Genomic DNA, 57,671 nt, shown 5'->3' with positions numbered 1-57,671 from the left:
TATTCGTGATGAATCCGCAACACCCGCTGTTTGAAGAAGACACCAGCCACCAGGTGATAGCGCCTCTGATAGCCAGCGCCAGCGGGCCGTTGGGCACCAATGCTCAATACCTGTTTGCACTGGATAATGAGCTGAAAAACCACGGCATGAAGGACGACTGCATCGGCGATTTGGTCAACTATGTGCAGCAGTGGTTGCAACAGAATACGTCCGGCCCTATTGGCGGCGAAGCGATCGCCTGATCTCTCAGCCAAAACATTCTTTCCAAACGGGCTCTGCATGCAGGGCCTTTTTATATATAACCAATGCCTATATTTAATAACTTTATTTCTCAGGAATATTTAACCCACAGTTAATGAGTGGGTTTGTATCTTGTTAATTTTAAAGGTGTTCGTTATCTTCTCTTGAAGAAACAGTTAATTCACGACCATGAAAAATCCACTTAGTATTAAAATGCATAAGTAAAGGTTATTTCTTATTTGTTCCCTCCTGCCAGACTCAGTATCACTGTTGTTAACACTATTGCTCGACAGGGGGAAGGGATGAACTTTCAACAACTAAAAATTATTCGTGAATCGGCGCGTTGCAACTACAACCTGACCGAGGTCGCCAACACGTTATTTACCTCGCAATCTGGGGTTAGCCGTCATATTCGTGAGCTGGAAGAAGAGCTGGGCATTGAGATATTTATCCGCCGCGGGAAGCGTTTATTGGGCATGACCGAACCGGGTAAAGAGTTGTTGGTGGTGGCTGAACGTATCCTGAATGATGCCAATAATATTCGCCGCCTGGCAGACGTATTCAGCAGCAACGACTCCGGTCAACTGCATATCGCTACGACTCATACTCAGGCACGTTACAGCCTGCCGGGGGTGATTAAAGAGTTCCGTGCGTTATATCCGCGGGTGAGAGTGGTGCTGAACCAAGGCAGCCCGGAGGAAATTGTCGCCATGCTGGCTTCCGGCGAAGCCGATATCGGTATTGCCAGCGAGCGGTTGATGAGCGACGAATCGTTGGCGGCGTTTCCCTACTACCGCTGGCATCACACCATACTGGTGCCGGAAGGGCATGAGTTGACGCGTCAGCCACAGGTCACGCTGGAGATGCTCAGCACGCTGCCGCTGATCACCTACCGGCAGGGCATTACCGGCCGTTCACGGCTGGATGCCGCCTTCAAGGCCGCTGGCCTGACGCCGGATATCGCTCTGAGCGCACAGGATTCCGACGTGATTAAAACCTATGTCGAGTTGGGGTTGGGGGTGGGCGTATTGGCGGATATGTCGTATGAGAAAGAGCGCGACCACGGCCTGGTCAGCCTTAATGCCGAGCACCTGTTCGAACCCAATACCGTGTGGTTGGGGTTGAAACGCAGCCAGTTACAACGTAACTATGCCTGGCGGTTTATCCAGCTGTGCAACCCGACGCTGTCACTGACCGAAATCAAGGACAAAGTATTCTCCTCACAGTTGGATGCGGTGATCGACTACCAGATTTGACCCGGAGAGGAACATAACAGCCGGGCAGATTGCCCGGCGATGGAGGAGTCTAAAGCTGCTTTTTCAATAGCTTTCTAACCAGACGGCGTTTGCATTTTTTCATTTGATCATCCTGGGCCTTGACTGGCCGTACGCTAATCGCTGGCAAAGGGCAACGCAAAGCGTTGTTTGTGCAGACGCGTATCATCACGCAAGAGAAGTCATTAGCGACAAAATTTGCGCATGCCATTGCGGGCAACGCCGCAGAACTTAGCCTGCTTAATAATCAAAACCTCATCTATAGATATAAAAAGAATATCTATAGTTATTTAAGTACCTTCGCCTGCCGAATGCTCTCACTTACACTCGCGAAATTACTATAAATTCCATCCGCTTGGAGAGTTTCTGATGAAAGCGTTCGTTCCTTCTTTGCTATTTTTGGCCGTAGCGGCCAGTTTCAACACGCAGGCGGCGACTCCGGCGAATACGTTGGTGATTGCCCAGTCAATCGATGACGTGGTCAGCTTTGACCCTGCCCAGGGCTTTGAATTAACCACGGTGCAATCGTTCAACAGCCTGTATCAGCGTTTGATTCAGTCGGATCCGCAGAACCCTATCGATCTCAAGCCTACGCTGGCCAGCGAATGGCAGGCGGGCAGCGATAACCGCAGCCTGACCTTCAGCCTGCGACCGGACGCCAAATTCTCCAGCGGCAACCCGTTGCGCCCGGAGGACGTGATCTTCTCGCTATCAAGGGTGGTGAAGCTGAACCTGGAACCGTCGTTTATCCTCACCCAACTGGGTTGGAACGCTAAAAATGTCGACCAGCACCTGAGCAAGGTGGACGACCACAAGGTGAAAATAAGCTGGAGCGAAAACGTCAGCCCGGCGTTCGTGCTCAGTCTGCTGTCGGCGCCGGTGTCGTCGATTGTCGATGCCAAAGAAGCGCTGGCGCACCAGCAGGGCGATGATTTGGGGCATCAGTGGCTGAACAGCCATTCCGCCGGCAGCGGCCCGTATAAAATCCGTACCTATGTGCCGCATGAAGTGGTGGTGCTGGATGCCAACCCGACCTCACCGGAAGGCGCGCCAACGTTGAAAACCGTCTTGATCAAGAACGTGCCGGATCCGGCTGCGCGTCGCTTGCTGCTGGAACAGGGCGACGCCGATATTGCGCGCAACCTGGGCGCAGACCAGATGGCGGCGCTGAAAGACAAGCCGGGCGTAAAACCGCTGGCGATCCCGTACGCCTCACTCTACTTCCTGCAGTTCAACGCCAAGGCGTCGCCGGCACTGAGTAATCCGGCGTTCTGGGAAGCGGCACGTTGGCTGTTTGACTATAACGGCATTGCCAACGATCTGCTGAAAGGCCAGTTCCAGAACCACCAGGCTTTCCTGCCGGATGGGTATCTGGGTGCGCTGAAGGACCGGCCGTACAGTTTCAATCCGCAAAAAGCCAAAGAAATCCTGGCGAAGGCCGGCCTGAAAAACGTCAGCTTTAAGCTGGACGTCAACAACCAGCCGCCGTACCTGGATATCGCCCAGGCGTTGCAGGCCAGCTTCGCCCAGGGGGGCGTGAAAGTGGATCTGGTGCCGGGGCTTAGCGCTCAGGTGTCCACCAAGGTCAAAACCCTTAACTATGACGCGGTCCTGACCTCGTGGGGGCCGGATTATTTTGATCCGAACACCAACGCCGCCGCCTTTGCTTATAACCCGGAAGACGGCAGCAAAACCCTGGCCTGGCGCGCCAACTGGCAAATTCCTGCGCTGAATAAACTGACGCTGGCGGCCACTGCGGAGAATGACACCGCCAAACGGGTGGCGGATTATCAGCAGTTGCAGAAATCCGTTCAGCAAAGCTCGCCATTTGTTATCGGTTTGCAGGCACGCAGCCTGATCGCCGTGCGTGACAATCTGAAAGGCTACGTGCAGGGCATCAACCCCGACATGGTGTTCTACAGCAAGGTCAGCAAGTAATGACAACCCGTTCTTCCTCTGCCGGGTTCGCCCGGCATAGTTGGCGCTGGGGCCGCAGGCTGTTGACCGGCGTGCTGTCCCTGGCGCTGACGCTGTTCGGCCTGTTGCTGTTTACCTTTATGCTCTCGCATCTGGCGCCGATCGACCCAACGTTGCAAATTGCCGGCGATCACGCCAGCGAAGCCACTTACGCCCAGGTGCGCCACGATTTGGGGCTGGATCAGCCGCTACCGGTGCAGTTCTGGCGTTATCTGGTGCATCTGGCGCACGGCGATATGGGAATATCCCGCATCACCTCGCAGCCGGTGCTGAGCGATCTGCTGCGCACCTTCCCGGCGACGGTAGAACTGGCCACCTGCGCCATTATCCTCGGCGCCCTCGGCGGCATTACGCTGGCGTTTCTGGCGGTGCTCAAGCCGGGCAGCTGGCTGGATAACGCGGCGCGCCTGCTGTCGCTGATAGGCTATTCGGTACCGATCTTCTGGCTCAGCCTGCTGGGCTTGCTGCTGTTTTATGCCACGCTGCATTGGTCGGCGGGGCCGGGACGGCTGGATGATATCTACCTTTACAGCATGGAGCCGCGCAGCGGATTTGTGCTGATTGATAGCTGGCTGTCCGGCGATCGCGAGATGTTTTACAACGCCATCAGCCACCTGTGGCTGCCGGTGGTGGCGCTGGCGCTGCTGTCGATGGCGGGCATCACCCGGCTGCTGCGCGCGGCGATGCTGGAAGAGTGCAACAAAGAGTACGTCACTTTGGCGCGTTCCAAAGGCGCCAGCCGCGTGCGTATTCTGGTGCGTCACGTGTTTCCCAACGTGCTCGGCACGCTGATCACCGTTTTGTCGCTGTCCTACGCCAGCCTGCTCGAAGGCGCGGTACTGACCGAAACGGTGTTCGCCTGGCCGGGCGTCGGGCGTTATCTGACCACCGCGCTGTTTGCCGCCGATACGCCGGCCATTCTTGGCGCTACGCTACTGATCGGCACCTGTTTCGTGGTGCTTAATGCACTGGCCGACGCACTGACTTATTTAGTGGACCCGCGAACCCGATGAGCCAATACCTTTCAGAACATGAACCCCAGGGTACACCTGCTACCGGCTACCGTTCACGCCGTCGGCTGACGACGTTGACGATTGGCGCGACGCTGGTGGCGATCCTGATCCTGACCGCGCTGTTGGCCCCGTGGCTGGCACCGTTCGACCCCAATCTGCAACATATTGAGTTGCGCCTGCTGCCGCCTTCTTCCGGCCATTGGCTGGGCACCGACGGTTTTGGTCGCGACTTGCTGTCGCGGGTGATTTACGGCGCCCGCCCGACGCTGATTCTGGTGTCCCTGATCCTGCTACTGACCATTCCTATTGGCCTGCTGGTGGGCATCAGCGCCGGTTATCTCGGCGGCTGGGCGGAGCGTATTTTGATGCGTGTGACCGATATTTTTCTGTCGCTGCCTAGCCTGGTGATTGCGCTGGCGTTTGTCGCGGTGTTGGGTCCTGGGTTGATGAACGGCGCGCTGGCACTGGCGTTGACCAGTTGGCCTTCTTTCGCTCGCCAGGCACGGGCGGAAACCCTGGCGTTGCGTCGCAGCGACTATCTGGCGGCGGCGCGCATGCAGGGTATCGGCGGTCTGCGGCTGATGGCCGGCCATATTTTGCCGCTGTGCTTGCCGAGTGCGGTCGTTCGCGCCGCGCTGAGCCTGGGCGGAATTATCCTGTCCGCCGCCGGTTTGGGTTTTCTCGGCATGGGCGTTGCGCCGCCGACCGCCGAATGGGGGTCAATGGTGGCCGAGGGCAGTAAAGTGATTTTCGATCAGTGGTGGGTTGCCGCCGTGCCGGGTGGGGCGATCCTGTTTGCCAGCCTGGCTTTTAACCTGCTGGGCGATGGCCTGCGCGATAAAATGGATCCTCGTCATGGGCATTGATAACCGCTTATTAATCGCCGACCGGCTGTCGGTGCTGCTGCCGGCGCCGCAGCCGGTTGCGTTGGTAAAAAACATTTCTTTCAACATGGGGCAGGAGCGGCTGGCGCTGGTCGGTGAATCCGGTTCCGGCAAATCCTTGACCGCCCGTGCGTTGATGGGGTTATTGCCCCCGCCGCTGCAAGTGCGGGCGCAGCGCCTGACGTTGGGCGAGGACGAACTTACGCGGTTGAACGAGCGCGAGTGGAACCGGCTGCGTGGTACAAAAGTGGCGATGGTGATGCAGGATCCCAAGCATGCGCTGAACCCTACCCAGCCGATTGGCAAGCAGGTGGAGGAGCCGCTGTTGCTGCACACTCGCCTGGGCCGAGCCGAACGGCGGGAGAAGGTGCTGGACATGCTGGCGGCGGTGGGCTTGCCCGATCCGGCGGCGTTGCGTCAGCGCTACCCACATCAGCTTTCCGGCGGCATGGGGCAGAGGGTGATGCTGGCGATTGCGCTGATTAACGATCCTCAGCTGTTGATTGCCGATGAACCGACTTCCGCGCTGGATCACCAGATGCGCGATCAGGTGCTGCAACTGATCGAAAATCTGGTGGAGCAGCGCAATATGGGGCTGATTCTGATTAGCCACGATTTGCAGCAGGTGGCGCACTACTGCGAACGGGTACTGGTGATGTACAAGGGCGAACTGCTGGATCAGCTGCCCGCCGATCGGTTGGCCTCGGCCACGCATCCTTATACCCGCACGCTATGGTCGTGCCGGCCGAGCCGGGAAACCCACGGCAAACCCCTGCCGGTATTGGATCGCGCGTTGCTGGAGGCGCTGAAATGAGCCTGATTACTCTGGAAAATCTCAGCGTCAGTCACCGTCAGGGCTATGAATTGCGCAGGGTGGTGCATGACGTCAATCTGCATATCGAACAGGGTGAATGCTTCGGGCTGGTCGGCCCCTCAGGCTGCGGTAAATCCTCGCTGCTGTGGGTGCTGGCTGGGTTGAACGAGAACTGGAGCGGCGATTTCCGGCTGTTGGGCCAGGATCTGAAGCCCGGTCGCCCGTTCACCGGCACGCTGCGGCGTGAGGTGCAGATGGTGTTTCAGGACCCTTATGCTTCGTTGCACCCCAAGCACCGGCTGTTGCGCACGCTGGCGGAGCCGTTGAAGTTGCTGAAAGAGCGCGATATCGAGCAGAAAATCAGCGCCGGTTTTCGGCAGGTGGGGCTGGACCCGCGCTTGCTGGATCGCTATCCCCACCAGCTTTCCGGCGGCCAGCGCCAGCGGGTGGCGATAGTGCGGGCACTGCTGCTGAAACCGAAACTGCTGCTGCTGGATGAGCCGACGTCGGCGCTGGACATGTCGGTACAGGCGGAAATCCTTAACCTGCTCAACGATCTGAAGCAGGCGGGGGATCTGACCATGATCCTGGTCAGCCACGATGCCGACGTCATCGACCATATGTGCGATCGCTCGGTGGCGATGGCGCACGGCCGGCTGGTGAATTGAGGCAATACCCGCCGTGGCTCCGGCGGGTATATTCATCTGTGTAATAAATAAAGCAATTTATAGTCGTTCTTCTTATAAACTCACCCCCCTACACTCGAAAAATAACGCATCCGCGTGATTCTGGAGAGTGCATCAATGAAACGTCTAATCCCAACCTTAGTGTTCAGCGCGCTGGCTGCAAGTTTCGGCGCGCAGGCCGCCACTCCGCAAGACACGTTGGTCGTGGTCAGTTCGCTGGAGGGGATTATCAGCCTCGATCCGGCCGAGAGTTTTGAAACCGTCAGTTCAGCCAACCTGGTCAATCTGTACCAGCGCCTGCTGGCACCCGGTCGTGAAACGCCGGAAAAGCTGGCACCGGAGCTGGCCAGCGGCTGGCAGGCGGGCGCGGACGGCCACAGCCTGATTTTTACCCTGCATGACAACCAGCGCTTTGCCTCCGGCAATCCGGTACGGCCTGAAGACGTGATCTTCTCGCTGGTGCGTGCGGTGAAACTGAACAAGGCGCCATCGTTTATTCTCGGTGAATTCGGCTGGACGCCGGACAACGTCGAAAGCCAGTTGAAAAAACTCAACGACAACCAGTTGCAACTGAGCTGGCCGGCGAATATCGGCAGCGACCTGGCGTTGCGGTTGCTGACCGCACCGGTGGCGTCGATCGTCGATGAGAAGCTGCTGAGCGAACACAGCCAGGCGGGGGATTTCGGCAATGCCTGGCTGCGTTCGAACTCCGCCGGTGCCGGCCCTTACCGTGTCAGCAACTATGTGCCGCACGAGGCGCTGTTGTTCAGCCGTAACGATTACGCCCAGCCCAAAGCGCAGTTGAAAACGGTGTTGCTGAAGAACGTCAGCGACGCCGGCACCCGCCGCTTGCTACTGCTGAAGGGCGACGCCGACGTGGCCTATGATTTGGGAGCCGATCAGTTCAACTCGTTGCGCAATGAAAAAGGCGTGCGTATTGAGCAGCATGATTCGGCAAAGGTGTATTACCTCGGTTTCAATACCGGCAGCCAACAGCAGCCGGCGCTGAGCAATCCGGCGCTGTGGCAGGCGGCTCGCTGGCTGGTGGATTATCAATCCATCGCGAAAAATCTGCTGAAAGGGCAATACCGCGTCCATCAGGCTTTTCTGCCGGTCGGGCTGGACGGTGCCATCTCGGACCAGCCGTTCAAACTTGACGTGGCAAAGGCCAGGCAGATTTTGCATGACGCCGGTATCGCTGAAGGGACGCGTATCGATTTGATCGTCATCAACCAACCGCCTTATACCGATATCGCTCAGGCGCTGCAGGCCAGCTTCGCCAAGGCCGGTTTGCAACTGGATATTCATCCGGTGGTGGAGAGCGATCTGTGGGGCAAGATGCGCGGTCGCGATTTCCAGGCGATCTTCACCTATTGGGGCGCCGACTATCTGGACCCGAACACCAACGCCAGTGCCTTTGCTTACAACGTGCCGAACGGCCCGAAAACCCTGGCCTGGCGCACCCAGTGGACGATACCGGCATTGAGTGCGGAAACCCGTGCTGCGGCGGCAGAAGGCGATGGGGTAAAACGCGCCGCGCGCTATGCAGCCTTGCAGCATGAAGTGCAGGCCAGCTCGCCGTACGTCGTTGCGTTGCAAGGGCAAACGCTGGTGGCGCTGCGTGACAACATCAAGGGGGCCACGCTGAATATCGCCAACAGCATGCTTTATCTGGATCGCGTGAGTAAGTAACGCTACGGCACGGCTTTTGCAGGATCCGCCTATTTACCGTAACGGGATCCTGTCATGAGCCGTAATAGCGCTTTCCCGCCCAGTGCCGGCGATTTTCTGCTGGCGTCCAAACGCTGCGAAATCACCGTGTTGCAACAGCTGCTGCAGATGGGCCAGTTGGTTGGCCGGGTGAGCCAACTGATCCACGTGCTCCAGCGGGAGCGCGGCACCGTCAATATTTATCTGTGTTCGCAGGGCGCGCTGTTCGGCGAACGGCTGGCCGGCAGAACGCAGGACGTGGAGCAGGCCGAACTGGCGGTACAGCGGCAACTGGCGCAGTTGGATGCCGCCACGGCACCGCTGGCCAGCGCCAGCCGCCTGTTCAGCCGTATCGCCTGTGCGTTGCACAACCTCACCGCCTTGCCCGCACTGCGCCGGCAGGTGCGGCGGCAGCAGGTCTCGCAGCCTGCCGCCATGGACACCTTCAATAACATCATTCACAGCCTGCTGGCGCTGGTATTCGAGGCGGCGGATGCCTGCGTTGAACCCGCCATGACGCGTGGGTTAATCGCCATGTTCAGCTTTATGCAGGGCAAGGAACTGGCCGGGCAAGAGCGGGCAATCGGCGCGGCCGGTTTTGCCGCCATGCATTTCAGTGAAGCCTCCCATCAACGGTTACTGATGCTGATCGAAGGGCAGGAGCGCTGTTTTCATACCTTCAGCGAGTTTGCCGATGAACAGTCGCTGGCCCAGTGGCGGCGCATACAGCAGCAGGATGACCGCGAGTTTGAACGCCTGCGTCGCATTGCCTGTACTCAATTGCAGTTGAGCGATCGTGCCGACACCAGCCTGCGCTGGTTCGAGATCACCAGTGCGCGCATCGACCTGATGAAACAGATAGAGGATCGGCTGGAAGAGGCGCTGATGGCCAGTTGCCGCCACAGCCTGGCCGAGGCCCAGCGCGCGCTGGCGCTGGATTATGTCGATTACGTGCCGCAACAGGCGAGAGAAAGCTACGCGGTGTTTGTGGCCACCCCGCTGGGGGAGGCGTCGCCGCTGATGGGGGATGGCATCAATCCGCGTCTGGGCCGTTCCATGATGGAGTTGATTCAGCAGCAGTCGCAGCGGTTGCAGGTGCTGTCAGAAGAGTTGGCGACGGCGCGGGCGACGCTGCATGAGCGCAAGCAAATCGAGCGCGCCAAAGGGCTGCTGATCCGGCATCGCGGCTTGACCGAGGAGGACGCTCACCGGCTGCTGCTCAAGATGGCCATGAACCAAAACAAGCGGCTGATTGATATCGCCAATGCCATGCTGGCGGTGGCGGATATTTTACCGCCCACCGGGAATACTCCTTAAGGAGTATATGCACACAGTCAGTGCAGTTAATGCCTTGAGATTGTGCAAACGATGCCCTGTGTACCCCTATCGGCAGTAGGGGGCGAATATATTCGCCCCGAATTATGCGGGTGTGGAGTGCAGCGTGCCTGTCTGGCAGGGGCTATCGACAGATTTGGCACGCAAGCTGCATTAACTAAAACGTAGCCCGGCCAATGGCGGCCGGGTTGCCAACAAGAATTTGGATAAAGGCGTCCTTTCAGCATGTTCACCCCAATGGTGGAATGTGCTGATGGGACGCCTTTTTTATTTTTATCGCCTGATTGAAGGACTTGCTGATGACGCACACCAAACACCCTGGGCTGGAGTTGACGCGCCGCCGCTTTTTGGCCGGCAGCGCGGCGCTGGGCGGCAGCATGTTGCTGCCTGGCCTGATGAATACGGCCTGGGCGGCAGGCTCTGACGCACCGGAGAAAAAAGAGATCCGCGTGGGCTTTATTCCGCTCACCGATTGCGCCTCGGTGGTGATGGCGGCGGTGAAAAAATTTGACGAAAAATACGGCATCAAAATCATTCCCAGCAAAGAAGCCAGTTGGGCGGCGGTACGCGACAAGTTGCTGTCCGGCGAGCTGGATGCGGCGCACGTGCTGTACGGCATGGTTTATGGCCTGCAATTGGGCGTAGCCGGGCCGCAGCACGACATGGCGGTGCTGATGACGCTCAACAACAACGGTCAGGCGATCACGCTTTCCAACCAGTTAAAGCAGGCCGGCGTCACCGATGCGGCCGCGCTGAAAAAACACGTCGACGCCAGCGCCAAGGGCACTTACACCTTCGCCCAAACCTTCCCGACCGGGACTCACGCCATGTGGCTCTATTACTGGCTGGCGAACGCCGGCATTCATCCGTTTGACGACGTGCGCAACGTGGTGGTGCCGCCGCCGCAGATGGTGATGAACATGAAGATCGGCAACATGAGCGGTTTCTGCGTCGGGGAGCCGTGGAACCAGCGCGCCATCGCCGAAAACATCGGTTTTACCGCCGTCACCACCCAGGAAATCTGGCCCGATCACCCGGAAAAGGTGTTGGGTACCACGGGGAACTGGGTCACGGCCAACCCGAACAGCGCCCGTGCGCTGACCGCCGCCGTACTGGACGCTGCACGCTGGATAGACAGCTCCGACGCCAACCGCGAGGAGACCGCCCAGGTGGTAGCAGGCCGCGCCTACATCAATACCAAACCGGAGGTGATCACCGGCCGCATGCTGGGTCAATACCAAAACGGCCTGGGCAAATCCTGGCAGGACGCCCATGCGATGCGCTTTTTCCATGATGGCGAGGTGAGCTACCCGTATCTGTCGGACGGCATGTGGTTCCTGACCCAGCATCGCCGCTGGGGCCTGTTGAGCGCCGAGCCGGACTACCTGGCCGTCGCGCAAAAAATCAACCGTACCGAGATCTACAAACAGGCGGCAAGCGCGGTGGGCGGGGTGAATCTTCCCGGCAGCGACATGCGCGCCAGTACGCTGTTTGACGGTAAACGTTGGGACGGCAGCAATCCGGCGGAATACGCCAACAGTTTCTCTTTAAAGCGCTGAGGTAACCGATGAAAAATCTCGCTGAACGTATTGATATGCCAACGCCGACCCGTGCGGAAGTCGTGCCGCTGAAAATCCCGGTCGCCGCGAAACCGCAACCCAAAGCGCGCTGGAGTTTGCCTTTGCAGAACGCTTTTCGTCGTGCGGTGCCCGCGGCGTTGGGGCTGGTGGTGACCCTGGTTATCTGGCAGATCGCCGCGCTCAACAGCAAGGGTTTTCCTACGCCCCTGGCGACCTGGCAAGCGGCGCTGACGCTGTTTGCCGATCCGTTTTATTCCGCCGGGCCGAACGATCAGGGTATTGGCTGGAACGTGCTGGCCTCGTTGCAGCGCGTAGCCACCGGTTTTGGGCTGGCGGCGTTGGTCGGTATTCCGGCCGGGTTCCTGCTGGGGCGTTTTGCCTTTCTGGCGAACATGCTCAACCCGATCATTTCGCTGTTGCGCCCGGTCAGCCCGCTGGCCTGGCTGCCGATTGGCCTGCTGCTGTTTCAGCGCGCGGAACCGGCATCAACCTGGACCATTTTCATCTGCTCCATTTGGCCGATGATTCTCAACACCGCAGAGGGCGTCACGCGCATTCCGCAGGACTACCTCAACGTGGCGCGGGTGCTGAAACTGTCTGAGTGGACGGTGATGCGCAAAATCCTGTTCCCGGCAGTGCTGCCGTATGTGCTGACTGGGGTGCGCCTGTCCATCGGCATCGCCTGGCTGGTGATCGTGGCGGCGGAAATGCTGACCGGCGGCGTCGGCATCGGTTTTTGGATTTGGAATGAATGGAACAACCTCAACGTCGAAAACATCATCATCGCCATCATCGTGATCGGCGTGGTGGGGCTGCTGCTCGAGCAGGGGCTGATGTTACTGGCAAAACGTTTTAGCTATCAGAACCGTTAAGGAGCTCGCCATGAAACCGATTATCCAGGTCCAGAACGTCAGCCAGCGCTTTGCCACCCCGCAGGGGGAGTTTATCGCGCTGGATCGGGTGAGTTTCGATATCCAGGCAGGGGAAACCGTCAGCCTGATCGGTCATTCCGGCTGCGGCAAATCGACGCTGCTGAATTTGATCGCCGGGCTGACTGTGCCCAGTGACGGCGTGTTGTTGTGCGATAACCGGCAAATCACCGGGCCGGGGCCAGAGCGCGGCGTGGTGTTCCAAAACCATTCGCTGCTGCCGTGGCTGACCACCTACGAAAACGTGGCCTTGGCGGTGCATCAGGTATTCCGGCGCGAAATGACGCGCGGCGAAATGCGCGAGTGGATCGAGCACAACCTGGAGCTGGTGCATATGAGTCACGCGCTGCACAAGCGGCCGCATGAAATCTCCGGCGGCATGAAACAGCGCGTCGGCATTGCCCGCGCTCTGGCGATGAAGCCCAAGGTGCTGCTGATGGACGAGCCCTTTGGCGCACTGGATGCGTTGACCCGCGCCCATCTGCAGGATGCGGTGATGGAAATCCAGCAACGGCTGAACACCACCATTGTGCTGATTACCCATGACGTCGATGAAGCGGTGCTGCTGTCCGACCGGGTGATGATGATGACCAACGGCCCGGCGGCCACTGTCGGTGAGATTCTTGAGGTGAAGCTGCCGCGTCCGCGTTCACGGGTAGCGCTGGCGGACGACCCGGATTATCACCATTACCGTCGCCAGGTGCTGAAGTTCCTCTACGAGAAGCACGCGAAAGCGGCATGAGAGCCGAATGATGGACAAAACCCAACTGGTGGTGATTGGCAACGGCATGGCCGGGATGCGTCTGGTGGAAACGCTCTGCCGGCTGGCACCCGCGCGCTATGCCGTCACGGTGATTGGCGAGGAGCCGCGCGGCAACTACAACCGCATTCTATTGTCACCGGTGCTGGCAGGGGAAAAGGCGTTCAGCGAGACCCTGTTGCACGATCTTGACTGGTATCACCGGCACGGTGTGCGGCTGCTGGCCGGTGAACCGGCGCTGGCGGTGGATCGGCAGCAAAAGCGGGTGATGACTGCCCGGCATGAGGTGCCTTATGACCTGCTGGTGTTCGCCACCGGTTCGCGTCCGTTGATGCCGCAACTGCCCGGCGTGACGCTGAACGGCATTTACGGTTTTCGCACGCTGGACGACGTTGAAGCCATGCTTGGCCGCTGCCGACCAGGGCGGCCTGCGCTGGTGGTGGGGGGCGGCGTGCTGGGAATAGAGGCGGCGGCGGCCCTGACGCAGCGCGGCATGACCGCCGGCGTGGTGCACCGTGGCACGCACCTGATGGAGCGGCAACTGGATGCTCGCGCCGGGCGGATGCTGCAACGCAACCTGCTGCAGCGCGGTATCGAGTGTCGGCTGGCCTGCGAGGTCAGCCGGTTCCACGGCACAGAACAGGTTCAGGCCGCCACGCTGAGCAATGGCGAACAGCGCGATTGTGATCTGGTGGTGATCGCCGCCGGGGTGCGGCCCGAACTCAGCCTGGCGCAGGCTGCCGGGCTGGGCTGTGAGCGCGGTATTTTGATCGACGATCGGATGCAGACTGAGGATCCGGCGATCTTCGCCATCGGCGAATGCGCCCAGCTAGATGCCACCACCTTCGGTCTGGTGGCACCTTGCTGGCAACAGGCGGAGCTGTTGGCGCGGCGGTTGAGCGGTGAGCAGGTACCGGGCTACCGACCGACGCCGCTGCATACCCGCCTGAAAGTCAGCGGTATCGAGATGTTCAGCGCCGGTGAAATGATCGCCGACGCGCAAACCGATCTTCACCATGCCGAAGACCCACAGGCGCAGCATTACCGCCGCCTGCTGGTGCGCGACGGCAGATTACAGGGCGTTGTGTTGTACGGCGACGCCCAGGACAGCCCTTTTTATCTGCGGCAACTTGGTCAGCCGGTGAGTCAACCGGAAGCCCTGCTGTTTGGCAGTAGCGAACCCGAGGCGCCGCAGGCGTCTGACGAGAGGACATCTGATATGCATAAGCCCGTTTTGCTGGTTGCCGGACACGGCATGGTCGGTCATCACTTCCTGGAACAGCTGGTCGCTCGCGAACTGCATCAGCAGTATCACATCGTGGTCTTTGGCGAAGAGCCGGTGGCGGCGTATGACCGGGTTCATCTGTCCGAGTTTTTCTCCGGCCGCAGCGCCGACTCGCTGTCGATGGTGGAGGCGGGCTTTTTCGAACGTTCCGGCATTGAACTGCGGCTGGGGCAGGCGGTTTGCGCCATCGATCGCCAGCGTAAATGCGTGATCGACGCCGGGGGGCGCGAAACAGCCTATGACCACCTGGTGCTGGCGACCGGCTCTTATCCGTTTGTCCCGCCGATCCCCGGCAACGATCGCCCCGGCTGCCTGGTTTACCGTACGCTGGAGGATCTGGCGGCGATTGCCGAATGCGCCGCCAGTGCCAGCGTGGGCGTGGTGGTCGGCGGCGGTCTGTTGGGGCTGGAGGCCGCCAACGCCTTGCAACAGCTTGGGCTGAAAACCCACGTGGTGGAATTTGCGCCGCGCCTGATGGGCGTGCAACTGGATGAAGGCGGCGCGGCGATGCTGCGTAAAAAGATTGAGGCGCTGGGCGTTAGTGTGCACACCGGCAAGCAAACGCAGGCGATTATCGAAGGTTCGTTACACCGTCACAGCATGAATTTCGCTGACGGTGAAACCCTGGACGCTGATTTGATTCTGTTTTCCGCCGGCATTCGGCCGCGTGACCAGCTTGCCCGCGCCGCCGAACTGGAGGTAGGATCACGCGGCGGCATCGTGATTGACAGCCAGTGCCGCACCAGCGATGACGCTATTTACGCGATCGGCGAATGCGCGCTATGGAACGGCCAAATTTTCGGGCTGGTGGCACCGGGGTATCAAATGGCGCGTACGCTGGCGGATCTGCTGGCCGGGCGGGAAAACGTGTTCTGCGGCGCAGACATGAGCACCAAACTGAAACTGCTGGGTGTCGAGGTGGCGTCGATCGGTGATGCGCACGGCCATACGCCCGGTAGCCAAAGTTACAGTTGGGTCGACGGCCCGGCGGAAGTGTATAAAAAACTGGTGGTTGATGCCGGCGGCAAACGGCTGCTGGGCGCGGTATTGGTCGGCGACAACAGCGAATACAGTACGCTGCAACAAATGATGCTCAATGATCTGCCGCTGCCCGCCGCCCCGGAAAGCCTGATTCTCCCGGCCTTGGCCGGTGGCGCGCCAAAAGCGCTGGGCGTATCGGCGTTACCGGCCACGGCGCAGATTTGCTCCTGCCATAACGTCAGTAAAGGCGATATCAGCGGTGCGGTGGACCAGGGCTGCGGCGATTTGGCGGCGGTGAAAGCCTGCACCAAAGCTGGCACCGGCTGCGGCGGTTGCGTCGCCCTGGTGAAACAGGTGATGGAGCACGAACTGCAGCAACGTGGCGTGGCGGTGAAAAAGGACGTTTGCGAGCATTTCGCCTATTCGCGCCAGGAGCTGTATCACCTGGTGCGGGTCGGCAACATTCGTACCTTCGACGATCTGCTGGCCCGGCATGGTCATGGGCACGGCTGCGAAGTTTGCAAACCGCTGGCGGGATCGATTCTGGCCTCGTGCTGGAACGAATACCTGCTCAAGCCGCAGCACCTGCCGTTGCAAGACACTAACGATCGTTTCTTCGCCAATATCCAAAAAGACGGCACCTATTCGGTGGTGCCGCGCATGCCGGCCGGTGAAATTACCCCCGCGGGCCTGATCGCCATCGGCCAAATTGCCCAGCGTTATCAACTGTACACCAAAATCACCGGCGGCCAGCGGGTCGACCTGTTTGGCGCCCGCCTGGAGCAACTGCCGGAAATCTGGCAGCAACTGGTCGACGCCGGGTTTGAAACCGGTCATGCCTACGGCAAGTCGCTGCGTACGGTGAAATCCTGCGTCGGCTCAAGCTGGTGCCGTTATGGCGTGCAAGATTCTACCGCGCTGGCGATTGAACTGGAGCACCGTTACAAGGGATTGCGCTCGCCGCACAAAATCAAGATGGCGGTTTCCGGCTGCACGCGCGAATGCGCAGAAGCGCAAAGCAAGGATGTTGGGGTGATCGCCACCGACAAAGGCTGGAATCTGTACCTGTGCGGCAACGGCGGTATGAAGCCACGGCATGCGGATTTGTTCGCCAGCGATCTCGACACCGCCACGCTGATCCGCATGGTCGATCGTTTCCTGATGTTCTATGTCCGCACCGCCGATCGCCTGCAGCGCACCAGCACCTGGATGGATAATCTCGAGGGCGGGCTGGATTACCTGCGTGAGGTGGTGCTGGAGGATAGCCTGGGCATCGCCGCCGATCTGGAGAACGACATGCAGGCGGTGGTCGGCAGCTACCAGTGTGAATGGCAGACCACGCTCGCCAGCCCGGATCGTCTTAAGTTGTTCCGCGCTTTTGTGAACAGCGATCGGCCGGACGAAGCCATTGTCTGGCAGCCGGAGCGCGGGCAGCGTCGCCCGGCCAGCGGAGGGGAGCGCGGGCAGGTTATCGACGTGCAACCGGCCCCGGCCGCAGGCGATCAGTGGCTGGATGTCTGCGCGTTGGCGGACATTCCCGCCAACGCAGGCATTGCCGCACGTCTGGGGCCGCGGCAGATTGCGCTGTTCCATCTGCCGGGCAGCGGCGTTTATGCGCTGGCGAATCAGGAGCCGGACAGCGATGCCAACGTGCTGGCGCGTGGATTGCTGGGTGACGTGGCGGGTGAACCTGTGGTGATCTCCCCGTTGTACAAGCAGCGTTTCCGTCTGAGCGACGGCGGCTGTGTGGATAATGCGCAATCGGGTGTTACTGCCTGGCCGGTGCGGGTGACGGCGGGCAGAGTCTGGGTGTGCAGCCAACCGTTGGCGGTGCAGGCCGCCATGCAGGAAGCGACGGACGTCGCATCATGACCGCCGCGCATTGTACCACCTGTCCTTACTGCGGCGTTGGCTGCGGCGTCGCCGTCGAAAAGCGCAGCGACGGCGCGGTGACGGTCAGCGGCGATGTCGCCCACCCGGCAAATCAGGGGCGACTGTGCGTGAAAGGCAGTGCGCTGGGAGAAACCCTGGATTTGGCGGGCCGGTTGCTTCAGCCGCAGGTCGACGGCCAAACGGTGGGCTGGGACGACGCGCTGGAGCAGGTGGCACAGCGTTTTAGCCGCGTGATTGAGCAGCACGGCCCGCAGGCGGTGGCGTTTTACGCTTCCGGCCAGTTGCTGACCGAAGACTATTACGTCGCCAATAAGTTGATGAAGGGCTTTATCGGCGCGGCCAATATCGACACCAACTCCCGGCTGTGCATGGCATCGGCGGTGGTGGGCTACAAGCGGGCGTTCGGTGGCGATGCGGTGCCTTGCTGCTATGAGGACATCGAGCAGGCGGATCTGGTGATCCTGACCGGTTCCAACACCGCCTGGGCGCACCCGGTGGTGTATCAGCGGCTGGTGAAGGCGCGCCAGCAGCGGCCGCAGATGCGCGTAGTGGTGATTGATCCGCGAGAGACGGCGACCTGCGATATTGCCGATCTGCACCTGCCGCTGCGCCCTGGCAGCGACGCCGCTCTGTTTACCGGAGCGCTGCGCTGGCTGGTGCAGCACGACGGCCTGGATAACGCCTTTTTGCATCAGCATGCCAACGGCGTGGAGGAAACGCTGGCGGCGGTGGCCGACTGGGAACCGGAGCGGGTAGCGGATTTTTGCGAGCTGCCGCTCAGCGCCGTGCTGGCCTTTTTCACCTTGCTGAAAACATCGCGCGACTGGGTGACGCTCTATTCCATGGGCATCAACCAATCTTCAAGCGGTGCGGATAAATGCAACGCAATCATCAATCTGCACCTGGCGGGCGGGCGCATTGGCCGGGCGGGCTGCGGCCCGTTTTCGATTACCGGCCAGCCGAATGCGATGGGCGGGCGTGAAGTGGGCGGGCTGGCCAACCAGTTGGCGGCGCATATGGGGTTCAGCGACGAGGATACCGACCGGGTACAGCGTTTCTGGCAGTCGCCGGGCATTGCCAGGCAACCCGGCCTGAACGCGGTAGAACTGTTCCAGGCGATGGCCGCCGGGCAGGTGAAGGCGGTGTGGATCATGGGCACCAACCCGGCGGTGTCGTTGCCGGATGCGGACGCGGTGCGACAGGCGTTGAAACGGTGCCCGCTGGTGGTGGTGTCGGAAGTGATGGCGGTGACCGATACCGCAGAACTGGCGCACATCCGCCTGCCGGCGCTGGCCTGGGGCGAAAAAGAGGGCAGCGTCACCAACTCCGAACGCTGCATATCCCGCCAGCGCGCGTTTTTGCCGCCGCCGGGAGAGGCGCGGGCCGACTGGTGGATCCTCAGCCAGGTGGCGCGGCGCATGGGCTATGGTGCGGCGTTCGGCTACCGGCACCCTTCGGAGGTTTTCAGTGAGCACGCCGCGTTATCCGGGTTTGAGAATAACGGAACGCGTGCGTTCGATATCAGCCTTCTGGCACAGGCGGATCAGGCGCAGTGGTCGCGCATGGCACCGGTGCAGTGGCCGGTCAATACCCAGCATCCTGGCGGGTGTCGGCGCCTGTTCAGCGATGGCCGCTTTTTCCATGCGGACGGCAAAGCGCAACTGCTGCCGGTAACGCCGCGCCTGCCGCAAAATGCGGTATCGCCGCGTTACCCGATGGTGCTGAACACCGGCCGTATCCGCGATCAGTGGCACACCATGACGCGCACCGGCAAAGCGGCGCGCCTGATGCGCCACCTCAGCGAGCCGTTTTGTGAAATGCACCCACAGGATGCTGCGGCGTTGGGCATTGCCGATAACGCCCTGGTGCGGCTCAGTTCGCCCCACGGCTGGATGTTGGCGCGGGCGCAGTACCATCCGGGACAGCGGCGCGGCAGCGTATTCGCACCTATGCACTGGAATGGCCAGTTTACCGCTCAGGGCCGGGTTGACAGCCTGATCCCGCCGGTGGTCGATGCTCATTCCGGCCAGCCGGAAAGCAAACATGCGCCGGTACGGGTCAGCCCGTGGCCGACGAGTTGGCAGGCGGAGATTTTCCTGCGCGCCGAGGTAGCGCCACCGGCGGGCATTTACTGGAGCCGGGTAGCGCAGGACGGCCTGACCCACTACATCATGGCCGGGCAACGACCGATCGAAGACTGGCAGGGCTGGTTACGGCGGCATTTTCCCTTGGCGGGGCTGACGCTGCAAACCGCGCAACTGGCCCAACGCGGTTTGCACGTCATTGGTTGGCGTCAGAACGAGGTGCAACTGGCGTTTTATGTTCGCCAACAGGCTCCGATGCTCGATCGACCGGCAATTCTGAGCGCTTTTGCACAGCCGCCGGTCGGTGGACCGCAGCGGTTGGCGTTGTTAGCGGGGCGAGGGGCTGCAGGGCAGCCGGCGGCCGGGGCGACGATTTGCAGCTGTTTCGGCGTGGGCGAGAATCGCATTATTACGGCGATTCAGGCGGGCTGCCATAGCGCCAGTGAATTGGGCGAGCGTCTGCAATGCGGCACTAACTGCGGCTCTTGTTTGCCGGAACTGAAAAAGTTGATTCAACAGCATGCGGCCCAACGGGTGGCATAGTGGAGGAGATGCAATGAAGGCATTTGAAATGCTGATGTTGGCTGGGGATCGTCGCCAGCCGGTGCGCCGGGGCGAAGTATGGTTGGTCGGTGCCGGGCCGGGGGATGCCGAGTTGCTGACGTTGAAGGCGCTGCGGGTTCTCCAGCAGGCGGACGTGGTGGTGTTTGATCGACTGGTTTCTCCGGCGGTGATGGCGCTGCTGCCTGCGGAGGCGTTGCGTATCGACGTGGGCAAATCCCTGCGCTGCCACACTCTGGCGCAATCGGAGATCGAACAACTGCTGGTAGAGCTGGCGCAGGCCGGTAATCGGGTGGTGCGGTTGAAGGGGGGTGACCCTTTTATTTTTGGTCGTGGCGGCGAGGAGATGGCCTGGTTGCAGCGTCATGGCGTGGTCTGCCATGTCGTGCCGGGCATTACCGCCGCCAGTGGCTGCGCGGCGGCAAGCGGTATTCCGTTAACCCACCGGGATTATGCGCAGTCAGTACGTTTTGTTACCGGCCACTGCCGTAACGGCGAGGTGGATCTGGACTGGCGGGGATTAGTCAGCTCGGGGCAGACGCTGGTGTTTTATATGGGGCTGGCCTTGAGTGAAACCATCGCCGCACAGCTGCTGCGTCATGGTATGGCGGCGGAGATGCCGTTGGCGATCATTGAACGCGGCACCCAGCCGCAGCAGCGGGTATTGATCGGCACCCTGGGCGAACTGCCGGCGATCATAGCTCGACAGCGGCCGGTTTCACCCAGTCTGCTGGTGATCGGTGAGGTGGTCAGCCTGTACCGCGCTGCGGCGGTGACCGCGGAGACCCCGGCAGAGGCGTTGGCGGTCTGAACGACTATTGGCCGAAGCGGCCGATAAGGCCCGCGCCACCCTTGGCGTGGCCTTGCAGTTTTTCCAGGAGTTGTTCGCGCGTTAAGCCTGGGCCAAATGCATGGGGCGGGAGATCGGTGGCGATCAGCACGAAAGTATAGTGGTGCAACCCTGAACCGGCCGGGGGACAAGGGCCGTGATAAACCGCAGTACCCGGCGAGTTTTTGCCGCCAACAAAGCCTTTGCCCAGGGTGAGATCGCCCTCGGCGAAGCCGCTGGTCGAGACGGGAATGCCGTAGGCCACCAAATGGCTGACGCCAAGGCCGCTGCGCCCTTCGGGATCGGACAGCAGCAACGCGAAACTTTGGGTGCCTGTCGGTGGGTTGGCCCAGTTCAGCGGCGGTGAAACGTTATCGCCAGTGCAACTGGCATTGCCCGGCGTCGCGCCGGCATATTTTTGCGCCAGCCTTCCGCCATCCTGAAACGCCGACGAGGTGAGGGTAAAGGTGCCGGCCGCCTGCGCCGCGAATGACAGTGACCCCGTCAGTAACGTCGCGCCGAGCGCGAGTGCGGATAAACCATGACCGATCATATAACCTCCCGTATTGATTTAGGCAAAACCCCGTTTTGGCTTAGCCAAAGGATAGCGGTGCAGGTGAAGCATCGCCATAACAGCCGTACCGACAGTGGGCTATAACAGCGGTAAAATGGCCCTGTGCGAATCTGTCGCCAGAGTGAAATAAGGTGAAATTTAGCGTTATACCCCGTTGAACGGCGCTATTCCCTTGCCGGCCGTCGACAGCAGCAATGGCCAGGCCGCCGCCGCCAGATACAGGCCGAACGGCAGCGGAGTTTGCCAGCCGGGTTTACGCATCAGGCCGGTAATGGCCACTGCGCATAATCCCGTCGCCGCCGCACCGGTGACCAACATCGGCAAGGCGGGCCAGCCGACCCAGGCGCCTAATGCCGCCAACAGTTTAAAATCTCCTTGCCCAATGCCATCCCGTTGATGACGGCGGCGATAGGCCGCGTTCAGTAGCCACAGCGACAGATAACCGACGACGGCCCCTGACACCGCCTCCGCCAGCGAAGTGAAATAGCCTTGCTGGTTAACCAGCAGCCCGGCCCATAGCAGCGGCAGTGTCAGGCGATCCGGCAACAAACGGTGCCGCCAATCGATAAACGCCAACGCGATCAATACCGCCGCCACCGGCAGCAATACCACGCGGTGCAGGAGCGGCATGCCGAAAGGCAATGCCGCCAGCCCGGCGCAAACGGCAGCCCCCATTATCCAGCGCGCCTGCTTTGGTGAGGGTCCCAACAGGCTTGCCGATACGCAGTGAATCAACCGCGTAGCGATGGCTGCAGCAAGCAGCAGGGCCGGGATAAACAGGCAGCGATGCCAGAGATCGTGTTGCGCGTCATCGAGCATAAAACGTCCTTGTCGAGCTGAAATTAGCGTTCAAAATAACGGCAAAATGCGGTTGATAGGGAAAAATGATGCCATCAATGGTTGGCATTGCGATCTTGGCCGCAAAGCATTGTTCAGCCAAAAGAGGGATAGCAAAAAATTGCGTATTGCTGCGCATAATCAAGACATTATTGGTCCCGTTGATTTCCGTCTGACGTTTTTTTCGGCAAAATTTCAGGTGAAATAAAGTGAATTCACTCCTTTTGGTGGCTCGGAACCGGGCATTTTTATGGCTTGATGCCATCGCCTCTGCGGAGGTGATGATTTTGTTACGCTGTCACATGAATAACTGAGGTTTATCCGATGGTTTCTCATCATAAATCGACTAGGCTTGGGTATTCATGATGCGCTTTGGCGCCGGGCCCTTGAAAGGGGATAAATGCCCTGTGTTAGAGTGTGCGAAGGTTGAGTTGTCTGCCGCCTGGAGTGGCCGCAGCAAAAAAAGGATTGATGCGCCTTGCCCTCCGGATGAGGGGATGGCGACAGAGTAATGACTCACGTTATACAAAAAACACGTTACAGAGTGAAAAAAGCCGTTCATTTTCTCCCTCGCTTCACCGGCAGTTTACCGGCGGCGCTACTGATGTGGCCACTCGTCTGGTTTTGCGGCGCGTTACCCGCCCAGGCTGAATCCCCGCCGGCACCCGATTCGCTCGCTCATTCATCGGGCAATGATTTACCCGAGCTTGGCGGCAACGCCCAGGACGACGCTGCGCGTGAGAAAGAGTGGGCCACGATGGCCAAACAGCTGGGTGAACGTAATTTGAATAACGTTTCCGGCCAGCAGGTGCGCACCCGCGCCGAGAACTATGTGTTGGGCCAGGCAAACGACGTCTTGCAGCAGCAAGCGCAGGAGCTGTTATCGCCGCTGGGCACTGCCAAACTGTCGCTGGCGGTGTCCAACCAGGGGGATTTTGCCGGCAGCAGCGGCCAGTTGTTCAGCCCGCTGTATGACGTCAACGGCTTGCTGACCTACAGCCAGCTCGGTCTTTTGCAGCAAAATGACGGTTCGCTGGGCAATCTGGGGATCGGGCAACGCTGGGTCGCCGGGAATTGGCTGCTGGGGTACAACACGGTGCTCGACAGCGATTTTGAGCGCCGGCACAACCGTGCCAGCGTGGGCGCCGAAGCCTGGGGCGATTTCCTGCGCTTTTCCGCCAATTATTACTATCCGTTGTCGGCGCTGGCGCAGCAGAAAAATGACGCGGTGTTCCTCAGCCGGCCGGCGAGCGGTTATGACATTACCACTCAAGGATACCTGCCATTCTACCGCCAGATTGGCGGTTCTCTCAGCTATGAGCAGTACTGGGGGGAGAATGTCGATCTGTTCGGCAGCGGTAAAAAGCAAAGCGATCCGCGTGCCATGCAGTTCGGGGTGAATTACACGCCGGTGCCGCTGGTGACGGTGAAAGCGCTGCACAAGATGGGCGAAGGCGGAGTGAGCCAGGATCAGATCGAGCTGGCGCTGAGTTACCGGCTTGGTGTCCCCCTGGTGAAACAGATATCGCCAGAGTACGTTGCGCAGGCCAAGTCGCTGCGCGGCAGCCGCTATGACAATATCGAACGCAAAAATGTCCCGGTGTTGGCGTTCCGACAACGCAAAACGCTGCAGGTGTTTTTGGCTACGCCGCCGTGGAGCCTGAGGGAAGGGGAAACGCTGCCGCTGGCGCTTGAAATTAAAGCGGCCAACAAAATCGCCCGCGTCAGTTGGCAAGGGGATACCCAGGCTCTGAGCCTGACACCGCCGCAAAACGGTAACGATCCGCACGGCTGGAGCCTGATTGTGCCTAAGTGGGATGCCTCTTCGGGCGCAAGCAACAGTTACTCTTTATCGGTTACGCTGGAAGACGATAAACACCAGTTAGTGACATCCAACTGGATCCAACTGCACGTGACGCAGCCCCTGACGCTGTCTTCCGGCACCGACGAGGGGTTGCCGCCGGCGAAAACCTTGCAAACGCCGGCGATACCGGCGCAGACCGGGCCACTGAACGGCGGCGATTAACCGTTTTTCCCCTGCAACACCCAGACGGCGGCTTCAACGCGCGATTTCAGCTTCATTTTTTTCAGCAGGTGTTTGACGTGCACCTTGACGGTACTCTCGGTGATCGTCAGCCTGCGGGCAATCATTTTGTTCGGCAGACCCTGGGCGATCAGTTTCAGAATATCGCGCTCACGCGGCGTCAGTTGCTGGATATCGCGTTCGGCGCTGGGACGGTTCTCACGCAGGCTGGCGGCCAGGATCGGCGTCAGGGCTTCGCTTAACACCATCTGGCCCGCCGCCGCCTGATGCATGGCCTTCAGCAGATCCTCCGGCTCCATGTCTTTCAGCAGGTAGCCGTCGGCGCCGCGTTTCAGAGCGCTGACCACATCATCTTCGTGATTTGAGACGCTAAACACCACGATGCGGCCCGATAGCGCGGTCATGCGCAGGCGATCCAGCGTCTCCAGACCGTTGATGCCCGGCATGTTCAGGTCGAGAAGGATCAGATCAGGATCGTGCTCTTCGGCCAGCGCAACGCCCTGTTCGCCATTGCCGGCTTCGGCAATCACCTGCAGGCGTGGGTCCATAGCGATCAACTGCTTTACGCCATTACGCAGCATCGGATGGTCATCAATCAGTAAAATGGTGGCAGCGGTTTCAGTCGTCATGGTTTCTCTCATTAATCGATGGCGTGGTTGTCCGGTTTGAATACCACCCGGACTTCAGTGCCGCCGCCGCTGCAGGGTAAAATCTCGCAGTGGCCGTGCAGGCTTTTGGCGCGATCGCGCATAATTATCAGGCCATAGTGATCGGGGCGGAAGGTCTCTTCCGGCAGCCCGCGTCCGTTATCGCAGACGCTCAGGGTAACTTCGCCTCGTCGATTGACCACCTGAATGCTTACCCGGCTGGCCTGGGCATGTTTATTTATGTTGCTTAACGCTTCGCGGGCAATCTGCAACAGGTGAATAGCCTGATAAGAAGGCACCGTGCGTGGCGTCAACTGGTAATCGAGATCAATGGCAACGCCGAGCCGCTGGTTAAATTCCTGTACCGTTGATTGTAGCGCCGCCAGCAGCCCCGGCTCGGTCAGGCGCAGACGGAACGTGGTCAGCAGTTCGCGGAGTTGGCGGTAGGCGATGTTCAGCTCTTCGCGCATCTGTTGCACCAGCGCCAGGTTGGCGGGCGAGAGCTCCGCACCCTGCATTTGCAGGCAACCGGTCTGCATTTTCAGGCACGACAGCGACTGGGCAATGGAGTCATGCAGCTCACGTGCAATCGCTGCGCGCTCTTCCATCAGCATCAGCTGTTGCTGATGATCGACCTGGCGTTCAATCGCCAACACGCTGGTCAGTTGTTCTACCAACGTGTTAACCAACTGGCGATGATCGTCATTTAGCGGCCGTTGCGGCGAGTGTTGTGCGACGATCACCCCGTAATCGCCCAGTTTGTCGCTTAAACGCCAGCTCAGTGAAGGATGATGGGCGTGTTGTTGGCCGTCATCGTTCAGGCAGGCGCTGCAGACCGGGTTGGTGCAATATTCCGGTCGTAGCGGCAGGTTGCCGCTCAATTGTACAAATTGTTCCTGACTGTTGTTCTCGTACAGGCGAACCTGAATGGCGCGCAGCGGCGTCAGGCTTTGCAGTTGATTGAGTATCGGCGTCAGGCGACTGCACAGCGGCTCATTGCCGTGCAACTGGCGGCTGGCTTTATAAAGGAAGCTCAGCACCTGGTTTTTTTGTTGCAGGTCGGCGGTTTTTTCCGCCACCCGCAGCTCCAGCCCGCTGTACATGGCGGAAAGTTCGTCGGACATGGTATTTAACGCGCCGCCGAGCGAGGCCATCTCATCCTGGTGGCCGCGTTGGGCAAAACGCCGGCTGAAATCGCCGCGGCCCGCCGACAGCGCCATCGCCACCAGTTGCCGCCAAGGATGCAGCAGACGACGGCGCAGGTAACAGATGGTACCGACCAACAAGAGCAGGGTCAGCGCGATAAATCCCGCCTGGACCAGCGTCACCATCAACAGCCGCCGTTCGGTCTGGTGGTCAATGTCGGACACCAGCTTATCCAGCAGGGTGACGAAATGCGCGACCTGCGGCGCAGCCTCGTCCGGGTGCCGAGCCTGACGCAACTGCGGCAGCAGGGTTAGCTGCCAATAATCATGCAGCGTCTGAAATTGTTCAGTCATCTCCTCTTGTTCCAGCGAACGCTGAAGATCGGGACTGTCTTGATCCTGATCCAGTTCGCGGATCAGCGCTTCGCTGCGAGCATCCAGCGGAACCTGCGACAGCAGGCGATAACTCTGCATACGCAACGAGCCGGCCTTATTGATGGCATGCGCGTTGCCCTGAATGCTCTGCGACATCCAGGCGGAAATGCCCATTCCGGCAATGCCCAATATGCCTAGCAGTATCATCAGCACGGCGACCTGGTTAACGATGGAAAGTGGAGCCAACAGGCGTTTCATGTTGCTTGGATCCCCGGAGGTAGAGTGTGGCGACGGCTGGAAACCAGAGGGCGAAAGCAGGCGGTGCCAGCGAAGGCGGTAACGATTTGGCGTCATTTTTCACCATCCTTGCAGGCAACCCCATACCTCTAACGAAGTACTTCTTAGTTTCCGCGCGCCGTTGCAGGTGGGCGGCAGAGGCGTTATATCAATTTTAACAAATTGATTTATAAATATATTATCTGGAATCGCCGCTTACTCATAAAGGGATGTCGGTACGTTTACCGCGCAGGGCTACCTGCATCCGGGTTGATTTACATCAACTTTGCTCGGGAGGGGGCCACCTAGGGTGTGCGAAGTTATCATCCTGTCTCTGAGGTTTTTATGTCGCAATCTGCAACGTCATCATCAAAAAAAACAGGTGCGGTTATTCAGAACTGGCAGCCTGAGGACGCCGCGTTCTGGCAACAGCGTGGCCAGGCTATCGCCAGCCGCAACCTGTGGATTTCCGTTCCTTGTCTGTTATTGGCCTTCTGCGTCTGGATGTTGTTCAGCGCGGTTGCGGTCAATCTGAACAAGGTTGGCTTCAATTTCACTACCGACCAGCTTTTTTTGCTCACCGCGCTGCCTTCCGTTTCGGGTGCCATTCTGCGCGTACCCTATTCGTTTGTGATCCCGCTGTTCGGCGGCCGCCGCTGGACGGCAATCAGCACCTGTTTACTGCTGGTACCCTGCCTGTGGCTGGGGTTTGCGGTTCAGGATACCTCTACTACCTATGGCATTTTTGTCATCATCTCTCTGCTGTGCGGCTTCGCCGGCGCCAACTTTGCCTCCAGCATGGCCAACATCAGTTTCTTCTTTCCAAAGGCCAGGCAGGGCGGTGCATTAGGCTTGAACGGCGGGCTGGGCAATCTGGGCGTCAGCGTGATGCAACTGGTGGCCCCGTTGGCGATCTCCATCGCCATGTTCGGCGCTTTTGGCGGCACGGGTCAGGTTCAGCCGGACGGCAGCCAACTGTGGCTGGAGAACGCCGCATGGATCTGGGTGCCGTTTCTGTTGGTCGCCACGCTGGCGGCGTGGTTCGGCATGAACGACCTGGCGGCTTCGAAGGCCTCGCTCAGACAACAGTTGCCGGTGCTCAAGCGCGGCCATCTGTGGATGCTGAGCCTGCTGTATCTTGCCACTTTCGGATCCTTCATCGGTTTTTCCGCCGGTTTCGCCATGCTGTCGAAGACGCAGTTTCCGGACGTGGTGATCCTGCATTATGCCTTCTTCGGCCCGTTCCTTGGCGCCCTGGCACGGCCGGTAGGCGGTGCGCTTTCCGATCGGTTTGGCGGTATTCGCGTCACGCTGATTAACTTTGTGTTGATGGCGGTGTTTGCCGCACTGTTGTTCCTGACCTTACCGGGGGCCGGGCATGCGGGTTCCTTTATTGCGTTTTACGGTGTCTTTATGCTGTTGTTTCTTACCGCCGGTTTGGGCAGCGGCTCGACCTTCCAGATGATCGCCGTGATCTTCCGTAAAATTACCCTTGAGCGGGTTAAGGCTCGAGGCGGGAGCGACGAAAGCGCACAGCGCGAAGCTGCAACCGATTCCGCAGCCGCTCTGGGGTTTATCTCGGCGATTGGCGCCATCGGCGGTTTCTTTATTCCGAAAGCATTTGGCACTTCCCTGGCGCTGACCGGTTCACCGGCGGGTGCGATGAAAATTTTCCTGGTGTTTTACCTGTTATGCGTGGTGATTACCTGGGCTGTGTACGGCCGTAAAAAAACGGCCTGATGAGGTTTGTTCCTCCCCGACAGGGGAGGGACTGTCTCTTTTTCTCTCCGCGTAATTTGTTTTTCCTCAGTGAAATTCCCCGCCTTTAGGTAATATTCTTATTTCCCCATGCTGAATTTCCCTTTTTTAATAGGTGCATCTCTCACTTCATGTTTTTCAATCAAGAATACCCCACAGTATTATTGTTAGCGTGATTTTCATTTTATTGTCGGAATTTTTACAGAAATAAAGCATGCTGGTGACATAGCCTGTTATGGTGAGTGACAGATATCTTCATTATTTGAAGGTTGTGTAGCCAAATTGAAAATATGTCTTTGTATTTGGTGCTTTGTTTCATGGAGTGATTAAATCAGATAACTCTCATTCTGTTTTCGCTGGCTTTTTGTAGGCTATCTGGCAATCGGATTAGGTGGAAAAACAGGTGATACTTACAGGCTTTCGGGTGAATTTCACAATTTCACTTAACCAACAAAGTTATAACATATATAGAGTTTTTGTTTCAAATCAGTCTGTTGGCTGATTTTTATTGCCGGTAAACATGCAAAGAAACCATGTTACCAACAGGGAAAAAGAGAACATTCTGAGAATCGGATCTTTGGTATTCGAGGTGATGTAAAAAATGAAATCAGCGAATTTTTATAAAAATAAACATCTAATGAATGCAACCTGTTGAGTTTACATTTAATTTCTTGAACATTTTTTCATATTTCTATACAAAGTGTGCAGGACAGGCACGTTAAGGAAATTAAAAGTGAATCTTGATAAAAGAATAAAGATTAGGAATCTAGATGTTCTGACACCTTCCCGGGAAAAGTTCCGCCTGCGTTGGAAGGAGTATCAGATACTTTCACTTCTGGTCGCCAGATCCCCTGAACTGGTTAGTCGTACGGAAATTATAGAAAATATATGGAAAGGGACTTATTGTTCAGATTCGACGATAAATCAAACAATTAAATCAATTCGTCAGAAAATAGGTGATGTTGAACATACGCTTATCAGAACGATACCGCGCCTGGGTTATAAGGTGGAAAACAAGGCCGCTTTTCACTTTATATCGGAGGAGGATGAATATGGTGCTGATGAAATATGGAGCGTTTCTGGGAATATTAACGAAGATTTTCAAGCGGAATTTTCTGAAAATGGAAATAAAGATGATGAAATTAGCGCCGAGAAAATAGACACGCACGAGGAAGCGATTACGAGTTCCGGGCCACCTGTTGCTGTGGTATCAGTACCGCTGAAAAATACGACAATAAGAAATAAAATGACTGCGTCGGCGGGTTTTTTCTCCGTTCCTGCCGTCAGAGTGGTGAAGTATCTGTCGGTGTTTGTCTCACTGCTGATTATTTCACATTTTTCCTATGTGCTGGGGAACCAAACTCGTCCACCGATCATCAATGATATACAAAACAATACCCGCGTGGTGCTTACGCTGACGCTGAACAACCCCCAATCTAACGGCCCGCAAACGCTGCTTTGCCTTTATCAGGGCGAAAGCCTGGAGCAGGCGACTATCGAGTGCGTCGATCCCAAACAGGGGAAGTTTAAACAGCCGGTGAAATACGAAATTTCAGAGGCCAAGGGTAAAGGTAAGATTAATCTTATTCTGCCGAATAAAACCATTCAATATCAGGTTGCTTACGAAGTTAAAAATTAGTCTACGCCGACATTTCATCTTTCCCCATAATTTTACATTCAGCAAATATTGTTATTTCATTATTTGTTATTTGAAAGCTTGGGCCGATTTGTTCAGTCTGGTTTCCATGATCTAACGCGTATTAAGCGTCTCGCCTCAATTCTGCGGTGGGAATTAATGGAAAACTTGGCTGAGTGACAAATATGGATAAGCGTAAAGTAGCTATCATCGGGGGTTCCGGCTTTATCGGAACGCGTTTGGTTAAGCGCCTGAGTGCGCGTAACGATCTGATTTTGACGATTGTAGACAAGAAACAAAGCGAACATTTTCCGGAACTCTATCAGTTTGGCGATGTAACCCAGCCGCAGACCTTGCTGCAACCACTGGCGGGGTGTGATGCCGTGATTAATCTTGCGGCAGAACATCAGGATAATGTTGACCCGATCTCACTGTATTATCAGGTTAATGTCGAGGGCGCGCGTAATGTTTGCATGACTGCATCTTCGCTGAATATCAGGCAGATTATTTTTACCTCATCCGTAGCGGTCTACGGGTTCGTTACCCAGGAAACCGGCGAAGAAGGGCGTTTTGAACCCTTTAACCATTACGGTAAATCCAAGCTGGAAGCGGAGTATGTCTACGAAGCCTGGCGCAAGGCCGACGGTGACAATAAGTTGACCATTATCCGTCCGACCGTGGTATTCGGCGAAAATAATCGCGGCAACGTTTATAACCTGTTCCGTCAGATCGCCAGCGGCCGTTTCGTAATGATTGGCAGCGGCAATAATATGAAATCCATGGCTTATGTCGAGAATATTGCAGCCAGGCTGGAGCATGCGCTTGACCAGCAGGCCAGTTATCAGGTCAGCAATTATGTTGATAAACCGGATTTCACCATGAACCAACTGGTCGACGTTATTTCGTCTTCATTGGGCAGAGAGAACAAGACTATTCGGATCCCTTATATATTTGGGATCTGCGGCGCTACGGCATTGGATGTGGTGAGTAAAATAAGTCACCGTAAATTCCCTATTAGCCGGGTTAGAGTACAAAAATTCTGCGCCAGAACACAATTTAAAAGCAATGTGCAAAACAATTTCGAGGCACCGGTTGAACTTAATTTGGCAATCGAAAGAACCATTAAGCATGAGTTTTCCTAGAGATATATTTCTCATGCGCTAACGCCTTTTATTTTTCGGATAAATCTGTAGTTAACAGGATGAGCTTATGCTGACTTATATCCTGGCGATGTCAATTTTGTTTTTGTTAATAGCGCATTGGGAGCTGTAACTCAAGGGCGGTAGCGTGCTTATTCGCTGGAGGAATAATGTTATATCAACTTAGCATAATATTTATTTTGGCGCTTACGCTGGTGGTTATTGCACGCCGTGCTGCGCTGGCGGTGGGATTAGTGGATAAACCCAGTGCCCGCAAGCGTCATCAGGGGCATATACCTCTGGTTGGCGGAATAGCCATTTATCTCACCATTATGCTGGTGACGTTTTGGCAACCGGAATGGTTGCCGCACAGCAATATCTATCTGTTATGCGTCACGGCGTTAGTGGTGTTGGGTGTGCTTGATGACCGTTTTGATCTGCCGGTGGCGCCGCGCGTCATTGTGCAGGGAGGGATCGCGCTGGCGATGATGCTGGTGGCAGGGATGCAACTTACTTCCTTCGGCTATCTGTGGGGTCATCAGGAGCTGATGCTGGGTTACATAGCCTTGCTGATCACGCCGCTGGCGGTATGGGGGGCGATTAACGCCTATAACATGGTTGACGGCATCGACGGCCAGCTTGGCGCGCTGTCTTGCGTCACTTTTATCGCACTGGCGATTCTGTTTGGTCTGGCGGGGCAGGAAGAACTGGCGATGTGGTGCCTGAGCCTGATCGCGGCCTTGGCGGCGTATCTGTTGTTTAATCTCAGCATGTTCGGTCCACGCAACAAAATTTTCATGGGCGATGCCGGCAGCATGGTAATTGGTTTCAGCGTGCTGTGGTTGCTGATCGTCGCCACCCAGGGGCAGGACGCTGTCATACGGCCAGTGACCGCGCTGTGGTTGATCGCTATCCCATTGATGGACATGGTGACGGTCATGGTGCGCCGACTGCTGCGCCGTCAGAGCCCGTTCAAGGCCGGTCGCGATCATCTGCATCACATCCTGATGCGGCGTGGTCTCAATGCGCGCCAGGCGCTGGGGATGAGCTGCATGTTGGCGGTGACGCTGGCCTGCGTCGGTATCTGCAGCGAGGTCCTGCAACTGCCGGACTACCAGATGCTGGTGGCCTTTGTACTTTGCTTCTTCGGTTATTTTGTCATGTTGCATGAACCGCGCCAGGCACCGATTTTTACCGATAACCCTACCGCCGATCGTTAATCCTCCCACGGGCCGCAACGGCGGCCCGTTTTTTCACGGTACTGTCATGAACCTTCACTTACCTCATTTGATGCCGCTGGTGTTGTCCACCGCGTTGCTCAGCGGTTGCACGACGTTTCCAGGTTCACACCTGCCTACTCAAGGGAAAGCCAAAGTTATCCAGCAGGATGAAGACTTCGATTTGGATAAGCAGGTCCAGGTGTATCGCGTAACGCCGATGCTGCTGGAAAAAATGCGCCGCGTGGAGCCGGTGGCCCGGCCAAACCCGGCGCTGGACCAGCGCTTGCAGAGTTACCAATACCGTATCGGTGTCGGCGACGTGCTTAACGTCACCGTTTGGGACCATCCGGAACTGACAACGCCTGCCGGCCAATACCGCAGCGCCAGCGATACCGGCAACTGGGTGCATGCCGACGGGGCGATCTTCTACCCGTATATCGGCCGGGTGCAGGTGGCGGGAAAAACCGTCACCGAAGTGCGCAATCAGATCGCCAACCGGCTGGCGCGCTATGTGGAAAGCCCGCAGGTGGACGTCAGCATTGCCGCTTTCCGCTCGCAGAAAGTGTATGTGACCGGCGAAGTGAAAACGTCAGGACAGCAGGCGGTGACCAACGTGCCGCTGACCATTCTCGATGCGATTAACGCCGCCGGCGGCCTGACGGACAACGCCGACTGGCGCAACGTGGTGCTGACTCACCAGGGCAAGGAACAGCCAATCTCTTTGCAGGCGTTGATGCAGCGCGGTGATACCGGCCAGAACCAACTGCTGCAGCCAGGCGACATTCTGTATGTGCCGCGCAATGACGAGTTGAAAGTGTTTGTGATGGGTGAGGTCGGTAAACAGGCGACGCTGAAAATGGACCGCAGCGGCATGACGTTGACGGAGGCGTTGGGCAGTTCAGAGGGCATCAGCCAGACGGTGGCCGATGCCACCGGCGTGTTCGTGATCCGCCCGAACGGCGGCAAACAGCCGCAGCGGTTGGCGTCGTTGTACCAGTTCGACCTGTCTGATGCTGCTGCACTGGCGATGGGCACGGAATTTCAGCTGGAACCTTACGACGTGGTGTACGTCACCGCAGCGCCGATTGCGCGCTGGAACCGCTTGATAAGCCAGCTGGTACCGACGATTTCCAGCTTTAACGACCTCAGTGAGGCCACGTTGCGGGTGCGTAACTGGTAACCCCGCCACGCTGACTTAAGGAACACCGATGATGAAGAATAATGCAATGCCGATTGTGATGGCCGAGCAGGACGAGAAACTGGATTGGGAACGGCTGATTGGCCCGCTGTGGGACAACCGCTGGCGCATTTTGCTGGTGACCGGCGTCGCCGGTGTCCTGGGCTGTGCCTATGCCTTGATGGCGACGCCGATCTATCAGGCGACCGCGCTGGTGCAGGTGGAAAAACAGCTTTCGGGCGATTCGCTGCTGCGCGAAACGCTGGACAACTCGCTCGGGTCGGCTGGGCAGAATTCGGCGACGCAAGATGAAGTTTCGCTGGCGAAATCACGTTACGTGATTGGCAAAACCGTGGACGATCTCGGTTTGACGGTACGCATCAGCCCGGATTACTTTCCGCTGTTCGGCAAGGGACTGGCCCGCCTGAGCGGCGAACCGCCACCGGTCTTGCTCATCTCAGGGATGACGGTACCGGCTGCGATGCAGGGCCAGGAACTGACCCTGACCGTGCAGGATAAGCAACGTTATAGCCTGAGCCATGAAGGGAAGAACTTGTTCAGCGGCACCGTCGGACAACCGCTGAAGCAAGGCGCCTGGGCGATGAACGTCACTGCGCTGGAGGCATTGCCGGGCACCGAGTTTAGCGTGGTCAACGTGCCGCGCCAGCAGGCGGTGGATGATCTTCGCAACCTGCTTGACGTTGCTCCTGGCGGCAAGGAAAGCGGCATTATGACGTTCAACCTGGCCGGCGAGGATCCGCAGCGCGCCGAAGCGGTGCTCAAGAGCATCACCGATAACTATCTGCAACAGAATGTGGATCGTAAAACCGAGGAAGCGCAGCGCATGCTGGCCTTCCTGCACGAACAGCTGCCGCGCACTCAGACGTCGCTCAACAATGCCGAGAATCAGCTCAACCAGTTTCGCCAGCAGAACGACTCGGTGGACCTGACGCTGGAAGCCAAATCGGTGCTGGATACTCAGGTTCAATTGGAGGCCCAGTTGAATGAGCTGACCTTCAAAGAAGCGGAAATCTCAAAACTTTATACCCGCGAGCATCCGGCCTATCGTGCACTGCTGGAAAAGCGCGCCACGCTGGAGGCGGAAAAGGCGCGGCTCGGCAAACAGGTACAGACGCTGCCGAAAACGCAGCAGGAAATTCTGCGTTTGACCCGCGATGTGCAGGTGGATCAGCAGGTATACATGCAACTGATGAACAAGCAGCAGGAATTGAGCATCAGCAAAGCGGGCACCGTGGGCAATATCCGCATTATCGATGAGGCGGAAAGCGGTCTGCGGCCGCTAAAACCGCAAAAAGCGATGATCGTGTTCTTCGCGCTGTTGATGGGGGGCGTGCTGTCGGCGTCGGTTGTGGTATTGCGCGCGGCGCTCCAACGCGGCGTCAGTGACACCGAGGCGTTGGAAAAGCGCGGTATCAATGTGTATGCCACGGTTCCGCTGTCGCCGTGGCAGCAAAAACGTAACCGCACTCAACAGCAGCTACTGCTCAAAAACAGCGGTGACAAGCTGCCGATCCTGGCCAAGGAAGAGCCGGGGGATTTGTCCGTCGAAGCCATCCGCAGCCTGCGTACCAGTTTGCATTTCGCCATGATGGAGGCCAAAAACAACATCCTGATGGTCTCCGGCGCCAGCCCCGCCAGCGGGAAAAGTTTTACCAGCACCAATCTGGCGGTGGTAATCGCCGAGGCAGGCCAACGAGTACTGTTGATCGACGCAGACATGCGCAAAGGATTCCTGCACCGTTGGTTCAACAACAGCGCCAAGGGCGGTTTGTCGGACATGCTGTCCGGGTTGATTGCGCCAGATCAGTCGGTGAAGAAAACCGCTATCGCCAATCTGGATTTTGTGCCGCGGGGCCAGGTGCCGCCGAACCCGTCCGAACTGCTGATGCATCAGCGTTTTGCCGACTTCCTGCAGTGGGCGAGGCAGAACTATGATTTGGTGCTGATCGACACGCCGCCGGTGCTGGCGGTGACCGACGCCGCCATCGTGGGTCACCATGTCGGCACCGCGCTGATGGTGGTGCGTTTTGAGATCGACACCGTCCGGCAGATCGAAACCAGCATTCGTCGTTTCGAGCAGAACGGCGTGGCGATTAAAGGGGTGATCCTGAACGGCATGGTGAAAAAAACCGCCACCGATGCCGGCTACTACGCTTTTGCTTACCCCAGCCATCAGGAAAAGGTGTAGTCGCGCATGAAAGCGATGCTGATGAACTCCCTGTGGCTGATGTTGGAACGGATATCGCTGAGCCTTTCGGGGATTTTCGTTTCGGTGTACGTAGCGCGTTATCTGGGGCCGGCGCAATACGGGCTGATTAACTATCTGCTGTCAGTGATCGCCATTGCCGTGCCGCTGGTACAACTGGGGGCGGATGCGGTGTTGTTTAACCGGGTCGCCAAGCGGCGGCGCAGCGGTATTCGGCTGATGATGGCTTCGATGCGTTTGCGGCGCCAGCTTTTTGCGCTGATCGCCGTGCCGCTGATGGCCTGGGCTGTGCTGACGCAGGATCGTACCAGCCAGATCATGATGTTGTTGATGCTTGCCAGTGCGTATTTCTCTATTCAGGACGTCTACAAGATTTATTACGACGCGCTGTTGAAATCGAAGCTGAACACGCTGATCAACAACCTGGCTCTGTTGCTGTCAATCATTCTGCGGCTGGCACTGGTGCATGCCAAATTGCCGTTGGAATGGTTTGCCGTGCCGTATGTTGTGAGCAGCCTGATCCCGTACGCCGCGCGTTGGGTACTGTTTCGCCGCGAGCAGGGTGGTATGCGGGCGATCAGCGGGCGTCACAAGCGGCGCTATGGTCGTTATCTGTTAAAGGTAGGTTTGCCGCTGGCGGTCTCCGGGCTGTCGATCGTCGTCTACACGCGTATCGATCAGATCATGATCGGCAACGTTCTGGGCGAGCACAGCGTCGGCTTGTACAGCGCGGCGATTACCCTGAGCCAGGGGTGGATATTCGTCCCTATTGCCTTGATTACCTCAATGATGCCGGGCGTGGCGAATGCCCGCACATTGGCCGAACAGGAAGGACGTATCCGGTTGCTGTATCTGGTGGTGCTGTCGCTCTCCATGCCGGTGATCTTGCTGTTATCGTTGTTCCCAGGCCCGATCGTGGCGCTGATGTTTGGCGACAGCTACAGCGGAACGGCCACCATTTTGGCGCTGTGTTCGGTGACGTCGCTGTTCTCGGTGATGGGCACCGTGTCCTATCGGGCGATAGTGCTGTTTGGAGGGTATCGCTTCATAGCGATAAAAATGCCGCTGGCCGCGTTGGCCAACGTGCTGATGAATCTGGTGTTGATACCGCGTTACGGCATTGTAGGTGCGGCGGTTTCAACCCTGATAACGGAGTTCATCTCATTTTTTGTACTTAATGGCTTCTTCAGAAGAGGGCAAATTACGAGATTGCAGTTGACCTGCTACCGTTGTTTACCTCAGTTAATAGGGAAGGTGCGAGAAATCTATGCTAAATAATCTGGTGAAGGGTTTTTACCGTAATATACCCGACGCGTTATATCATCAGTTGAAATACGCTCTGTTTTTTCGGAAAATACCGCATTTGGCTCAGCCGAAAAGATATAGCGAAAAATTAATGCGCAGGAAGATCTACCCTTTGGCGATATATACGCAACTGTCCGACAAGTATCGGGTGCGTGACTATATTGAAAAGCTGTGGGGGAAAGAGTACCTGATCGATCTTTATGCGCACGGCAATCAATTAACCGAGGAAATGTATCAGGCATTACCTGACGCCTTCGTGATCAAGGCAAACCACGGCAGCGGTTATAACAAATTGGTGTTCGATAAAAGCCAAACCAGCTTCAATGAGTTACGGGTGTTAACCAACAGCTGGCTGCGGCAGAGTTTTTATCAGGTTTACCGCGAACGCCATTATAAGGATATCCCGCCATGCATCATGGTCGAGAGAATGCTGCTGGAAGAGGGAAAAACGCCGAATGATATCAAGATCCACTGCTTTAATCAGGGGGGAGATATTCGGTTTTTCATCCAGATAGATTACCAGCGTTTTATCGACCATCGGCGAGATTTTTTTGACGCCGACTGGAACCGCACCGAGATCCGCATGGGCGTGCCAAACAGTGACGTGCCCATGGATAAACCCTGCAGGCTGGGGAAAATGCTACTCCTGGCACGGCAGGTGGCGGAGCAGTTTTCTTATGTGCGCGTGGATTTTTATCAGGTGCAAGAGCGTATCTATTTTGGCGAACTGACGTTTACCCCGGGAGCCGGGTTGCAAAGGCTGATGCCAGAAACCATTGAACAGGAGTGGGGCAGTTATTTTCAGGATTAATTAAATGACCGGTAGGCTGCGCGTATTTTAATCGCTGCAGGATGGGGGGGGATAACCGGGCAAGGATATGCTGGGATAACAAACTATTCCGCTGGCATTACCGCTGTTTTGCCAGATGATAATATATTGTTGAGGTAGTAAATGGACTTATCAATTGTCATGCCCGCTTTTAATAATTCAGCCAGTCTGGCCGCAACATTAGTCCGTATGACCAACGCCTGTTTCGGGTTCGATTATGAAATTATTGTGGTTGATGATGCATCAGACCCAGAAGAGTTGAAAAAAATGCGCAGTTTATTGGCTGCTAATCGTCGGGCACGCCTGCATGAAAATAAAGTGCGCAGTAACACGGCAGCATCCTGTAATACCGGCTTCAGACTGGCGCGTGCCGAGGTGGTTTTCTTTCTGGAACCGGAGGATTTCTTCAGCACCAATTATATTATTCGCCGACTGAAACACCACCATGACACCCGACTGGACATTGTTTTTGGCAATTACAGTACAGTGAATGACAAGAATATCCGCAGCTATAGATTTGATTACAAAGAGGGGGCGACGGGGGCGGATTTTTTATTTCTCGATATGGGCGATATTCGCACTTCCGCCATCAGCCTGCGTAAAAAAGATGACCGGCGTTTTTTGTTTCCCGAGTTCCTTTACAAATACCAGGACTGGGGGTTTTTGGTCAATGCCACCAATCTGGGCGCCAAGGTGGCCTTCGACGAGGGGCTCGGAGTGTTCATCCGTTGCGGCGATGCCGCGACGGATCGCAGCCGGATGAACATCGATGCCAGTGAACAGTTTATTGACGCTTACCTGAACGCCAGCGGTCGCTATATCAGCGGGTTTGCCAGCAAGCATCTGTTGGCTTCGCTGTACAGCGAGAATCTGCAGGCATTCAACTATTACTCATCGCGCGCGGAGCACCACGCTCTGAGCAGCAAGTTCAAGGCGATCAAACTGTATGGCGACTGCCTGGCCAGACTGGGTCTGTTTCCGTTAGGGGGGCGCCTGTTGCGTACAGCCCGTGAGGGGTTTCGGAGATGACATGCAGCAACGGAAAGTAGCGATCGTGATTGAGAACATCGCCGAAAAAGGCGGTACCGAGCGGGTGGCCAGCAGCCTGGCCAATGCGCTGTCCGCGCGTTTGGGCCATCAGGTGGATCTGGTGTCGATCAGCGGCGATCGGGCGTTTTACCCGCTCGAACCCGAAGTGAAGTTGCGCTTCATGTCCGGCAGGTCACCGCTGTGGCCCTGGCGGCTGGCGCGGTTTCTGCGACGTGGCCGCTATGACGTGATAGTCACCGTATCTATGGGCAAGCTCTCGTCGATCATGGTGCCGTATCTGCGGTTGTTGTGCCCGCACAGTCGTCTGCTGCTGAGCGAACACGTCAGTTTCCATCAGTATGCCTGGCCGATGAAGTGGCTGAAGGTGTTGGTCTACCGGCTGGGCGACCGCACCGTGCTGCTGACCAAGAAAGATCTGGCCACCATCAGCCGCTGGGTGCCTGAGCATAAATGCCGGGTGATTGAGAACGTCTCACCGTTCCCGATACGACCGCCGCAACAGGCGCCCCAGCCGGTGGCGTTGGCGGTGGGGCGACTGTGTTACCAGAAAGGCTTTGACCGCTTGATTGCGGCCTGGCAGCGGGCGGCGCCACAAACGGCGGGCTGGCAGTTGCATATCGTCGGCGACGGCCCGGATCGCGCCGCATTGCAGCAGCAAATCGATGCAGCAGGCCTTGGCGAACAGGTGAAGTTGTTGCCGGCGACCCCGGATATCGCCAGTCACTACCGGCAGGCCGGAATGCTGTTGATGACGTCCCGTTATGAAGGGTTGCCTATGGTGCTGATTGAAGCGATGAGCTTTGGCCTGCCGCTGGTGGCGTTTGACTGCCAGACCGGCCCTGCCGAGCTGATTGACGATGGCGGCAACGGTTATCTGGTGCCGGAAGGCGATATCGGTGCCTTTAGCCAACGCACCCTGGCGCTGATCGCTGACGGCGAGCTGCGTAAGCGCTTCTCCCTGCATTCGCTGGAGCGGGCGCAACAGTACATTCCTGAACGTATATATCCCCAATGGCAACAGCTTATCGCTGGAGGTTAAGATGGAAAAGGTGTCAGTAATCATGCCGGCGTACAACGCCGCCGGTTTTATCAAAGAATCGATCCTGGGTGTGCTGAACCAGACTTATCAGGATTACCATTTGTATGTGATCGACGATGCTTCGACGGACAACACCGCAGACGTGGTTAAACCCTTCATTCACGATCGTCTGACCTACATTCGCAACAACACCAACCAGGGTGTGGCCGAAACCCGCAATATCGCCATTGAGGCGGCGCGCGGTGACTACATCGCTTTCTGCGACAGCGACGACGTCTGGCGCGAAAACAAACTGGCGCGCCAGGTCAGCGTCCTGAAGACAAACCGTTACGACGTGGTGTGTTCGCATTATTACACCTTCGAAAATGATCCGGCGCTGGTGAAAAACTACCGTGGCGCAGGCGAGATTATCGCCTACAAGGACATGCTGAAAAGCAACTGGATCGGCAACCTGACCGGCATGTACAACCAGCGCCGGGTGGGCAAGGTCTACCAGAGCAAGGTAGGGCATGAGGATTATGTGATGTGGTTGTCGGTGCTGGAAAAGGCGCGCAACCGTCTGGCGTACTGCATTCCTGAACCGCTGGCTTTTTACCGTCTTTCCGCCCAGTCGCTGTCGGGCAACAAAATCAAGGCGGCGGATTGGCAGTGGCAAATCTATCGTCGCCATTTGGGGCTGTCCTACCAGAAGTCCTGCTACCTGTTCTTCTCCTACTTGTACAGCGCAGTGATGAAACGACAATGAATATCAGCAAGCTCTCTTTCGCCTGCCTGTTGGCGGGCGTCGGGCTGGCCGTGCAGGCCCATGCCGCGCCTTGCGGCGACAACCTGTTGGCTAACCCCGGCTTTGAGCAAGGTGGTGCGGGCTGGTCGCTGGCTTCCGCAGAGGTGGTGTCCGGCGGCCATACCGGCCAGGCCAGCCTGTTTTATCAAAACCACAATCCGGCCAACTATCACAACATGTTGCAGACGCTATCGGTCAAAGCGGGCCAACAGCTGGCTTTCGGCGCCTGGGTGCGTGGCGAGAACCTGAAGGGCAAGGGCGACAACCAGGGCGCGACGGTGTTTGTCGAAAGCTACGACGATCAGGGGCGCTTTCTGGCGGGTAGCTACCCGCAGGGCGTGCTGGGCACCAGCGGCTGGCAACCGGTCACCGGCGATTTCAGGGTACCGGCGCGGGCGGTAAAGGTGGTGCTGGGGGTTTATCTGCGCCGCGGTACGACCGGCAGCGCCTGGTTTGACGACGTTTACGCCTGTCGGCAGCCGGTTGCGCCGGCGCTGTACCAGATGCGCGCAGGCAACGGCGCGGCATCGAGCCTGATCGAGGTAGTGGATCCGCAGCAGGTGCAAGTAGACAGCACGCTGGTCGACGCAAAAAGTGCCGCCGTGAAAAGCGACAGCCGCCGTTACCGTATAGAAGGGAAACAGCAGGTAGAGTTCACGCTGCCGGCCGGGCTGGCCGCCGGGGAATACCGCCTGCAGCAGCAGGTGACGGACGTGGCGACTCAGCGCAGCCAGCGCAGCGAGATGCCGATCAGCGTCGGCCGCCCGCAACCGAGAGTGGTGCTGGATGCGCAGGGCTATACCCTGAAACAGGGGAAGCGTTTCTTCCCGCTCGGCATTTACATGTACGGTGAGATGGCGACGGATGAGCATCTGGCGCGCATCCGCGATGCCGGTTTCAACACGCTGCTGAATTACAACTATGGCACCGTAGGCGATCCGAGCCGTTATTTCCGCAAAACGCAGCAGTATGGCTTGCAGGTGATTTTTTCGCTGAAAGACCTGTATCCCGGTACCCGGTTCGCGCCGCAAACCAAACTGAGTTACCCGCAACTGACGGCGAATTACGTCGAAAAGTTCAAACATGAACCGAACCTGCTGGCTTGGTACATCAACGATGAGCTGGGGCCGGAGTATGTGCCGCAGATTGAAGAAAAACACCTGCAGGTGAAACGGCTGGATCCGGATCACCTGACGTTCCAGGTGCTGGACAAGACCGGCACGCTCAACGCCTATTTCAACAGTTCGGACGTGCTGGCCAGCGATCCTTACCCGGTCGGTAGAGACGCCGATCTGACGCGCACCCTGGAATACACGCGTATCACCAGTCAGGTGGCGCGTCAGGTCAAGGGAGCCTGGTTGGTGATGCAGATCATGGATCACGCCGCTTATGCGCCAAAACGTAAACCGCGCCAGCCCACCGAGGCGGAGATGCGTAATCAGGCCTGGCTGGGCTTGATTGGCGGCGCGAAGGGCATCTTGTTTTATTCCTATACCGACTTGTTCTACAAGCGCCAACGCGGCGGTTTCAGCCAGCGGGAATTCGATGCTGTCTGGCGAGGCGTCGCCAGCGTAGCGCAGCAGATTGTCAGCTTTAACCCCTACCTGCTGTCTGGCGAAAGCCTCTTGCTGCAGGGCAACAATACCGCCATCCCGGCGCGGCTGTTTATCAACGGCGAGCGCGGCCTGGTGTTGATCGCCAACCCTTATTATCGGCCGATGTCGGCGCGTTTCGATCTGCCTGCGGGCTGGCGAGCGCAAGGGAAGACGCAGATCGACGCGCAGTTGTCATCGATGGGCAGCAGCGCGGTAGAGGTGCAACGTCAAACAGAAAAGAAAGGATAACCGATCATGAAAACCACCCTGAGCCTGATTATTCCGGTCTATAAGGTCGAGGCTTACATTGAGGCGTGCCTTTGCTCGGTACTGCAACAACTGCCTGATTGGGCGGAGGTGATCATTGTGGATGACGGCAGCCCGGACGATTCCATCGGCATTGCCGAAGAGGTGTTGTGCCGTTACCCGCAACTGAAACCGCAGGTCAGCATCCTGCGGCAGCATAACCAGGGGCTGAGCGAGGCGCGCAACAGCGGCATTGCGCATGCAGAGGGGCGGCATATCGGTTTCCTGGATTCCGACGATGTGCTGCTGGAAGGGTATTTCAGCATTCTGGGCCGGCTGTTGGCGGATAACCCGCTGGCGGACATCGTGGCTTTCAATGCCCAGCGATTTTCCGTGATGAACAACGGCCAAATCCAGCCTGACTGCACCCTGGCCATTGTGCCCGGCAATGCTGCCCCGCAGGATCGCGACACGCATATGGCGCTGCTGGCGGACAGCTTCAATCGCAGCATGTGGTTTGCCTGGGCGCGTATTTACCGCAAAACGTTATTCGACGAGATGCGTTTTCCTCAGGGACGCAATTTTGAGGATATTCAGCTAATCCCGCAGCTGTACCTGAAGGCGGAACGCATCGTGATGTGCGATACGCCGCTGGTGGGATACCGCACCAACCCGAACGGCATTACGCGTGCGCCAAAGCGGCGCGATCTGGATGACCTGGATTTTGCCATCGCCGGTGCCGACAGCGGACGGCTCCAGGGAACGGGGAATGGGCTGTATTCGATCCTTTATGTCACCACGCTGAAGGCACGTCTGCTGGTGGGGCTGGATTTTTTCGGGCTGCGCGACGCGTTGCGGGAAACCGGCGAACTGAAACGCCGCTATTCCGGTTTACGCGCAGAGGAGCGCAAACTGCTGAGCCGCAAGAACCGGCTGTTCTATCGCAGTCCATTGGCTTATTACCTGATGGCCCGGCTTTATAGCCTGCGCGGATAGCGGCGCTGTATTTACCCATTCCCGGATCGAATAGGGCGCCGCATGCTGCGCCCATGTTAAACGGGGTGAATGTATTCGCCCCCTACAGGCAGAATAAGACAATGGACATCAAAGTCAGCGTTATCATACCCACCTATGGCCGCAGCGAGCTGCTGACGCGCGCCATTGACAGCGTGCTGGCGCAAACCCACCGCACGTTGGAAATCATCGTGGTGGACGACAATCCGCCAGGCGATGCGCACCGCCTGGCGACCCGCGAATGCCTGGCAGGCTATATTGATAAGGGGCAGATTATCTATTATCCGCGTCGGCACAACGGCGGCGGGGCGCTGGCGCGCAACAGCGGGATCCTGCGTTCAAGCGGGGAGTACATCACTTTTCTGGATGACGACGATTACTACCACCCGCAGAAGATTGCCCACCAACTGGCGTTCATGCGCCAGAGCGATTATGACGTCAGCCTGTGCGATATGGATATTCTGAAGAACGGCCAGATTAACGCAGACCATTATTACCGCGCCCGTTGCGACGGCCTGGAGGACTTTATGTTGGCCGGCGTAGCCTATACGCCGATGATCATGATGCAGCGCAGCACGGCGATTGCGGTGCGCGGCTTTTTCAACACCCCGCGCTACCAGGACCATATTTTCCTGTATCGGCTGCTGGCGGCCGGGGCGCGCATCGGCACGCTGCATGAACGCCTGGCGGTACATAACGATCATGACGGCGAACGCATTACCTCCAGCCCGAAAGGCATTATCGGGTATCGCAACAAAATGCAGTTCGAAAGGCGGCTGATGCCGCAGATATCGCCCCGGGCGCGCAAGGTTATGCGCCTGCGCCATACCTGTATTGATTCACGCATCATTACCGACGGCAAGAGCCGGCTGGCGGGCGTAGTGTACGGTCTTAAGGGCATTGTCTACGTGAACAGCGGCCTGATGGCCGGGGTTTACATGAAAAATATCATCCGCAACGTGTTTTTCCGCGGCGTCCCCTTCTGAAGGGCCATGTGTGATGTGCGGTGAACGGCGAACCCATCCAGAGGAAGATTATGCGCTTTGAACGTTCTACGGTGATCGGCAGCGTGCTGTTGTTGACGGTACCGCTATTTGCTTTGATACAGAGTATCGCCACGCTGCGCCCAGGAAAGAAAAACTCGATGGCCTATCTGCTGATAGCGCTTTGCTTTTTTTTCTTTTTCATCAAGATCCCGCCGTTGGCGGATCTCTATCGCCACTTTGCCAATTACGCGGCCATCACCTCGGCCACTACGCTGGGTGACGTGATCCAGGGCAAGGTGGACATCGTTCTTTATGCCAACTTTTACATTTTTAAAACGCTGGGCATTCCCTTTTTCGTCATTCCGGGGCTTTACACCGCGCTGTCGGTCTACTGTTATCTCACCGCGCTGAATATTGTCATGTTGCACTCCGGCAAGACGTTTTCCTCGCGGCAGTTTGTCCTGCTGCATCTGGCGGTGTTGTTTCTGATCAACCCGTTTATCATCGCCATGGGGCTGCGCTTTGGTTTCTCTATGGCCGTGATGACACTTGCCATGACGCTGTTTTGCCATAAGAAAAATCAAACGCTTGCCATCTGCTTGATGCTGTTCGCCATGTTGACACACTTTTCCAGCATGCTGCTGGTCGGCGTTTTCCTGTGCAGCAGGCTGATGCGCCTGAACCGCCCGCTGACGGTGCTGTTCAGCGCCATTGCGCTGGTGACCGCCAAGTTCGCACTGCCGTTTATCCTGTCGCATATTACGATTTCCGGCATCAATAGCTACTCGGACGTCTATACCTCGGGTATGTATGCCAGCGACTATCTGACCAGCGGTAACGCCAACGGGATGATTAACTTCCTGATTATCCTGTTCCCGGCGCTGTTCCTCGGCGGGTATATGTTGGGCAATCCGATGCGCAACCAGACCGGGGATATCAAAAACGCTGCGGCGTGGCTGGTGGTGTTTGTCTTCCTGTGTTCCAGCTCATTGCAGGCGGCGAGCCGCTATGCGAGCGTGGCGTCGGTGTTCCTGTTGTTTTACTACGTCGCCCATCAGGGGTCTTTCCTGCGCGGCCGGTTTAATTATTTCTTCTTGTGTTTCATGCTGATGGCCACCGGCTACAACCTCATAGAGAATATTTATGTCCCGCGCCGCCCCATCCTGCTGGGGGAAATGTGGCAGTCGTTCTACAAAACGCCATTGCTGAACCTGTTCTACGGTGAAGAAGAGTACGAGCAGTATCTGCGCTTTATCAACCGCGACAGCGGCGAGTGGATAGGGCACGAAATGGATCTCGGTTAATACTGCCGGATGCGGGGGCTGCCCCGCATCCTACCCCCAAATACTCCAGCCCGACTTGTCGCTCCCCCCATCAAATGCAATCCCTCATTTTTTGCTTTTACTTTCAATAAACTAGCCTTCCTTCTCCTGATTATACTTTAGGGGTAGTCACGCTTGCGTCCCCGTTTATCTCCCTCCATTCCCTTGATCGCAATCAATTTGCCACTTTTGTCGCATCAGTAGGCTGGCGGCAGATTGAGCAACGTCATTCCTTATAACGATAAAGTATCAAAGCCCTTCAGGAGAACTCCGGATGAGCAAGTTTCTAGACCGTTTCCGCTATTTTAAGCAACTGGCGGAACCTTTCTCTGGCGATCATGGCCAGACGCTTAACACCAACCGCGACTGGGAAGACGGCTACCGCAGCCGCTGGCAGCACGACAAGATTGTGCGCTCGACCCACGGAGTGAACTGCACCGGCTCTTGCAGTTGGAAGATTTACGTCAAAAACGGCCTGGTGACCTGGGAAACCCAGCAGACCGATTACCCGCGCACCCGCCCCGATCTGCCCAACCATGAACCGCGAGGTTGCCCACGCGGCGCCAGCTATTCCTGGTATCTGTACAGCGCCAACCGACTGAAATATCCGTTGATGCGTAAACGCCTGATCGCACTGTGGCGTGAGGCGAAGGCGCTGCACAGCGATCCGGTCGATGCCTGGGGCTCTATCGTCTCCGACCCCGAAAAGTCGAATAGCTATAAGGTCGCCCGCGGGCGCGGCGGCTTTGTGCGCTCCAGTTGGCAGGAGGTGAATGAACTGATCGCCGCCTCCAACGTGTACACCGCCAAAACCTTCGGCCCGGACCGCATCATCGGTTTCTCGCCGATCCCGGCGATGTCGATGGTGTCCTACGCCGCCGGCGCCCGTTATCTGTCGCTGATTGGCGGCACCTGTCTGAGCTTCTACGACTGGTATTGCGATCTGCCACCGGCTTCACCGATGACCTGGGGCGAGCAGACCGACGTGCCGGAATCTGCCGACTGGTACAACTCCTCCTATATCATCGCCTGGGGCTCTAACGTGCCGCAGACTCGCACTCCGGATGCCCATTTCTTCACCGAAGTGCGCTACAAAGGCACCAAAACCGTTGCGGTGACGCCGGACTACGCCGAAGTGGCCAAGCTGTGCGACCAATGGTTGAACCCCAAGCAGGGGACCGACAGCGCTATGGCGCTGGCGATGGGCCACGTGATGTTGAAAGAATTCCACCTGGATCGCGAGGTCGGTTATTTCCGCGACTATGTGCGCCGCTACACCGATATGCCGATGCTGGTCGTGCTGGAGCCGCGTGAAGCCGGGTATTACGCCGCCGGCCGCCTGCTGCGCGCCGCCGATCTGGTGGACGGGTTGGGGCAGGAAAACAATCCGGAGTGGAAAACCGTTGCTATCGACCAGCGCAGCGGCGAACTGGTGGCACCGCAAGGGTCCATCGGTTTCCGCTGGGGCGAGCAGGGCAAATGGAACCTGGAACAGCGTGAAGGCAAGGGCCAACAGGAAGTGGATCTGCAGCTCAGCCTGATGGGCGCTCATGACGAGATAGCCGAGGTGGGCTTCCCGTATTTTGGCGGCATAAAAGCCGAGGGCGAGCACTTTAACAGCGTGGCGCTGGACGAGATTCTGTTGCACAAGCTGCCGGTAAAACGTCTGCGTCTTGCGGACGGCAGCGAGGCGTTGGTCACCAGCGTCTACGATCTGACCCTGGCCAACTACGGGTTGGAACGTGGTCTGGACGACGCCAACTGTGCCGCGAACTACGACGACATCAAAGCTTACACGCCGGCCTGGGCCGAGCAGATCACCGGCGTGTCGCGCCACAACATTATCCGCATCGCCCGCGAATTCGCCGACAACGCCGAGAAAACCCGTGGCCGCTCAATGATTATCGTCGGGGCCGGTGTCAATCACTGGTACCACATGGACATGACCTACCGCGGCCTGATCAACATGCTGATCTTCTGCGGTTGCGTTGGCCAAAGCGGCGGCGGCTGGGCGCACTATGTCGGCCAGGAAAAACTGCGGCCGCAAACCGGTTGGCTGCCGCTGGCGTTCGGTCTCGACTGGCAACGCCCGCCGCGCCACATGAACAGCACCTCATTCTTCTATAACCACTCAAGCCAATGGCGATATGAAACCGTCGGAACCGAAGAGCTGTTGTCGCCGCTGGCGGACAAGTCGCGTTTTGGCGGCAGCCTGATCGATCTCAACGTGCGTGCCGAACGCATGGGCTGGCTGCCTTCTGCGCCACAGCTGGGCGTTAACCCGCTGCATCTGGCGGTACAGGCGAAAGCCGCCGGGCAGACGCCGGTAGATTTCACCGTCGACGCGCTAAAAACGGGGCGGCTTGGCTTCGCCGCCGAGCAACCGGACAACCCGCAGAACTTCCCGCGTAACCTGTTCGTCTGGCGCTCCAACCTGTTGGGCTCTTCCGGCAAGGGCCATGAGTACATGCTCAAATACCTGCTGGGCACTGAGAACGGCATCCAGGGCAAGGATTTGGGCCAACAGGGCGCTGCCAAGCCGCAGGAAGTGGAATGGCTGGATAACGGCGGTGAAGGCAAGTTGGATCTGGTGGTGACGCTCGATTTCCGCATGTCCAGCACCTGCCTTTACTCTGACATCGTGCTGCCGACCGCTACCTGGTACGAAAAAGACGACATGAATACCTCGGATATGCATCCGTTCATTCACCCGCTGTCGGCGGCGGTCGATCCGGCCTGGGATTCCAAGAGCGACTGGGAGATCTATAAGGGCATCGCCAAAGCCTTCTCCGAGGTGTGCGTTGGGCATCTGGGCCAGGAAACCGACGTGGTGACGCTGCCAATCCAACACGACTCCCCGGCAGAGCTGGCGCAACCTTATGGCGTGAAAGACTGGAAGAAGGGCGAATGCGACCTGATTCCCGGGAAAACCGCGCCGCACATCATGGTGGTGGAGCGTGACTACCCGGCTACCTACGAGCGCTTTACCTCGCTGGGGCCGCTGCTGGACAAGCTGGGCAACGGTGGCAAGGGCATCACCTGGAATACCCAGACTGAAGTCGATTTCCTCAAAAAACTCAACTATGTGAAAACCGAAGGCCCGGCGGTGGGCCGGCCGAAGATTGAAAGCGCGATCGACGCCGCTGAGGTGATTTTGTCGCTGGCGCCGGAAACCAACGGGCAGGTAGCGGTCAAGGCGTGGGAAGCGCTGGGTAACATTACCGGCCGCGATCACCGCCATCTGGCGCTGAACAAGGAAGATGAAAAGATCCGCTTCCGCGATATCCAGGCCCAGCCGCGCAAAATCATCTCCAGTCCCACCTGGTCAGGGTTGGAAGATGAGCATGTGTCGTATAACGCCTGTTACACCAACGTGCATGAGTTGATCCCTTGGCGCACCCTCAGCGGTCGCCAGCAGTTGTATCAAGATCACGAATGGATGCGTGCCTTTGGCGAAAGCCTGCTGGTGTATCGCCCGCCGATCGACACCCGCGCCGCGCAGCCGCTGCTGAACCGGAAGCCGAACGGCAACAAAGAGAAGGCGCTGAATTTCCTGACGCCGCACCAGAAATGGGGCATTCACTCCACCTACAGCGACAACCTGCTGATGCTGACCCTGTCGCGCGGCGGGCCGATTGTCTGGATGAGTGAAGACGACGCCCAGGATCTGGGCATCAAGGACAACGACTGGATCGAGGCCTTTAACGCCAACGGCGCGCTGACCGCGCGTGCGGTGGTCAGCCAGCGCATTCCGGCGGGCATGACCATGATGTACCACGCACAGGAGCGCATCGTGAATATTCCCGGTTCGGAAATCACCAGCCAGCGTGGCGGCATCCACAATTCGGTGACCCGCGTTTGCCCGAAACCGACCCACATGATCGGCGGTTATGCGCAGTTGGCCTACGGCTTCAACTATTACGGCACCGTCGGTTCCAACCGCGACGAGTTCGTGGTGGTACGCAAAATGAACCGGATCGACTGGTTAGACGGTGAAGGCAACGACGACTCGCAGGGCAGCCGGCAGGAGAAAGCAAAATGAAAATTCGTTCGCAAGTCGGCATGGTGCTGAACCTGGACAAATGCATCGGTTGCCACACCTGTTCGGTGACCTGCAAAAACGTCTGGACCAGCCGTGAGGGTATGGAATACGCCTGGTTCAATAACGTGGAAAGCAAACCGGGCGTCGGCTATCCGCACGCCTGGGAAGATCAGGACAAATGGAAGGGCGGCTGGATCCGTAAAATCAACGGCAAACTGGAACCGCGCATGGGCAGCCGCGTCGGGCTGCTGTCGAAGATTTTCGCCAACCCGGATGTGCCGGCGCTGGACGACTATTACGAGCCGTTCGACTACGACTACCAGAATCTGCATACCGCGCCGCAGGGCAAGCATCAGCCGATCGCCCGGCCACGCTCGCTGATCACCGGCCAGCGCATGAAGAAGATCGAAAATGGCCCGAACTGGGAGGAGATCCTCGGCGGCGAATTCGAAAAGCGCTCGCAGGACAAAAACTTCGACAACATGCAGAAGGCGATGTACGGGCAGTTCGAAAACACCTTCATGATGTATCTTCCGCGCCTGTGCGAACACTGCCTCAACCCGGCCTGCGTCGCCACCTGCCCGAGTGGGGCGATCTACAAGCGCGGCGAAGACGGCATTGTGCTTATCGATCAGGATAAATGCCGCGGCTGGCGCATGTGCCTGACCGGTTGCCCGTACAAGAAAATCTATTTCAACTGGAAGAGCGGCAAGTCCGAGAAATGCATCTTCTGTTATCCGCGCATTGAATCCGGCCAGCCGACGGTATGTTCGGAAACCTGCGTCGGCCGTATCCGGTATCTGGGCGTGCTGCTGTATGACGCCGACCGCATTGAACAGGCTGCCGCGGCCGAGCATGAGAAAGACCTTTACCAGAGCCAACTGGACATCTTCCTCGATCCGCATGACCCGGCGGTGATTGCCCAGGCATTGAAGGATGGCATTCCGCAAGGCGTGATCGAATCTGCTCAACAGTCGCCGGTATACAAAATGGCGATGGATTGGAAGCTGGCGCTGCCGTTGCACCCGGAATATCGCACGCTGCCGATGGTGTGGTACGTGCCGCCGTTGTCGCCGATCCAGTCCGCCGCAGATGCCGGTGAGCTGGCGCACAGCGGCGTCCTGCCGGACGTGGAAAGCCTGCGTATCCCGGTGCAATATCTGGCGAACCTGCTGACCGCCGGCGATACCGTGCCGGTGCTGCTGGCGCTGAAACGCATGTTGGCGATGCGCCACTACAAACGCGCGGAAACCGTGGACGGCGTGGTGGACATCAGCGCGCTGGAGCAGGTGGGGCTGAGCGAAGCGCAGGCGCAGGAAATGTATCGCTATCTGGCGATCGCCAACTATGAGGACCGTTTCGTTATCCCGTCCAGCCACCGCGAACTGGCGCGAGAAGCCTTCCCGGAAAGCAAAGGCTGCGGTTTCAGTTTTGGCGACGGTTGCCACGGCAGTGACGGTAAATTCAACCTGTTCAACAGCCGCCGCATCGACGCTATCGATGTGACGCAGAAAACCGACCGTCAGAAGGATATCTCATGATTAGCCTGAAAGTGATTGCTCGCCTGCTGGATTACCCGGAACAGGCATTGTTTGACCACCAGAAGGCGCTAATCGAGGCGCTGGAGCCGGCCAACGAGCTGGATTTGCACCGCAGTGCGCAGCTGATTCTGTTTATTCGCCGCTTCTGCGCCCGCCCGCTGCTGGACGTGCAGGCTGAATACTGCGAGCTGTTCGACAGGGGCCGCGCCACCTCGCTGCTGTTGTTTGAACACGTGCACGGCGAATCACGCGATCGCGGTCAGGCGATGGTCGATCTGATGGCGCAATACCGCACTGCCGGGCTGGAGATCGACAGCCGCGAGTTGCCGGATTTCCTGCCGTTGTATCTGGAGTATCTCGCCAGCCGCAGTCAGGCGCAGGCGGCTGAAGGGTTGCAGGATATCGCTCCAATTCTGGCGCTGCTCGGGGCCCGGTTGCAGCAGCGCGAAAGCCCGTATGCGCTGCTGTTTGATCTGTTGCTGACGCTGTCCGGCACCGGGGTCAACAGCGCCAGCCTGGAGAGCCAGGTGGCGGGCGAGGCCAGGGACGATACGCCGCAGGCGCTGGATGCGGTGTGGGAAGAGGAACAGATCAGGTTTTTAGGTGAGCAGGGCTGCGCTTCGGCACAGCAGACGGCGCACCAGCGGCGTTTTGCCGGCGCCGTGGCACCGCAGTATCTGGACCTGACAGAGGCGCTAACCGGAACCCAAGGACGCTAATCATGCAATTTTTGAATCTGTTCTTCTTCGATATTTACCCCTATCTGGCGGGGGCGATTTTCCTCATCGGCAGTTGGCTGCGCTACGATTACGGGCAATACAGCTGGCGCGCCGGTTCCAGCCAGATGCTGGATAAAAAAGGTGTGCGTCTGGCCTCCAACCTGTTTCACATCGGTATTTTGGGCATCTTCGCCGGGCATTTTCTCGGTATGCTGACGCCGCACTGGATGTATGAGTCCTTCCTGCCTATAGATGTGAAGCAGAAATTGGCGATGATCGCCGGTGGTGCCTGCGGCGTGATGACGCTAATTGGCGGCGCGCTGCTGTTGAAACGCCGTCTGACCAATCCGCGAGTGCGCGCCACCAGCAGCTTTGCCGATATCATGATCCTGACGTTGCTGGTGGTGCAGGTATGCCTTGGTCTGCTGACCATTCCGTTCTCCGCCCAGCATATGGACGGCAGCGAGATGATGAAACTGGTGGCCTGGGCGCAGGCGGTGGTGACTTTCCATGTCGGAGCATCACATTACCTGGCGGACGTAGCGCCGATCTTTAAACTGCATCTGGTGCTGGGCATGACGCTGTTCGTGCTGTTCCCGTTCTGCCGCCTGGTGCATGTCTGGAGCGTGCCGGTGGAATACCTGACTCGCCGTTACCAACTGGTGCGCAACCGCCGCTAAGCATCGCAACACCAGAATCAATACGGCAAGATCCCTCACTTGTCATCAAACACAAATGCACCTTAATCGGTGCATTTCAGACTGCTGACAAAGCCTGTTATTAGGGAGAGCGTGCCGAAGGGGTCGTAACGGCCTTGGCCGTCGGAGCGCCCCTCGGTGCGCTAGGCCCGAGTATCTCGGGCTCAAAGACCACTTTGTCATCAACCTCAAATGCACCTTAATCGGTGCATTTTTGCTTTCTTGCCCTGACGTCAATATCTCAGTATTGTGACATTCACTGCCAGCGGATGCCGGTTAACAGCTATCATAATTACAATCAATAATCCCTCTGCCGAGGGGTATTTTGGGACTTAAAACCGGGGATGACCTGCCGCCGTCGCCATGCCGACAGCGTCGGGAGGTCGCTTTATGGATATTCAGGTTACTTATTAATAATAATGACAATACACTCTGGTTCACCCGCTTTGTTACCTCTCAAAGTCATCGCCACCGGCGTGGCTTTACCGCCAAACTGCGTAGCATCCTCCGCGCTGGACAGCCTGCTGGGCAAACCGGCCGGCTATGTCGAAAAACGCTCGGGGATAGTTCACCGTTTTCACGCCACCGACGACGCCAGTCAGGCCGAACTGGCCGCTGCCGCATTGCATGACGCCTTGGCCTGTCACTCGCTTCACGCGCACTCGATTGACCTGCTGATTTCCGCTTCGGCGATTTCTGTCCAGGCGCTACCTTGCACCGCCGCGCACATTCTCAAGGTGGCCGGACTGGCGCCAGGCACCCCAGGTTTTGACATCAACAGCAGTTGCGTAAGCTTTATCTCCGCCCTACAGGTGGCCGCCGGACTGCTGAATGCCGGCACCTACCGGCGCATTGCCATAGTGTCGGCGGATTTGGCTTCGCGCGGCATCGATTGGGAGCACGAGGAGTCCTCGCTGATCTTTGGCGACGGCGCGGCCTGCGCCATTGTCGAACGCGGTGACGGTACCAGCGGCATTCTGGCGAGCCGGGTGGAAACCTATCCGGAGGGCAGCGAGCTGTGCGAGATCCGCGCGGGTGGTACCCGCCGCAACCCACGTGCCGGCATGACCGGCAGCGATTTCCTGTTCCATATGCAGGGCAAACAGCTGTTCAGGCAGGCTTCGGCATTAATCGAGGGCTATCTTGCCCGCCTGCTGGCTGCCGGCGGGCTGACACTGGCGCAAATCGCCACCGTGGTGCCGCATCAGGCGAGCCATCTTTCGCTCGAACACATGCGCAAGCGCCTGCACGTTTCCAACGAGGTGCTGGTGGATATTTATCCCTACCACGGCAATCAGGTCGCGGCATCCATTCCTACGGCGCTGCACGCTGCGGTCACTCAAGGCCGCTTTAACCCCGGCAAGCCGGTGATGCTGATCGGTACCGCCGCCGGGCTGTCGCTGGCCGGCATGGTGCTGCTGCCATGAAGGTGCTGGTTACCGGGGCCACCAGCGGCCTGGGGCGCAATGCGGCGCAGTGGTTGCTGGAGGAGGGTCATCAGGTGCGCGCCACCGGGCGCGACAGCCAGGCCGGACAGGGGTTGCGTCAGATGGGCGCCGAATTTGCCCCGCTGGATTTGGCGCAGGCTACGGTGGAGCAATGCAGACAACTGATGGCCGGCTGCGATTGGGTCTGGCACTGCGCGGCAAAATCTTCACCCTGGGGCGACAAAAACGAGTTCTATCAGGCCAATGCTACCGCGACGGAAAAACTGGCGGAGGCGGCCGGTCAGTGCGGCATCCGGCGTTTTATTCATATTTCCACCCCGGCGATTTACTTCGATTTTCGCCCGCATCAGGATGTTGATGAGGGTTACCGCGCCCGCCGCTTCGCCAACCATTACGCAGGCAGCAAGTATGCCGCCGAACAGCGGTTGCAGGCGCTGGTACCGCGCTACCCGCAAACTACCTACGTTATTCTGCGCCCCAGGGGCCTGTTTGGGCCGCACGACCGGGTGATTGTGCCGAGGGTGTTGCAACAGCTCGAACGCGATGGCGGCGTGTTGCGCTTGCCCAGCGGAGGGCGGGCGATGCTGGACCTGACGTTTGTGTTGAACGTGGTGCATGCGATGGACCTGGCCAGTTGCCGGCCCCGGTTGGTATCCGGCGCGGTTTACAACATCACCAATCACCAGCCGCAGCAGTTGGCTGACATGCTGCATGCCTTGTTGCACCAGCAGTTGGGGCTGAATTACCGACTGCAAGCGGTGCCGTACCCGTTGCTCTACGCGTTGGCCGGCGGGCTTGAACTGTTGGCTCGCTTTACCGGCAAAGAACCGCTGCTGACGCGCTACAGCGTGGCGGCGGTGCATTTCGATATGACGCTGAGCCAAACCCGCGCCGTTGAAGAGCTGGGCTATCGGCCGCGCTATTCGATGGAAGAGGGGATCCGCCTGACCGGCGAGTGGCTTAAAAACCCGCGGGGGGCGAACAATGGCTAAGGTCAGGGTCTTTGAAGTGGGCTATTGCACCCACATTGGCTGCATGGCGCTGCGCGGGGCGGGGTTCCGGGTGTGTAAATTCCCGGCGCGCGCCTACCTGCTTGAGGTGGGGAACCGCCGCTGGCTGTGGGATACCGGCTATGCGCGCTATTTCCAGCAACAAACGCAGTCGGGCATTTTTCGCCTTTACCGCCATATGACGCCGGTCTATTTCGATCCCGCAGAGTCGCTGGCGCAGCAGTTGCGCGCCGCCGGCTATGCCGCCGACGATATTCAGGGGCTGATTGTTTCGCACTTTCACGCCGACCACATTGCCGGGTTGCGCGATTTTAGCCAACTCGAGTTTATCTGTTCCGGTGAAGGCTGGCAGCAAACCCGCACACTGCGTGGCTTCGCTGCGTTAAAACGCGCTTTTATCCCCGGATTGATCCCCGACGATTTCGAGAGTGGCCTGCACTTTATCGAGGGCTTTCCGCAGGTGAGTTTGCCTGCGCTGCTGGCACCTTTTGAGCGGGGATATGTGCTGCCGGGCAGCAAAGGGCAGATCCTGCTGGTGCCGTTACCCGGTCATGCGGCGGGCCATATCGGCGCGTTTATTCTTACCGAGAGCGGCTGGACGCTGTTGGCCAGCGATGCCGCCTGGTCGCCATTGAGCTATCAGCAACTGCGAGGGCCTTCCGTGCTGGCCAATCTGGTGATGGACGATCCCAAGGGCTATTACCGCACGCTGGAACGGCTGAACCAACTGTGGGTGGGCGGCAACGTGAACATTCTTCTGTGCCACGAGGGGGATCTATGATCCCGTTAATGACGCTGTGGCACTATTTCCGCGCCCGACGCTTAATCTTTGCCGATCGCGCGGCACTGGAGGCGCACCAGGCTAAACGGCTTAAGGTCTTCGCCCGCCGGGTGCTGGCGAGAAGCCCCCACTTCAGGCGCTTCAGCCGGCAACCGATCGCCACCTGGCCGCGGATGGACAAGGCGCTGATGATGGCGCAGTTCGACCAAATGAATACCGCCGGATTGCAGCGTGACGTGTTGCTTGCCTGTGCGCAGCGCAGCGAGGCGGAGCGGGATTTCACGCCAAAAATCGGTCAATACAGCGTTGGGTTGTCTTCCGGCACCTCTGGGCAGCGCGGCATATTTGTCGTCAGCCCGCGCGAGCAGCAAGTCTGGGCCGGCGGCATGTTGGCGAAGATGCTGCCGGACGGGTTGTTTGCCGGCGAACGCGTCGCGCTGTTTCTGCGGGCGGACAATAACCTCTATCAGAGCGTCAATAATCGCTGGTTGAGCCTGGCGTTCTACGATCTGTTTGCCCCGTTTTCCGCGCAGTTGCCGCGCCTGGAGCAGCAGGCGCCCACCCTGATTGTGGCGCCGGCTCAGGTACTGCGCGCGTTGGCGTTGGCGGTGATGAAAAAACAGATCGTCCTCAACGTGAAAAAAGTGATTTCGGTGGCGGAGGTGTTGGAGGAACAGGATCGCCGCTTGCTGGCACAGGTTTTTCCAGCGGTGGGCGAAGTGTATCAGGCCACCGAGGGATTCCTGGCCGCCACCTGTGCGCACGGCACGCTGCATCTGAACGAAGAGTTTTTGCATATTGAACCGCAGTGGATCGATGAGCACCGTTTTACCCCCTTGATCACCGACTTTACCCGCAGCACCCAGCCGATAGTGCGTTATCGGTTGGATGACGTGCTGGTCAGGCGACCCGAACCCTGCCCGTGCGGGCAGCCGACGATGGCGCTAGCCCGTATTGAAGGGCGCAGGGACGATCAACTGATTCTGCCGGATAGGCAGCGGCAACCCAAGGTGGTCTTTGCCGACTTGTGCAGCCGGGCGATAGCCAATGCGCTGCCGCTAACCAGCGACTATCGGCTGATTCAACACGCGCAACGGCGTTTGCAATTGATTGCCGATTGTACCCAGGCTGAGTTGGCGCATTGTCAGGCGCACCTGGTCGAGGTGCTCGGCCAACAGGGCATTGCTACCGACCTGCTGGAGTGGCAATTAACGGTACAGGCGGTGATGCCGGAATTTGACAGAAAAAGACGGCGGATCATCCGTTTGGCGGGGATGGCATGAAAATACTCCTGTTTCGGCTAGGGCAAATGTTGTTGGGCTGGGGATTTGTTGGGGTTATTTATTCCAGCGCCGATCGGTGGCAAGGGGCG

Annotated in this window: 45 protein-coding genes (2 of these 45 only partly in view); 40 read left to right on the top strand and 5 right to left on the bottom strand. The window is 58.0% G+C overall.

Annotated elements, in window-relative coordinates:
* The 15 genes from SERAS12_RS14975 to cobA all read left to right on the top strand — a co-directional run.
* Positions 1-242, top strand: the final stretch of a protein-coding gene (locus tag SERAS12_RS14975; RefSeq protein ID WP_013813445.1) for a gamma-glutamylcyclotransferase. Its footprint begins 454 nt before the window's first position; only the last 242 of its 696 coding nucleotides appear in the window; its start codon lies off the left edge, out of view; it ends in the stop codon at positions 240-242.
* 300 nt (positions 243-542) lie between these two features.
* A complete protein-coding gene (cbl, locus tag SERAS12_RS14970) occupies positions 543-1,496 on the top strand; it encodes an HTH-type transcriptional regulator Cbl (RefSeq protein ID WP_004945885.1) in 954 nt (317 codons plus the stop codon).
* Between the two features lie 387 nt (positions 1,497-1,883).
* Positions 1,884-3,452 carry an ABC transporter substrate-binding protein gene (locus tag SERAS12_RS14965; RefSeq protein WP_013813444.1) on the top strand — a complete coding sequence of 523 codons (1,569 nt, stop codon included), beginning with the start codon at positions 1,884-1,886 and terminating at the stop codon, positions 3,450-3,452.
* Positions 3,452-4,504, top strand: a complete 1,053-nt coding sequence (locus SERAS12_RS14960; RefSeq protein ID WP_013813443.1) for an ABC transporter permease — start codon at positions 3,452-3,454, stop codon at positions 4,502-4,504. Before SERAS12_RS14965 ends, SERAS12_RS14960 begins: the two co-directional genes overlap by 1 nt.
* A complete protein-coding gene (locus tag SERAS12_RS14955) occupies positions 4,501-5,370 on the top strand; it encodes an ABC transporter permease (RefSeq protein ID WP_013813442.1) in 870 nt (289 codons plus the stop codon). The genes SERAS12_RS14960 and SERAS12_RS14955 overlap by 4 nt, the downstream gene beginning before the upstream one ends.
* Positions 5,360-6,202, top strand: a complete 843-nt coding sequence (locus tag SERAS12_RS14950) for an ABC transporter ATP-binding protein (protein ID WP_013813441.1) — start codon at positions 5,360-5,362, stop codon at positions 6,200-6,202. The genes SERAS12_RS14955 and SERAS12_RS14950 overlap by 11 nt, the downstream gene beginning before the upstream one ends.
* Entirely contained in the window at positions 6,199-6,870 is a 672-nt protein-coding gene (locus tag SERAS12_RS14945) for an ABC transporter ATP-binding protein (protein WP_013813440.1), read from the top strand. Before SERAS12_RS14950 ends, SERAS12_RS14945 begins: the two co-directional genes overlap by 4 nt.
* Positions 6,871-7,005: 135 nt before the next feature.
* Positions 7,006-8,580 (top strand): ABC transporter substrate-binding protein, encoded by a 1,575-nt coding sequence (locus tag SERAS12_RS14940; protein WP_013813439.1) that lies wholly within the window; start codon positions 7,006-7,008, stop codon positions 8,578-8,580.
* A 54-nt stretch (positions 8,581-8,634) separates the two neighbouring features.
* Positions 8,635-9,915: a nitrate regulatory protein gene (locus SERAS12_RS14935; RefSeq protein ID WP_013813438.1), complete on the top strand. Its 1,281-nt coding sequence runs from the start codon at positions 8,635-8,637 to the stop codon at positions 9,913-9,915.
* Positions 9,916-10,232: 317 nt separating this feature from the next.
* Positions 10,233-11,492: a CmpA/NrtA family ABC transporter substrate-binding protein gene (locus SERAS12_RS14930; RefSeq protein ID WP_013813437.1), complete on the top strand. Its 1,260-nt coding sequence runs from the start codon at positions 10,233-10,235 to the stop codon at positions 11,490-11,492.
* Between the two features lie 8 nt (positions 11,493-11,500).
* Positions 11,501-12,385: a nitrate ABC transporter permease gene (ntrB, locus tag SERAS12_RS14925; protein ID WP_013813436.1), complete on the top strand. Its 885-nt coding sequence runs from the start codon at positions 11,501-11,503 to the stop codon at positions 12,383-12,385.
* Between the two features lie 10 nt (positions 12,386-12,395).
* Complete coding sequence (locus SERAS12_RS14920; protein ID WP_013813435.1) at positions 12,396-13,184, top strand: ABC transporter ATP-binding protein; 789 nt, start codon at positions 12,396-12,398, stop codon at positions 13,182-13,184.
* A 7-nt stretch (positions 13,185-13,191) separates the two neighbouring features.
* Entirely contained in the window at positions 13,192-17,340 is a 4,149-nt protein-coding gene (gene nirB, locus SERAS12_RS14915) for a nitrite reductase large subunit NirB (RefSeq protein WP_013813434.1), read from the top strand.
* Positions 17,337-19,988, top strand: coding sequence for a nitrate reductase (locus SERAS12_RS14910; protein WP_013813433.1), 2,652 nt, complete (start codon positions 17,337-17,339; stop codon positions 19,986-19,988). Before nirB ends, SERAS12_RS14910 begins: the two co-directional genes overlap by 4 nt.
* Positions 19,989-20,001: 13 nt before the next feature.
* A complete protein-coding gene (gene cobA, locus SERAS12_RS14905) occupies positions 20,002-20,817 on the top strand; it encodes a uroporphyrinogen-III C-methyltransferase (protein WP_013813432.1) in 816 nt (271 codons plus the stop codon).
* Positions 20,818-20,821: 4 nt separating this feature from the next.
* Here cobA and SERAS12_RS14900 read toward each other — a convergent pair whose 3' ends face one another.
* The 3 genes from SERAS12_RS14900 to SERAS12_RS26260 all read right to left on the bottom strand — a co-directional run bounded on the left by SERAS12_RS14900 (position 20,822) and on the right by SERAS12_RS26260 (position 22,511).
* A complete protein-coding gene (locus SERAS12_RS14900) occupies positions 20,822-21,388 on the bottom strand; it encodes a YbhB/YbcL family Raf kinase inhibitor-like protein (protein WP_013813431.1) in 567 nt (188 codons plus the stop codon).
* A gap of 165 nt (positions 21,389-21,553) precedes the next feature.
* Complete coding sequence (locus tag SERAS12_RS14895) at positions 21,554-22,228, bottom strand: A24 family peptidase (protein WP_013813430.1); 675 nt, start codon at positions 22,226-22,228, stop codon at positions 21,554-21,556.
* On the bottom strand, positions 22,218-22,511 hold the full coding sequence (locus tag SERAS12_RS26260; RefSeq protein ID WP_143760034.1) for a hypothetical protein: 294 nt from the start codon (positions 22,509-22,511) through the stop codon (positions 22,218-22,220). Before SERAS12_RS26260 ends, SERAS12_RS14895 begins: the two co-directional genes overlap by 11 nt.
* Before the next feature lie 246 nt (positions 22,512-22,757).
* Between SERAS12_RS26260 and SERAS12_RS14885 the strand changes: the two genes are divergently transcribed.
* On the top strand, positions 22,758-24,272 hold the full coding sequence (locus tag SERAS12_RS14885; protein ID WP_013813429.1) for a YchO/YchP family invasin: 1,515 nt from the start codon (positions 22,758-22,760) through the stop codon (positions 24,270-24,272).
* Here SERAS12_RS14885 and narL read toward each other — a convergent pair.
* Both narL and narX read right to left on the bottom strand, forming a co-directional pair.
* Positions 24,269-24,919, bottom strand: coding sequence for a two-component system response regulator NarL (gene narL, locus SERAS12_RS14880; RefSeq protein ID WP_013813428.1), 651 nt, complete (start codon positions 24,917-24,919; stop codon positions 24,269-24,271). The two genes, SERAS12_RS14885 and narL, sit on opposite strands and share 4 nt — an antisense overlap.
* A gap of 11 nt (positions 24,920-24,930) precedes the next feature.
* The gene (gene narX, locus SERAS12_RS14875) at positions 24,931-26,715 is read right to left on the bottom strand and encodes a nitrate/nitrite two-component system sensor histidine kinase NarX (protein WP_041416165.1); all 1,785 of its coding nucleotides are present in this window, start codon (positions 26,713-26,715) and stop codon (positions 24,931-24,933) included.
* Positions 26,716-27,078: 363 nt separating this feature from the next.
* Between narX and SERAS12_RS14870 the strand changes: the two genes are divergently transcribed.
* The 24 genes from SERAS12_RS14870 to SERAS12_RS14755 all read left to right on the top strand — a co-directional run.
* Positions 27,079-28,473, top strand: coding sequence for a NarK family nitrate/nitrite MFS transporter (locus SERAS12_RS14870; protein WP_013813426.1), 1,395 nt, complete (start codon positions 27,079-27,081; stop codon positions 28,471-28,473).
* Positions 28,474-29,224: 751 nt separating this feature from the next.
* Positions 29,225-30,130: a transcriptional regulator gene (locus SERAS12_RS14865; protein ID WP_013813425.1), complete on the top strand. Its 906-nt coding sequence runs from the start codon at positions 29,225-29,227 to the stop codon at positions 30,128-30,130.
* Between the two features lie 182 nt (positions 30,131-30,312).
* Positions 30,313-31,269, top strand: a complete 957-nt coding sequence (locus SERAS12_RS14860) for an NAD(P)-dependent oxidoreductase (protein ID WP_013813424.1) — start codon at positions 30,313-30,315, stop codon at positions 31,267-31,269.
* A 167-nt stretch (positions 31,270-31,436) separates the two neighbouring features.
* Complete coding sequence (gene wecA / locus SERAS12_RS14855; protein WP_013813423.1) at positions 31,437-32,486, top strand: UDP-N-acetylglucosamine--undecaprenyl-phosphate N-acetylglucosaminephosphotransferase; 1,050 nt, start codon at positions 31,437-31,439, stop codon at positions 32,484-32,486.
* Positions 32,487-32,532: 46 nt separating this feature from the next.
* On the top strand, positions 32,533-33,666 hold the full coding sequence (locus SERAS12_RS14850; protein WP_013813422.1) for a polysaccharide export protein: 1,134 nt from the start codon (positions 32,533-32,535) through the stop codon (positions 33,664-33,666).
* 28 nt (positions 33,667-33,694) lie between these two features.
* On the top strand, positions 33,695-35,872 hold the full coding sequence (locus SERAS12_RS14845) for a polysaccharide biosynthesis tyrosine autokinase (RefSeq protein ID WP_013813421.1): 2,178 nt from the start codon (positions 33,695-33,697) through the stop codon (positions 35,870-35,872).
* A gap of 6 nt (positions 35,873-35,878) precedes the next feature.
* Positions 35,879-37,168, top strand: coding sequence for a flippase (locus SERAS12_RS14840; protein ID WP_013813420.1), 1,290 nt, complete (start codon positions 35,879-35,881; stop codon positions 37,166-37,168).
* The gene (locus SERAS12_RS14835; RefSeq protein WP_013813419.1) at positions 37,158-38,006 is read left to right on the top strand and encodes an ATP-grasp fold amidoligase family protein; all 849 of its coding nucleotides are present in this window, start codon (positions 37,158-37,160) and stop codon (positions 38,004-38,006) included. The genes SERAS12_RS14840 and SERAS12_RS14835 overlap by 11 nt, the downstream gene beginning before the upstream one ends.
* Before the next feature lie 141 nt (positions 38,007-38,147).
* Complete coding sequence (locus tag SERAS12_RS14830; protein WP_013813418.1) at positions 38,148-39,053, top strand: glycosyltransferase family 2 protein; 906 nt, start codon at positions 38,148-38,150, stop codon at positions 39,051-39,053.
* A 1-nt stretch (position 39,054) separates the two neighbouring features.
* Positions 39,055-40,113, top strand: a complete 1,059-nt coding sequence (locus tag SERAS12_RS14825; protein WP_013813417.1) for a glycosyltransferase family 4 protein — start codon at positions 39,055-39,057, stop codon at positions 40,111-40,113.
* Position 40,114: 1 nt separating this feature from the next.
* A complete protein-coding gene (locus tag SERAS12_RS14820; RefSeq protein WP_013813416.1) occupies positions 40,115-40,858 on the top strand; it encodes a glycosyltransferase family 2 protein in 744 nt (247 codons plus the stop codon).
* Positions 40,855-42,741: a carbohydrate-binding protein gene (locus SERAS12_RS14815; RefSeq protein WP_013813415.1), complete on the top strand. Its 1,887-nt coding sequence runs from the start codon at positions 40,855-40,857 to the stop codon at positions 42,739-42,741. The genes SERAS12_RS14820 and SERAS12_RS14815 overlap by 4 nt, the downstream gene beginning before the upstream one ends.
* 6 nt (positions 42,742-42,747) lie before the next feature.
* Positions 42,748-43,734, top strand: a complete 987-nt coding sequence (locus SERAS12_RS14810; protein ID WP_013813414.1) for a glycosyltransferase family A protein — start codon at positions 42,748-42,750, stop codon at positions 43,732-43,734.
* 101 nt (positions 43,735-43,835) lie between these two features.
* Entirely contained in the window at positions 43,836-44,738 is a 903-nt protein-coding gene (locus SERAS12_RS14805) for a glycosyltransferase (RefSeq protein WP_013813413.1), read from the top strand.
* A gap of 50 nt (positions 44,739-44,788) precedes the next feature.
* Positions 44,789-46,042 carry an EpsG family protein gene (locus SERAS12_RS14800; protein WP_013813412.1) on the top strand — a complete coding sequence of 418 codons (1,254 nt, stop codon included), beginning with the start codon at positions 44,789-44,791 and terminating at the stop codon, positions 46,040-46,042.
* A gap of 292 nt (positions 46,043-46,334) precedes the next feature.
* A complete protein-coding gene (locus SERAS12_RS14795; RefSeq protein ID WP_013813411.1) occupies positions 46,335-50,102 on the top strand; it encodes a nitrate reductase subunit alpha in 3,768 nt (1,255 codons plus the stop codon).
* On the top strand, positions 50,099-51,643 hold the full coding sequence (gene narH, locus SERAS12_RS14790) for a nitrate reductase subunit beta (protein ID WP_013813410.1): 1,545 nt from the start codon (positions 50,099-50,101) through the stop codon (positions 51,641-51,643). Before SERAS12_RS14795 ends, narH begins: the two co-directional genes overlap by 4 nt.
* Complete coding sequence (narJ, locus tag SERAS12_RS14785) at positions 51,640-52,362, top strand: nitrate reductase molybdenum cofactor assembly chaperone (protein ID WP_013813409.1); 723 nt, start codon at positions 51,640-51,642, stop codon at positions 52,360-52,362. The genes narH and narJ overlap by 4 nt, the downstream gene beginning before the upstream one ends.
* Before the next feature lie 2 nt (positions 52,363-52,364).
* Positions 52,365-53,042 (top strand): respiratory nitrate reductase subunit gamma, encoded by a 678-nt coding sequence (gene narI / locus SERAS12_RS14780; RefSeq protein ID WP_013813408.1) that lies wholly within the window; start codon positions 52,365-52,367, stop codon positions 53,040-53,042.
* Positions 53,043-53,479: 437 nt separating this feature from the next.
* Positions 53,480-54,487: a 3-oxoacyl-[acyl-carrier-protein] synthase III C-terminal domain-containing protein gene (locus tag SERAS12_RS14775; protein WP_013813407.1), complete on the top strand. Its 1,008-nt coding sequence runs from the start codon at positions 53,480-53,482 to the stop codon at positions 54,485-54,487.
* A complete protein-coding gene (locus SERAS12_RS14770; protein ID WP_013813406.1) occupies positions 54,484-55,500 on the top strand; it encodes an NAD(P)-dependent oxidoreductase in 1,017 nt (338 codons plus the stop codon). The genes SERAS12_RS14775 and SERAS12_RS14770 overlap by 4 nt, the downstream gene beginning before the upstream one ends.
* Entirely contained in the window at positions 55,493-56,299 is an 807-nt protein-coding gene (locus SERAS12_RS14765; RefSeq protein ID WP_013813405.1) for an MBL fold metallo-hydrolase, read from the top strand. The genes SERAS12_RS14770 and SERAS12_RS14765 overlap by 8 nt, the downstream gene beginning before the upstream one ends.
* On the top strand, positions 56,296-57,582 hold the full coding sequence (locus SERAS12_RS14760; RefSeq protein ID WP_013813404.1) for a F390 synthetase-related protein: 1,287 nt from the start codon (positions 56,296-56,298) through the stop codon (positions 57,580-57,582). The genes SERAS12_RS14765 and SERAS12_RS14760 overlap by 4 nt, the downstream gene beginning before the upstream one ends.
* Positions 57,579-57,671, top strand: partial view of a phosphatase PAP2 family protein gene (locus SERAS12_RS14755; protein ID WP_013813403.1) — the start only. 525 nt of this gene lie beyond the right edge of the window; the window shows 93 of its 618 coding nt (coding positions 1-93); its start codon is at positions 57,579-57,581; its stop codon lies off the right edge, out of view. The genes SERAS12_RS14760 and SERAS12_RS14755 overlap by 4 nt, the downstream gene beginning before the upstream one ends.

The organism is Serratia sp. AS12 (assembly GCF_000214195.1).
GTDB lineage: Bacteria > Pseudomonadota > Gammaproteobacteria > Enterobacterales > Enterobacteriaceae > Serratia > Serratia plymuthica.
The sequence above is the reverse complement of the archived record's forward strand: the minus strand, read 5'-3'. Positions and strand labels throughout refer to the sequence as shown.

Excerpts from the sequence above, each read along its gene's own strand:
- cbl (WP_004945885.1), top strand. The coding sequence starts at position 543 with ATGAACTTTCAACAACTAAAAATTATTCGTGAATCGGCGCGTTGCAAC.
- SERAS12_RS14965 (WP_013813444.1), top strand. The coding sequence starts at position 1,884 with ATGAAAGCGTTCGTTCCTTCTTTGCTATTTTTGGCCGTAGCGGCCAGT.
- SERAS12_RS14960 (WP_013813443.1), top strand. The coding sequence starts at position 3,452 with ATGACAACCCGTTCTTCCTCTGCCGGGTTCGCCCGGCATAGTTGGCGC.
- SERAS12_RS14955 (WP_013813442.1), top strand. The coding sequence starts at position 4,501 with ATGAGCCAATACCTTTCAGAACATGAACCCCAGGGTACACCTGCTACC.
- SERAS12_RS14950 (WP_013813441.1), top strand. The coding sequence starts at position 5,360 with ATGGGCATTGATAACCGCTTATTAATCGCCGACCGGCTGTCGGTGCTG.
- SERAS12_RS14945 (WP_013813440.1), top strand. The coding sequence starts at position 6,199 with ATGAGCCTGATTACTCTGGAAAATCTCAGCGTCAGTCACCGTCAGGGC.
- SERAS12_RS14940 (WP_013813439.1), top strand. The coding sequence starts at position 7,006 with ATGAAACGTCTAATCCCAACCTTAGTGTTCAGCGCGCTGGCTGCAAGT.
- SERAS12_RS14935 (WP_013813438.1), top strand. The coding sequence starts at position 8,635 with ATGAGCCGTAATAGCGCTTTCCCGCCCAGTGCCGGCGATTTTCTGCTG.
- SERAS12_RS14930 (WP_013813437.1), top strand. The coding sequence starts at position 10,233 with ATGACGCACACCAAACACCCTGGGCTGGAGTTGACGCGCCGCCGCTTT.
- ntrB (WP_013813436.1), top strand. The coding sequence starts at position 11,501 with ATGAAAAATCTCGCTGAACGTATTGATATGCCAACGCCGACCCGTGCG.
- SERAS12_RS14920 (WP_013813435.1), top strand. The coding sequence starts at position 12,396 with ATGAAACCGATTATCCAGGTCCAGAACGTCAGCCAGCGCTTTGCCACC.
- nirB (WP_013813434.1), top strand. The coding sequence starts at position 13,192 with ATGATGGACAAAACCCAACTGGTGGTGATTGGCAACGGCATGGCCGGG.
- SERAS12_RS14910 (WP_013813433.1), top strand. The coding sequence starts at position 17,337 with ATGACCGCCGCGCATTGTACCACCTGTCCTTACTGCGGCGTTGGCTGC.
- cobA (WP_013813432.1), top strand. The coding sequence starts at position 20,002 with ATGAAGGCATTTGAAATGCTGATGTTGGCTGGGGATCGTCGCCAGCCG.
- SERAS12_RS14900 (WP_013813431.1), bottom strand. The coding sequence starts at position 21,388 with ATGATCGGTCATGGTTTATCCGCACTCGCGCTCGGCGCGACGTTACTG.
- SERAS12_RS14895 (WP_013813430.1), bottom strand. The coding sequence starts at position 22,228 with ATGCTCGATGACGCGCAACACGATCTCTGGCATCGCTGCCTGTTTATC.
- SERAS12_RS26260 (WP_143760034.1), bottom strand. The coding sequence starts at position 22,511 with ATGGCATCAAGCCATAAAAATGCCCGGTTCCGAGCCACCAAAAGGAGT.
- SERAS12_RS14885 (WP_013813429.1), top strand. The coding sequence starts at position 22,758 with ATGACTCACGTTATACAAAAAACACGTTACAGAGTGAAAAAAGCCGTT.
- narL (WP_013813428.1), bottom strand. The coding sequence starts at position 24,919 with ATGACGACTGAAACCGCTGCCACCATTTTACTGATTGATGACCATCCG.
- narX (WP_041416165.1), bottom strand. The coding sequence starts at position 26,715 with ATGAAACGCCTGTTGGCTCCACTTTCCATCGTTAACCAGGTCGCCGTG.
- SERAS12_RS14870 (WP_013813426.1), top strand. The coding sequence starts at position 27,079 with ATGTCGCAATCTGCAACGTCATCATCAAAAAAAACAGGTGCGGTTATT.
- SERAS12_RS14860 (WP_013813424.1), top strand. The coding sequence starts at position 30,313 with ATGGATAAGCGTAAAGTAGCTATCATCGGGGGTTCCGGCTTTATCGGA.
- wecA (WP_013813423.1), top strand. The coding sequence starts at position 31,437 with ATGTTATATCAACTTAGCATAATATTTATTTTGGCGCTTACGCTGGTG.
- SERAS12_RS14850 (WP_013813422.1), top strand. The coding sequence starts at position 32,533 with ATGAACCTTCACTTACCTCATTTGATGCCGCTGGTGTTGTCCACCGCG.
- SERAS12_RS14845 (WP_013813421.1), top strand. The coding sequence starts at position 33,695 with ATGATGAAGAATAATGCAATGCCGATTGTGATGGCCGAGCAGGACGAG.
- SERAS12_RS14840 (WP_013813420.1), top strand. The coding sequence starts at position 35,879 with ATGAAAGCGATGCTGATGAACTCCCTGTGGCTGATGTTGGAACGGATA.
- SERAS12_RS14835 (WP_013813419.1), top strand. The coding sequence starts at position 37,158 with ATGCTAAATAATCTGGTGAAGGGTTTTTACCGTAATATACCCGACGCG.
- SERAS12_RS14830 (WP_013813418.1), top strand. The coding sequence starts at position 38,148 with ATGGACTTATCAATTGTCATGCCCGCTTTTAATAATTCAGCCAGTCTG.
- SERAS12_RS14825 (WP_013813417.1), top strand. The coding sequence starts at position 39,055 with ATGCAGCAACGGAAAGTAGCGATCGTGATTGAGAACATCGCCGAAAAA.
- SERAS12_RS14820 (WP_013813416.1), top strand. The coding sequence starts at position 40,115 with ATGGAAAAGGTGTCAGTAATCATGCCGGCGTACAACGCCGCCGGTTTT.
- SERAS12_RS14815 (WP_013813415.1), top strand. The coding sequence starts at position 40,855 with ATGAATATCAGCAAGCTCTCTTTCGCCTGCCTGTTGGCGGGCGTCGGG.
- SERAS12_RS14810 (WP_013813414.1), top strand. The coding sequence starts at position 42,748 with ATGAAAACCACCCTGAGCCTGATTATTCCGGTCTATAAGGTCGAGGCT.
- SERAS12_RS14805 (WP_013813413.1), top strand. The coding sequence starts at position 43,836 with ATGGACATCAAAGTCAGCGTTATCATACCCACCTATGGCCGCAGCGAG.
- SERAS12_RS14800 (WP_013813412.1), top strand. The coding sequence starts at position 44,789 with ATGCGCTTTGAACGTTCTACGGTGATCGGCAGCGTGCTGTTGTTGACG.
- SERAS12_RS14795 (WP_013813411.1), top strand. The coding sequence starts at position 46,335 with ATGAGCAAGTTTCTAGACCGTTTCCGCTATTTTAAGCAACTGGCGGAA.
- narH (WP_013813410.1), top strand. The coding sequence starts at position 50,099 with ATGAAAATTCGTTCGCAAGTCGGCATGGTGCTGAACCTGGACAAATGC.
- narJ (WP_013813409.1), top strand. The coding sequence starts at position 51,640 with ATGATTAGCCTGAAAGTGATTGCTCGCCTGCTGGATTACCCGGAACAG.
- narI (WP_013813408.1), top strand. The coding sequence starts at position 52,365 with ATGCAATTTTTGAATCTGTTCTTCTTCGATATTTACCCCTATCTGGCG.
- SERAS12_RS14775 (WP_013813407.1), top strand. The coding sequence starts at position 53,480 with ATGACAATACACTCTGGTTCACCCGCTTTGTTACCTCTCAAAGTCATC.
- SERAS12_RS14770 (WP_013813406.1), top strand. The coding sequence starts at position 54,484 with ATGAAGGTGCTGGTTACCGGGGCCACCAGCGGCCTGGGGCGCAATGCG.
- SERAS12_RS14765 (WP_013813405.1), top strand. The coding sequence starts at position 55,493 with ATGGCTAAGGTCAGGGTCTTTGAAGTGGGCTATTGCACCCACATTGGC.
- SERAS12_RS14760 (WP_013813404.1), top strand. The coding sequence starts at position 56,296 with ATGATCCCGTTAATGACGCTGTGGCACTATTTCCGCGCCCGACGCTTA.